Origin of the sequence: Actinokineospora globicatena (genome assembly GCF_024171945.1) — a bacterium.
GTDB lineage: Bacteria > Actinomycetota > Actinomycetes > Mycobacteriales > Pseudonocardiaceae > Actinokineospora > Actinokineospora globicatena.
On record NZ_JAMTCR010000002.1, the window covers coordinates 2,573,613 to 2,631,283 of the forward strand.

The 57,671-nt window shown below is 70.6% G+C and carries 50 protein-coding genes (2 of these 50 cut by a window edge); 25 read left to right on the forward strand and 25 right to left on the reverse strand.

The annotated features are described in order from the left end of the window. Both LV79_RS11635 and LV79_RS11640 read left to right on the forward strand, forming a co-directional pair. Window positions 1-118, forward strand: partial view of an NADP-dependent oxidoreductase gene (locus LV79_RS11635; RefSeq protein WP_253834927.1) — the end only. It extends 806 nt beyond the left edge of the window; 118 of the gene's 924 nt are visible here — the last part of the coding sequence; the start codon falls outside the window, past its left edge; it ends in the stop codon at window positions 116-118. Between the two features lie 10 nt (window positions 119-128). Continuing rightward, complete coding sequence (locus LV79_RS11640) at window positions 129-1,103, forward strand: neutral zinc metallopeptidase (protein ID WP_253834929.1); 975 nt, start codon at window positions 129-131, stop codon at window positions 1,101-1,103. A gap of 3 nt (window positions 1,104-1,106) precedes the next feature. Here LV79_RS11640 and LV79_RS11645 read toward each other — a convergent pair whose 3' ends face one another. From LV79_RS11645 to LV79_RS11660, 4 genes are read right to left on the reverse strand one after another with little or no spacing between them, the layout of a single operon-like run. Beyond that, on the reverse strand, window positions 1,107-2,153 hold the full coding sequence (locus LV79_RS11645; protein ID WP_253834931.1) for a DUF2293 domain-containing protein: 1,047 nt from the start codon (window positions 2,151-2,153) through the stop codon (window positions 1,107-1,109). 12 nt (window positions 2,154-2,165) lie between these two features. Further along, window positions 2,166-2,975, reverse strand: a complete 810-nt coding sequence (locus tag LV79_RS34405) for an SWIM zinc finger family protein (protein ID WP_253834933.1) — start codon at window positions 2,973-2,975, stop codon at window positions 2,166-2,168. Then, complete coding sequence (locus LV79_RS11655) at window positions 2,968-5,982, reverse strand: DEAD/DEAH box helicase (RefSeq protein ID WP_253834935.1); 3,015 nt, start codon at window positions 5,980-5,982, stop codon at window positions 2,968-2,970. The genes LV79_RS34405 and LV79_RS11655 overlap by 8 nt, the downstream gene beginning before the upstream one ends. Before the next feature lie 48 nt (window positions 5,983-6,030). Next, window positions 6,031-8,043: a prolyl oligopeptidase family serine peptidase gene (locus LV79_RS11660; protein ID WP_253834938.1), complete on the reverse strand. Its 2,013-nt coding sequence runs from the start codon at window positions 8,041-8,043 to the stop codon at window positions 6,031-6,033. 39 nt (window positions 8,044-8,082) lie between these two features. Here LV79_RS11660 and LV79_RS11665 point away from each other — a divergent pair, with 39 nt between their 5' ends. Further along, complete coding sequence (locus LV79_RS11665) at window positions 8,083-8,991, forward strand: TIGR03619 family F420-dependent LLM class oxidoreductase (RefSeq protein ID WP_253834940.1); 909 nt, start codon at window positions 8,083-8,085, stop codon at window positions 8,989-8,991. Here the strand turns inward: LV79_RS11665 and LV79_RS11670 are convergent. Together LV79_RS11670 and add are read right to left on the reverse strand one after the other, a co-directional pair. Next, a complete protein-coding gene (locus LV79_RS11670) occupies window positions 8,988-10,574 on the reverse strand; it encodes a mucoidy inhibitor MuiA family protein (RefSeq protein WP_253834942.1) in 1,587 nt (528 codons plus the stop codon). The genes LV79_RS11665 and LV79_RS11670 overlap by 4 nt on opposite strands. Window positions 10,575-10,583: 9 nt before the next feature. Continuing rightward, window positions 10,584-11,594, reverse strand: a complete 1,011-nt coding sequence (gene add / locus LV79_RS11675; protein WP_253834944.1) for an adenosine deaminase — start codon at window positions 11,592-11,594, stop codon at window positions 10,584-10,586. A 263-nt stretch (window positions 11,595-11,857) separates the two neighbouring features. Here add and LV79_RS11680 point away from each other — a divergent pair, with 263 nt between their 5' ends. From LV79_RS11680 to LV79_RS11690, 3 genes are all read left to right on the forward strand, one after another. Further along, a complete protein-coding gene (locus tag LV79_RS11680) occupies window positions 11,858-13,663 on the forward strand; it encodes a Xaa-Pro dipeptidyl-peptidase (protein ID WP_253834946.1) in 1,806 nt (601 codons plus the stop codon). Window positions 13,664-13,776: 113 nt separating this feature from the next. After that, window positions 13,777-14,280 carry a M23 family metallopeptidase gene (locus tag LV79_RS11685; protein WP_253834954.1) on the forward strand — a complete coding sequence of 168 codons (504 nt, stop codon included), beginning with the start codon at window positions 13,777-13,779 and terminating at the stop codon, window positions 14,278-14,280. A gap of 98 nt (window positions 14,281-14,378) precedes the next feature. After that, complete coding sequence (locus LV79_RS11690; protein WP_253834956.1) at window positions 14,379-15,404, forward strand: DUF4192 domain-containing protein; 1,026 nt, start codon at window positions 14,379-14,381, stop codon at window positions 15,402-15,404. Between the two features lie 303 nt (window positions 15,405-15,707). Here LV79_RS11690 and LV79_RS11695 read toward each other — a convergent pair whose 3' ends face one another. From LV79_RS11695 to LV79_RS11710, 4 genes are all read right to left on the reverse strand, one after another. After that, window positions 15,708-17,204 carry a pentapeptide repeat-containing protein gene (locus LV79_RS11695; protein WP_253834960.1) on the reverse strand — a complete coding sequence of 499 codons (1,497 nt, stop codon included), beginning with the start codon at window positions 17,202-17,204 and terminating at the stop codon, window positions 15,708-15,710. Window positions 17,205-17,400: 196 nt separating this feature from the next. Beyond that, on the reverse strand, window positions 17,401-18,357 hold the full coding sequence (galE, locus tag LV79_RS11700) for a UDP-glucose 4-epimerase GalE (protein ID WP_253834963.1): 957 nt from the start codon (window positions 18,355-18,357) through the stop codon (window positions 17,401-17,403). 34 nt (window positions 18,358-18,391) lie between these two features. Continuing rightward, window positions 18,392-19,618, reverse strand: coding sequence for a galactokinase (locus tag LV79_RS11705; protein ID WP_253834965.1), 1,227 nt, complete (start codon window positions 19,616-19,618; stop codon window positions 18,392-18,394). Next, window positions 19,615-20,310 (reverse strand): iron-dependent transcriptional repressor DtxR, encoded by a 696-nt coding sequence (locus LV79_RS11710; protein ID WP_253834967.1) that lies wholly within the window; start codon window positions 20,308-20,310, stop codon window positions 19,615-19,617. The genes LV79_RS11705 and LV79_RS11710 overlap by 4 nt, the downstream gene beginning before the upstream one ends. 101 nt (window positions 20,311-20,411) lie before the next feature. Here LV79_RS11710 and LV79_RS11715 point away from each other — a divergent pair, with 101 nt between their 5' ends. The 3 genes from LV79_RS11715 to LV79_RS11725 all read left to right on the forward strand — a co-directional run bounded on the left by LV79_RS11715 (window position 20,412) and on the right by LV79_RS11725 (window position 25,093). Beyond that, a complete protein-coding gene (locus tag LV79_RS11715) occupies window positions 20,412-21,266 on the forward strand; it encodes a sulfurtransferase (protein WP_253834969.1) in 855 nt (284 codons plus the stop codon). 151 nt (window positions 21,267-21,417) lie between these two features. After that, window positions 21,418-22,593 carry an acetoin utilization protein AcuC gene (locus tag LV79_RS11720; RefSeq protein WP_253834971.1) on the forward strand — a complete coding sequence of 392 codons (1,176 nt, stop codon included), beginning with the start codon at window positions 21,418-21,420 and terminating at the stop codon, window positions 22,591-22,593. Between the two features lies 1 nt (window position 22,594). Then, entirely contained in the window at window positions 22,595-25,093 is a 2,499-nt protein-coding gene (locus tag LV79_RS11725) for a bifunctional acetate--CoA ligase family protein/GNAT family N-acetyltransferase (protein ID WP_253834972.1), read from the forward strand. Window positions 25,094-25,130: 37 nt separating this feature from the next. On the opposite strand, the gene LV79_RS11730 is transcribed toward LV79_RS11725, so the two are convergent. The 4 genes from LV79_RS11730 to LV79_RS11745 all read right to left on the reverse strand — a co-directional run bounded on the left by LV79_RS11730 (window position 25,131) and on the right by LV79_RS11745 (window position 28,621). Continuing rightward, window positions 25,131-25,832 (reverse strand): anti-sigma factor family protein, encoded by a 702-nt coding sequence (locus tag LV79_RS11730; RefSeq protein WP_253834973.1) that lies wholly within the window; start codon window positions 25,830-25,832, stop codon window positions 25,131-25,133. Continuing rightward, on the reverse strand, window positions 25,829-26,377 hold the full coding sequence (locus tag LV79_RS11735) for a sigma-70 family RNA polymerase sigma factor (protein ID WP_253834974.1): 549 nt from the start codon (window positions 26,375-26,377) through the stop codon (window positions 25,829-25,831). The genes LV79_RS11730 and LV79_RS11735 overlap by 4 nt, the downstream gene beginning before the upstream one ends. Window positions 26,378-26,461: 84 nt before the next feature. After that, entirely contained in the window at window positions 26,462-27,325 is an 864-nt protein-coding gene (locus LV79_RS11740) for a DUF1996 domain-containing protein (RefSeq protein ID WP_253834975.1), read from the reverse strand. Window positions 27,326-27,436: 111 nt separating this feature from the next. Further along, on the reverse strand, window positions 27,437-28,621 hold the full coding sequence (locus LV79_RS11745) for an acetyl-CoA C-acyltransferase (RefSeq protein ID WP_253834976.1): 1,185 nt from the start codon (window positions 28,619-28,621) through the stop codon (window positions 27,437-27,439). 121 nt (window positions 28,622-28,742) lie between these two features. On the opposite strand from LV79_RS11745, the gene LV79_RS11750 reads away from it, so the two are divergent. The 4 genes from LV79_RS11750 to LV79_RS11765 all read left to right on the forward strand — a co-directional run bounded on the left by LV79_RS11750 (window position 28,743) and on the right by LV79_RS11765 (window position 32,652). Then, complete coding sequence (locus tag LV79_RS11750) at window positions 28,743-30,257, forward strand: carotenoid oxygenase family protein (protein WP_253834978.1); 1,515 nt, start codon at window positions 28,743-28,745, stop codon at window positions 30,255-30,257. 232 nt (window positions 30,258-30,489) lie between these two features. After that, entirely contained in the window at window positions 30,490-31,428 is a 939-nt protein-coding gene (locus LV79_RS11755; protein ID WP_253834980.1) for a winged helix-turn-helix transcriptional regulator, read from the forward strand. 47 nt (window positions 31,429-31,475) lie between these two features. Then, complete coding sequence (locus tag LV79_RS11760) at window positions 31,476-31,982, forward strand: hypothetical protein (RefSeq protein WP_253834982.1); 507 nt, start codon at window positions 31,476-31,478, stop codon at window positions 31,980-31,982. 115 nt (window positions 31,983-32,097) lie between these two features. Further along, complete coding sequence (locus tag LV79_RS11765; protein ID WP_253834983.1) at window positions 32,098-32,652, forward strand: hypothetical protein; 555 nt, start codon at window positions 32,098-32,100, stop codon at window positions 32,650-32,652. 59 nt (window positions 32,653-32,711) lie between these two features. On the opposite strand, the gene LV79_RS11770 is transcribed toward LV79_RS11765, so the two are convergent. Continuing rightward, window positions 32,712-33,110 (reverse strand): VOC family protein, encoded by a 399-nt coding sequence (locus tag LV79_RS11770; protein ID WP_253834985.1) that lies wholly within the window; start codon window positions 33,108-33,110, stop codon window positions 32,712-32,714. 7 nt (window positions 33,111-33,117) lie between these two features. Further along, a complete protein-coding gene (locus LV79_RS11775; RefSeq protein WP_253834987.1) occupies window positions 33,118-34,779 on the reverse strand; it encodes a fumarate hydratase in 1,662 nt (553 codons plus the stop codon). Between the two features lie 330 nt (window positions 34,780-35,109). Between LV79_RS11775 and LV79_RS11780 the strand changes: the two genes are divergently transcribed. Then, window positions 35,110-35,541, forward strand: a complete 432-nt coding sequence (locus LV79_RS11780) for a helix-turn-helix domain-containing protein (protein ID WP_253834989.1) — start codon at window positions 35,110-35,112, stop codon at window positions 35,539-35,541. 238 nt (window positions 35,542-35,779) lie between these two features. Here the strand turns inward: LV79_RS11780 and LV79_RS11785 are convergent, their stop codons facing one another. From LV79_RS11785 to LV79_RS11800, 4 genes are all read right to left on the reverse strand, one after another. Next, a complete protein-coding gene (locus tag LV79_RS11785) occupies window positions 35,780-36,754 on the reverse strand; it encodes a sigma-70 family RNA polymerase sigma factor (RefSeq protein ID WP_253834991.1) in 975 nt (324 codons plus the stop codon). A 271-nt stretch (window positions 36,755-37,025) separates the two neighbouring features. Continuing rightward, on the reverse strand, window positions 37,026-37,451 hold the full coding sequence (dtd, locus tag LV79_RS11790) for a D-aminoacyl-tRNA deacylase (RefSeq protein ID WP_253834993.1): 426 nt from the start codon (window positions 37,449-37,451) through the stop codon (window positions 37,026-37,028). A gap of 37 nt (window positions 37,452-37,488) precedes the next feature. Then, entirely contained in the window at window positions 37,489-38,985 is a 1,497-nt protein-coding gene (locus LV79_RS11795; protein WP_253834995.1) for a DUF7782 domain-containing protein, read from the reverse strand. A 117-nt stretch (window positions 38,986-39,102) separates the two neighbouring features. Continuing rightward, entirely contained in the window at window positions 39,103-39,606 is a 504-nt protein-coding gene (locus tag LV79_RS11800; protein ID WP_253834996.1) for a class I SAM-dependent methyltransferase, read from the reverse strand. A gap of 105 nt (window positions 39,607-39,711) precedes the next feature. Between LV79_RS11800 and LV79_RS11805 the strand changes: the two genes are divergently transcribed. Beyond that, window positions 39,712-40,023: a DUF3099 domain-containing protein gene (locus LV79_RS11805; RefSeq protein ID WP_253834997.1), complete on the forward strand. Its 312-nt coding sequence runs from the start codon at window positions 39,712-39,714 to the stop codon at window positions 40,021-40,023. On the opposite strand, the gene LV79_RS11810 is transcribed toward LV79_RS11805, so the two are convergent. Continuing rightward, window positions 40,010-40,867 (reverse strand): carbohydrate kinase family protein, encoded by an 858-nt coding sequence (locus LV79_RS11810; RefSeq protein ID WP_253834998.1) that lies wholly within the window; start codon window positions 40,865-40,867, stop codon window positions 40,010-40,012. The two genes, LV79_RS11805 and LV79_RS11810, sit on opposite strands and share 14 nt — an antisense overlap. 98 nt (window positions 40,868-40,965) lie before the next feature. Between LV79_RS11810 and LV79_RS11815 the strand changes: the two genes are divergently transcribed. From LV79_RS11815 to LV79_RS11825, 3 genes are read left to right on the forward strand one after another with little or no spacing between them, the layout of a single operon-like run. Next, window positions 40,966-41,766, forward strand: a complete 801-nt coding sequence (locus LV79_RS11815) for an ABC transporter permease (protein ID WP_253834999.1) — start codon at window positions 40,966-40,968, stop codon at window positions 41,764-41,766. Further along, complete coding sequence (locus tag LV79_RS11820; protein ID WP_253835000.1) at window positions 41,759-42,571, forward strand: ABC transporter permease; 813 nt, start codon at window positions 41,759-41,761, stop codon at window positions 42,569-42,571. Before LV79_RS11815 ends, LV79_RS11820 begins: the two co-directional genes overlap by 8 nt. Beyond that, window positions 42,568-43,524: an ABC transporter ATP-binding protein gene (locus tag LV79_RS11825; RefSeq protein WP_253835001.1), complete on the forward strand. Its 957-nt coding sequence runs from the start codon at window positions 42,568-42,570 to the stop codon at window positions 43,522-43,524. Before LV79_RS11820 ends, LV79_RS11825 begins: the two co-directional genes overlap by 4 nt. On the opposite strand, the gene LV79_RS11830 is transcribed toward LV79_RS11825, so the two are convergent. Both LV79_RS11830 and LV79_RS11835 read right to left on the reverse strand, forming a co-directional pair. Further along, the gene (locus LV79_RS11830; protein WP_253835002.1) at window positions 43,506-44,420 is read right to left on the reverse strand and encodes a pseudouridine-5'-phosphate glycosidase; all 915 of its coding nucleotides are present in this window, start codon (window positions 44,418-44,420) and stop codon (window positions 43,506-43,508) included. The two genes, LV79_RS11825 and LV79_RS11830, sit on opposite strands and share 19 nt — an antisense overlap. Window positions 44,421-44,503: 83 nt before the next feature. Then, window positions 44,504-46,240, reverse strand: coding sequence for a DEAD/DEAH box helicase (locus LV79_RS11835; RefSeq protein WP_253835004.1), 1,737 nt, complete (start codon window positions 46,238-46,240; stop codon window positions 44,504-44,506). A 205-nt stretch (window positions 46,241-46,445) separates the two neighbouring features. Between LV79_RS11835 and LV79_RS11840 the strand changes: the two genes are divergently transcribed. Beyond that, on the forward strand, window positions 46,446-47,633 hold the full coding sequence (locus LV79_RS11840; RefSeq protein WP_253835006.1) for a YihY/virulence factor BrkB family protein: 1,188 nt from the start codon (window positions 46,446-46,448) through the stop codon (window positions 47,631-47,633). A 161-nt stretch (window positions 47,634-47,794) separates the two neighbouring features. Beyond that, the gene (locus LV79_RS11845; protein ID WP_253835008.1) at window positions 47,795-50,902 is read left to right on the forward strand and encodes an efflux RND transporter permease subunit; all 3,108 of its coding nucleotides are present in this window, start codon (window positions 47,795-47,797) and stop codon (window positions 50,900-50,902) included. Window positions 50,903-50,967: 65 nt separating this feature from the next. Here LV79_RS11845 and LV79_RS11850 read toward each other — a convergent pair whose 3' ends face one another. Beyond that, window positions 50,968-51,210 carry a DUF3039 domain-containing protein gene (locus LV79_RS11850; RefSeq protein WP_253835010.1) on the reverse strand — a complete coding sequence of 81 codons (243 nt, stop codon included), beginning with the start codon at window positions 51,208-51,210 and terminating at the stop codon, window positions 50,968-50,970. Window positions 51,211-51,271: 61 nt separating this feature from the next. Between LV79_RS11850 and LV79_RS11855 the strand changes: the two genes are divergently transcribed. The 5 genes from LV79_RS11855 (at window position 51,272) to LV79_RS11875 (ending at window position 57,230) form a co-directional block, all read left to right on the forward strand. Further along, window positions 51,272-52,051 carry a sporulation protein gene (locus LV79_RS11855; RefSeq protein WP_253835012.1) on the forward strand — a complete coding sequence of 260 codons (780 nt, stop codon included), beginning with the start codon at window positions 51,272-51,274 and terminating at the stop codon, window positions 52,049-52,051. A 546-nt stretch (window positions 52,052-52,597) separates the two neighbouring features. After that, the gene (locus tag LV79_RS11860; protein WP_253835014.1) at window positions 52,598-53,719 is read left to right on the forward strand and encodes a sugar ABC transporter substrate-binding protein; all 1,122 of its coding nucleotides are present in this window, start codon (window positions 52,598-52,600) and stop codon (window positions 53,717-53,719) included. Between the two features lie 66 nt (window positions 53,720-53,785). Then, window positions 53,786-54,559, forward strand: coding sequence for an ATP-binding cassette domain-containing protein (locus tag LV79_RS11865; protein WP_253835016.1), 774 nt, complete (start codon window positions 53,786-53,788; stop codon window positions 54,557-54,559). 61 nt (window positions 54,560-54,620) lie between these two features. Next, entirely contained in the window at window positions 54,621-56,036 is a 1,416-nt protein-coding gene (locus tag LV79_RS11870; RefSeq protein ID WP_253835018.1) for a sugar ABC transporter permease, read from the forward strand. 24 nt (window positions 56,037-56,060) lie between these two features. Further along, complete coding sequence (locus LV79_RS11875; protein ID WP_253835020.1) at window positions 56,061-57,230, forward strand: ROK family protein; 1,170 nt, start codon at window positions 56,061-56,063, stop codon at window positions 57,228-57,230. 180 nt (window positions 57,231-57,410) lie between these two features. On the opposite strand, the gene LV79_RS11880 is transcribed toward LV79_RS11875, so the two are convergent. Then, a protein-coding gene (locus tag LV79_RS11880; RefSeq protein ID WP_253835022.1) for a hypothetical protein crosses the window boundary here: on the reverse strand, window positions 57,411-57,671 show its 3' portion. Its footprint extends 87 nt past the window's final position; 261 of the gene's 348 nt are visible here — the last part of the coding sequence; its start codon lies off the right edge, out of view — the gene reads right to left on this strand; its stop codon occupies window positions 57,411-57,413.

Consider the following 57,671-nt stretch of genomic DNA (forward strand, 5'->3'; position numbering starts at 1 on the left):
CCGTGGGCTGCTACGCGCTCACGTCCGGTCGCGCTACCCGCTCGCTGCCGCGTCCCACGCCCACCGCGAGGTAGAGACCGGTCACGGTAGAGGAAGGGTGGTGCTGGTTATCCCATAGCGCCTCTATGATGACGACACGCGCGCGGGGCTCGGGGGAGTCGTTCGTTCCGCTGCCGTGTCGTCTATCTGGGGGACAAGTGATCGGGAACGAACCGCGCTTCGGCCCTGCCCCGGTGGGGAACACCGGGGCGGAGCCGGGCAACAGGCCGCTGGTGTTGGTCAGCGTGCTGGGCATCATCGTCGTTGGCGTGCTGTGGATAGGAATCCTGGGGAAGGTGTTCACCGGTGGGTCACGGGTGGTTCAAGGTGTCCCTCTTGCGGTAGGCGAGCAGACAGAGCAAACCGAGCCCGCTACGCCAGCAGACATCTCTAGGAACCCACTGCTCTCCCCGGGCCGAGAGGTGACTGCCGCGCAGTGCTCCCTTCCGGCTCTAGGCACTACCGCGCCGGAGTTGGAGGCCTTCTACCGAGAAGGTTTGGTCTGTCTGGATAAGGCGTGGACGCCGGTACTGCGAGCGGTAGGTAAGCCGATGGTTTCGCCGAAGCTGTCGATCGCGGACATCCCGAAGGCCAAGTGCGGGGTCTCACCGACCGAGGAAGAGGCGCTGGCCTTCTACTGCAACCGCGACCGCACGATCTACATGCCCCGGGACCGGCTGATGCGGGCCGCGGGCGACTCCGCGCCGTACCACCTCGCGGTGCTCGGCCACGAGTACGGCCACCACGTGCAGGCGCTGACCGGCATCCTGTCGGCCGCGGCGACGCAGGAGGACACCGAGGACGAGGAAGCCGCGTTGACGGTGTCGCGGCGCACCGAGTTGCAGGCCAACTGCCTCAGCGGCCTGTTCCTGGACGCGGCCCGACGCGGCGGCGCGCTGGAGTCCGACTTCGTCGACGAGGCGGTCGACAGCTTCGGCGACACGCTCAGCTCCGACACCCACGGGTCACGCCGCAACCAACTGGAGTGGGCTGAGCGTGGGGCTAAGGGCGGCACCACGGCCTCCTGCGACACCTGGTCGGCCTCGACTACCGACGTCGAGTGACCGTTAGCTCTGCCGCCACAGGTTGAGCACACGGTCGATGTCGTCGCGGATGCGTTCACGCGCGGTAGCCCTAGGGACACCGGCCATCAACATCGCGTCGTAGTCGGTCTCCTCGTGGCGGATCGCGGCGACCACGGCCAGGGTCACCGCGTGCTCGTCGAGTGCCTGACCCGCTGCCGACCGGCCGACCCTGCCGCTGCTGCGGGTACCCGCGTGCTCGGCGATCGAGAGGGCCCGGTCGGTGGCCAGGCCGGGGAACAGGTCCCGGATGCGTTCGGCGAACGCGGCCTGGAACACCAGGTCCTGGGCGGCCCGGCGGCCCCGGTCGCGGGCCTTGCGCCGCTCGCGCAGGTCCTCGTCGGCCAGGCACTGCTCCTCGGCGGTGTCCAGCGCGGCCCGCTCGACCAGGATGCCGCGCCGGTCGAAGCGCTTGCGCGACTTGCTCCACCGCACCACCACCGCGGCCAGCCCGCTGGCCTTGCGGGCGCGCCTGGTCAGCGCCGCGTCGCCTGCGGGGAGGAACACCAGGTGGTCCATGTCGGCGCAGTCGAGGCACAGCGGCTTCTCGTCCTCCACGAAGTGGAAGTCGCCGGTCTCCCCGCACTGAGCGCAGTGCCAGCGCTTGTCCGGGTTGAGCACGACCAGGTCGGGTGCCTTGGCCTGCCGCTGCGCCACCCGGGCCAGCCGGGCGGGCGGGAGCGCGGGATCGGTCCACTGGGTGCGGAACGCCTGCTCGACGCCCGCGTCGCCGGACCGGCTGAACCGCAGCGCCCTGCGGTCCCTCGTCGCCGCCACGTAGTCCACTTCGGACTTCAGCAGGCCGAGGCCCGCGGCCCACTCGTGCAGGTAGGTCATCGCCTCGGCCAGCCGCTCCGGGCCAACAGCGGCGAGGGTGTCCAGGTGCGGTTCCTGGCCCAGCTCCCACGACTGCACCGACCGGCTACCCAGCCACCCCAGCTCGGACAGGACCGCCAGCGGCGCGACGACCTTCTTGCGCTTGAGCAGGTCTTCCGCCACGGCCGTCACCCTGCGGTCCAGCCGTCCGCTCACCAGTGCCTCCGCTCACCGCTCGTCCGCGTCGGCCAGCGCTCGGTACGCGGGCCGCAACCATTCCACCAGAGGCCGTCCGCCGACCGTCAGCGGTAAGGGGCCAAGCTGGTCCAGCACCGCGTCTGGTGCCGCACGCACCGTCGTCACCGCAGGCGCTGTCACCGGTGCTCCCCAGAAGTCGTCCAGTACGTCAACAAGTGCGTCGTCGTGGGCAGTCTCCGGCTGCTCGATGGACCCGCGCAGGCCGTCGAGCAGTTGCTGCCGCCCGCGCCCGCGCCAGGCGAGGATCTCGAACGGGTCGGCGTCGAACGACTCCGCCAGCAGGTAGCAGATCGCGGCGAGGTGCTTGCACGGCACTTCCCAGTCGGGGCACGAGCAGTCCATCGACAGTTCCCTGGCGCTGTCGGGGAACAAGCGCAGCCCCGCGCCCGCGAACACCTGCTCGATGTCTATGGGGAGTTCGCCCGCGAGGAGCTTAGCGCGGAACAACGCTTGTCCCGCAAGCGCTTTCTCCACCTCGAACCACTGGGGCTCGGTGAACGCCTTGATCCCGATCCGGACGCGGTAGGGCTCTTGGCGCGATCCCTGCACCTGCGCGACCACGATGCTCGTGGACAACGACATGCTCAACACCTGTCCCGCGCGCGCGTAACGCCTACCGCGCTCGAAACGCCCGCCTAGCCCTAGAGCCTCCAACGACTCGATGAACCGGCGGGACCACCACGTGCGGCCGATGTCACCGCGCTGAGTGCTCGCTCTTATGCCGTCCTCGACCGGGATCGCCTTGGTCGGTTTGTCCCGCCACCACTCGTCATCAGGCACCGACAGCCTCCGACGATAGCGTTACCAGTTCGCGCAGCTCCTTCGTCGACAGCTCGGTCAACCAGCTCTCGCCGGTTCCCACCACTAGCTTCGACAGCGCGCGCTTGCTCTCGATCATCGTGTCGATCCGCTCCTCGAGCGTGCCGATGCACACGAACTTGCGCACCTGGACGTCCTTGCGCTGCCCGATGCGGAACGCCCGGTCGGTCGCCTGGTCCTCCACCGCCGGGTTCCACCAGCGGTCCAGGTGGATCACGTGGTTGGCCTCGGTCAGGGTCAGCCCGGTGCCGCCCGCCTTGAGCGACAACAGGAAGATCGCCGGGCCCGAGCCGGACTGGAACCGGCGGACCATGGCGTCGCGCTGGGCCCGCGAGGTGCCGCCGTGCAGGTACAGCACCTCGGTGTCGAACCGGGCGGCCAGGTAGGGCACCAGCAGCGCGCCGAACTCGGTGAACTGGGTGAAGCACAGTGCCCGCTCGCCCTCGGCCAGCACCTGCTCCAGCGTCTCCTCCAGCCGGGCGAGCTTGCCGGAGCGCCCCGCCACCGGCGACCCGTCGCCGAGGAAGTGCGCCGGGTGGTTGCACACCTGCTTGAGCTTGGTCATCGTGGCCAGCACGAGTCCCTTGCGCTGCACGCCATCGGCCTCCTCGACCTTGGCGAGCATGTCGTCGACCACCGCGAGGTAGAGCGAGGCCTGCTCGGGGGTGAGGGTGCACAGCTGGCGCATCTCCAGCTTGTCCGGCAGGTCGTCGACGATGGCCGGGTCGGTCTTGACCCTGCGCAGCACGAACGGCGCGGTGATCCGGCGCAGGCGGGCCGCCGCTTCCTCGTCGCCGTGGCGCTCCACCGGGACCGCGAACCGGGCGCGGAAGCGGGAGAGCGGGCCGAGGAGCCCGGGGTTGGTGAAGTCCATGACCGACCACAGTTCCGCGAGCCGGTTCTCCACAGGAGTTCCCGTTAGCGCTACCCGGTGTCGTGCGGGTAGGGACCGCATGGCTTGTGACTGCCTAGAAGCGCTGTTCTTGATGTTCTGGGCCTCGTCGAGCACGATCCGATCCCACGGCAAGGTTGCCAGCAGTGGCGCGTCCCGCGTGGCGATGGCGTATGTGGTGAGTACCAGGTCTGCCTCACCAACCGCGTCGGCCAGGTCTATGCCCGCGAGCCGGTCGGCGCCGTGGTGGATGTGCACGCGTAGACCCGGTGCGAACCGTTCGGTCTCTCGCTGCCAGTTGCCCACCAACGACATGGGGCACACCAGCAGCGTTGGCGGCCTCTTACCCTTCTCGCGCACCATGGCCTCTAGTGCCAAGAGCTGAACCGTCTTGCCGAGGCCCATGTCGTCGGCAAGGCACGCGCCCAGACCGACCCGGTCAAGGAAGGCGAGCCAGGCGACGCCACGGCGTTGATACGGACGGAGTTCGGCAGTGAAACCCTCCGGGGTCTCAACCGGCTCCAGGTGGGCCTCTACGGCCCCGGACAACAGGTCTGCCAACCAGCCCGAGCCGCTCACGCCGACCACCGGAACCGGTAGACCTTCCTCCTCCGGAGGCATGCTCGCCAGGTCGAGTACTTCGCCCACGGACATCTGGCCGGTTCGACTGCGCTCTAGGAAAGCCAAGCCTTCGGCCAGACCGCGTTGGTCTACCTGCACCCAACGACCGCGAACCCGCACTAGAGGGACCTTCGCTGCCGCTAGGTCGTTGAGTTCTTGCTCGGTGAGCGTCTCCTCGCCCAGCGCTAGATCCCAGCGGTAGTCGACCAGTTCGTTCTTCCCTAGAACCGAATTGCGCGTCACGGTGCCCGCCGTGCCTCGGCTCGTAGTGGTCAACCGCAGCCCAACACCGGACGACGCGCGCCAGCCCGACGGCAGTAAGACGCCGAAACCGGCTTGGTCGAGCGCGGCGGCGCTAGTCAGGAACCGATAAGCGCCTTCGGTGTCCAGGCTCAATCCGGTGGGAGCGTGTTCGCGCAGGCAGCTGTCCAGGTCCGGGAACAGGCGCGCCGCGCGTCCCAGTTCGGCCAGCAGCAGTTCGTCCGGGCGGGTCACCCAGCGCCGAAGGATGGTCCCGCCGTCGCCCTTCCACACGTGCTCGGCCGGGACCATCACGCTGGGGTCGTCCACCGCCCGCAACAGCAGTTCCAGCGTCCAGGTCAGGGTAGGGCTGTCGTCCTCGGGCGCTCGTAGACGGAAACAGGCGCGGACAGGCCCATCGAACTCGACCGCAGACCGCCACACTTGAAGGCTGTCGGCCAGCCGGGCTGATTGCTCAGCGGCGACATCAAGCAGCGGATCGCCAGTCAGCGCTACCAGCAGCGCGCGGCCAGCGGAGGCGCTGGTGCCAGATGGGCCTAGGCGGACCCCGGCCAGCCGTGATCGGGCCACGGAGTCGACGAACGCGTCCAGCACCGGCCGCAGCACGTCCTCGGCCCGCCTGCCCACGAGCCCGTCGACCTGTGCGGCCCGCAGCACCGGCGGCACCGCGTCGCGCAGTCGGGCGTACCTGGCCGAGTCCGTACCCGACAGCGCCGGGCGCCACCGGGCGACGAGCCCGTCCTCCTCCTGCGCGATCGTCGGCAACACCCGGCCCCGACCGACCAGGTCCTCGGCGAAGGCCACCACGGTCGCCATGAACCGGACGCTGGACCCCGTGCGCACGTCACCGAGCCGGGGGACGCCGTGGCGGGCGAACACAGCCGGTGACACCTTCGCGACCGGCACGCGCCACGGGTGCAGCCGGACGTCCCCGCGCGGGGTGACCCGCTTGGCCAGCGGGTCGAGCACCAGTTCGGGGGACGCGCGGGGGCCGGACGGGTAGGACGGCAGCAGGACCGACACCTCGTCGGACAGGCCCGCGACCAGCGAGGACAGCGTGCGCCCGGAGACGGCGAAGGGGTGCTCGACGACCCCCTTGGCGGCCTTACCCGGTCGGCGTGCGGGCAGGGTGGAGTCCTCCGCCCAGAGCGCTACCTCTCCGGCGACCGTGACCAGGCAGTGCAGCGCCAACACCCGGTAGACACTACCCAGCGGGACCGACGGTCCCGCTGGGGCCGGTCGTCAGGCCAACGTGCGCAGCAGGAACTCGTAGACGATCGCCGACATGAACGCCCGCTGCGAGTTGTCCGCCGCCGCGCCGTGGCCGCCCTCGATGTTCTCGTAGTAGTGCGGCGAGTGTCCGAGTTCGATCATCCTGGCGGCCATCTTGCGGGCGTGACCTGGGTGCACGCGGTCGTCCCTGGTCGAGGTGACGAAGAAGACCGGCGGGTATTTGGTTCCACTGTGGACGTTGTGGTACGGGGAAAACCCGGACAGGTAGGCCCAGTCGGCCGGGTCGTCCGGGTCGCCCCACTCGGCCATCCACGACGCGCCCGCGAGCAGCAGGTGGTACCGGCGGAGGTCCAACAGCGGGACCTGGCTGACGACAGCGCCGAACAGCTCCGGGTAGCGCGTGAGCATCACGCCGGCCAAGAGGCCACCGTTACTGCCACCTTGCATGCCCAGCCGCTCAGGCTTCGTGATGCCCCTTGCCACTAGATCCCGCGCAACCGCCGCGAAGTCCTCGTACGCGCGGGGCCGGTTCTCCCGCAGCGCCGCACGGTGCCACGCGGGTCCGTACTCGCCGCCACCGCGGATGTTCGCCACCACATAGGTACCGCCGTGCTCCAGCCAGCCTCGGCCGAGTCCACCGCTGTAGCCGGGGGTAAGAGACACCTCGAACCCGCCGTAGCCATAGAGCAAGGTCGGGCCGCTGGTGTCCGCGCCACGCACGACGAAGTACGGCACCTTGGTGCCATCGTCGGAGGTCGCGAAGTGCTGCTCGACGGTCAGGCCCTCGGCGTCGAAGAACGCGGGCGCCTGCCGCAGCGTCTCCAGGTCGCCACCGACCTCGCCGCGCAACAGCGTCGCGGGCTGCAAGTAGCCACTCACGTTGAGCAGGTACTCGTCGCTCTCGTCGGGATCGGTGTCGATGACATCCGCCGACCCGACCTCGGGGGCGCCAGGTAGCTCTGCCCGACTCCACTCGCCCGGTCCCGGCGTCAGCACCTCTAGGCGCGTCTTGACGTCGGACAGCTCCGCGAGGATGAGGTGGTTGCGCGTCCACGCGGTGCCGCTGAGTGAGGTGTGCTCGTCGGGGACGAACAGCTCGGTCAGGTCGCGCCCACCGGCCATGAAGGCCGTGTAGTCGGCGGCAAGCAGCGAGCCGGACAGGTAGGTCTTACCGTCCACGGTCCAGTCCGACCGCAGGGTGATCAGGAGCCAGTCGCGGTGAACGTCAACGTTCGCGTCCAGCGGTACCTCGATCCGGGCGAGGTCACCGCTAGGAGTGACCGCGAACTCTTCCGAGGTGAAGAAGTCCGGGAAGCGGCCTACGAAGTCGCGCTCGAACCCGGGGGTGTGGTCGCGGTAGGCGTAGACGCTCACGTCCTCCGGCTTGCCCTCGAACACGGTCTCCGCTTCCGCCAGCGGAGTGCCCCTACGCCACCTCTTCACGATGCGGGGGTAGCCGGACGTGGTCAGCGAACCTTCGCCGAAGTCGGTACCGACGTAGACCGAGTCACCGTCAATCCAGCTCACGCGGGACTTCGCCTCGGGGAGGGTGAACCCGTCCGCGACGAACTCGCCGGTCCTAAGGTCGAACTCCCGCACGACGGTGGCGTCCGCGCCACCGCGCGACAGTTCTACCAGCGCGAGGTTGTAGTCGGGCTTGAGCACCGACGCGCTCTTCCACACCCAGTTCTCGCCCTCGGACTCCCCGAGCGCGTCGACGTCGAGCAGCACTGTCCACTCCGGCTTCGCGGTGCGGTACTGCTCCAGGGTGGTCCGCCGCCACAACCCGCGCGGGTGCGCCGCGTCCTGCCAGAAGTTGTACAGGTAGGCCCCACGCCGCCGCGGGTACGGGATGCGGTCGTCGGCGTCGAGCACCTCCAGCAGTCTCGCCTTGGTCGTCTCGAACCGCTCCCCGTCGGTGAGCACGGCCGTGGTCTCGGCGTTCCGGGCGCGGACCCAGTCGAGGGCCTCCTCGCCGGTGACGTCTTCGAGCCAGAGGTAGGGGTCGGCGTCGTCGGTCATGACCGCCAGTCTGCCGGCGGGTGGGCTAGCGTGGGGGGTGTGGAGCTGGGATTCGCCTTGCCCGTGTCGGGCTCGTGGGCCACCGTGGACAACCTCGTGCGAGTAGCGACCCGGGCGGAGGAGTTGGGTTACCGGTCCTTGTGGACGATGCAGCGGCTCTTGTCCCCACCAGACGGCAGTTGGGGAGACGCATACCGCAGCGTCTTGGACCCGATCACCGCGCTGTCGTACGTAGCGGCTAGGACCACCCAGGTGCGCCTAGGCGTCGCCGTGCTCAACATGCCGTTCTTCGCTCCGGCACTCCTCGCCAAGCAGTTGGCCACGCTCGACCTGCTCTCCGCGGGCCGCGTGGACGCTGGTTTGGGCATCGGGTGGTCAGCGGAAGAGTTCGCGGCCGTTGGCGCTGACTTGGCCGGCCGAGGTAAGAGAGCGGATGAGTACATCTCGCTCCTACGCAGGCTCTGGACCGACGAGGTCGTCGACCACGAAGGCCCCCACTACCGCGTGCCCGCGAGCCGGACCGACCCCAAGCCTGTGCAGGCCGGAGGCCCGCCGATCCTCCTCGGTGGCGCCGCCGAGCCCGCTCTGCGACGTGCGGGTCGCCTGGCCGACGGGTGGATCAGCAGCAGCCGGGCCGACCTGGCCACGATCGGCGAGTCGGTCCAGGTCGTGCGCGCTGCGGCCGAGTCGGCCGGACGCGACCCCGACGACCTGCGGATGATCTGCCGCGGTGTCGTGCTCGTGCGCCCCGACCAGGGAGAACGTCCGCTGACCGGCAGCGTCGAGAAGATCAAGGACGACCTCGGCGGGCTGGCGGCGCAGGGCATCACCGAGGTGTTCGTCGACCTCAACTTCGACCCGGCCATCGGCACCCCGGACGCCGACCCGGCGGCGTCGATGGCGCACGCCGAGTCGGTCCTGTCCGCCTTTGCCCCGGCTGGGGCCTAATCGCGCCAGCCGGTGAGGGTGACGTCCTTGGCGACGTCGACCCGGAAGCTGATGGTGATCTCGCCGGTCTCCGATGGCGGCACCGTGAGCTTCCAGGTGACCTCGCCGATGTCGGTCTGCTCGGCAGGCTGCGGCTTGAGCACCAGGTCGCGCACGACGACCGACTCGCTGCGCGACACCGGCACCTGGTCGACGACGGTGATCCGCGCGGGTCGCGGTCCGAAGTTGCCGACCTTGATCCGCCAGGTCGCCTCCTGGCGGCGGGTGCCGCCCAGCACCGCCTTGGACGTCGAGCGCCTGACCAGGTCGCGTTCGACGCGGACGCGGTCGTCGATGCCCAGGGTCAGCTCGACCTCCTCGCCCGGGGCCCACGCCGCCAGGTTGGTCACCCCGACGAACTCGGCGTCGTGGAAGATCGACGCCCGGCCGGGCCGGATTGTGTGTTCGGACGTGTTGGTCACGGTCGCGCGCAGGTAGGCCTCCGTGCCGACCAACGGCACCGTGACGTGGTCGAGCTCCGCGGCGAGGTCGACGGTCGCGACAGTCGTGCGGTGGGCGCTGCTGTCCGAAGGTACGGCTACCAGGCGAGATGGGCGGTAGACCGTCGCCGCCTCGCCGTGCTCCACGCTGGCGTAAGACTCAGCGATCGGCGGTGGCGGCGAGTAGCCCCCGGGAGCCGCGGCGGCGGGCATCGCGGCGCCACCGGCCATGCCGTACCCGCGCTGCATGTCCTGGGCCTCGCTCCGGCTCCGGCTCGCCTGCGGGACGGGCCGCAGGACATCGAGGTACCAGGGGGCCAGCTCGGGCACGTCCACGCTGGTCGCGGGCCGTGCCGTGGACAGCCGCAGGTCGCACTCCGGCCAGTCCTCGCCGGTGTGCTGGGTGACCAGGCCGTACCAGGTCAGCGTCAGCCTCGTGCCGACGAGGCGGACGTCGTAGCGCGACTCCCAGTTCGCCGAGTCGACCAGGTAGGAGACCTCCAGCTCCACGTCGCCGTCGGCGGACACCGCCAGCTCGACCTCGATGGCGGTCGTGTCCGGCAGGTGCCCGCCCTGGCGCCCGGCGATGCGCCGCTCGACCTCGTCGAGCTCGGCCTGGGTGGTGCGCACGGAGTCGATCAGCTCGCGGCGTCGCGCGTACACCTCCGCCAGCTGCTCGGCCAGCGCGTCGCCCACCTGGGCCACCCGAGCCGGGTCGGCCTCGTCCTTGGCCAGCGCCTGCGCGAAGGTACTGCCCGCGCGCCTGCCCAGGGTGGTGATCAGCTCGGCCCGCGCGTCCAGCACGCTGCCGCGGTCGCCCAACTCCTGCAGCGCCGCGTGGAGGGAGTCCCTGCGCTCCTCGAGCTCACCGAGCGCCGCGTCCTGGGTGCGGTGGTGGTGCTCGGTACGCACGTCGACGCCGAGCACCGTCGCCGGTCCGCTGCCCGCCACGCGAATGGAGTCCGCGTGCAGGTACTGCGGTAGTCCACCGATGGTGACGCGGTGCTCGCCCGCGCTTAGCGCTACCTCGCCGCTACGGGTGATCCGCGCCTGTCCCGGGTAGACGGTCACGGCGGTGATACCTGCGTCAACTCGAATGGTCACGCCGCGAGGCTACCCACCGGAGCGCTCGACGGCACTGATCCTGGCGAGGAGATCGGCCTTGAGCTCGGGGCCGCAGAACGCGGACCGCACCCCGGTTCGAGCGATGTCGGCCAGTTCTCCCCGGCTTAGGCCGAACTGCTCGTGGCAGAGCAGGTACTCGCGGTCGAGATCCGTGTGGAACATGCCCGGGTCGTCGGTCGCCAACGTGACCGGTACGCCTGCCTCCAGCAGTAGCGGCATCGGGTGCTGTGCGATGTCGAGCACCGCGCGCGTGCGGAGGTTCGACGTCGGGCACACCTCGAGTGGAATGCCCTCGTGGGCCAGATGGCGCAAGAGGTCCCGGTCTTGAACCGCGCTCACCCCATGGCCGATGCGCTCGGCACCGAGTTCGCGGACCGCGGCCCAGATCTCCTCCGGACCCACTGTTTCCCCCGCGTGCGGGACTGAGTGCAAACCGGCTTCCCGTGCGCGGTCGAACGACCGGCGGAACGACGCGCGCGGCATCCCCGCCTCTTGTCCACCAACGCCAAAGGCAACAGTGCCCTCCGGCATGTGGGCAAGGACCCAGTCGACTGTCCTCTCGTCCTTCGCGCGCTCTAGACCTGCCGGGATGTCGAAGATCCACGCAAGGACAACACTGTGCTCGGCAAGTGCCCTCTTACGGCCCTCGGTCAGTGCTTCCGACAACTCCGCTGGGTCCATGCCGTTGTTGAGGTGGTCGAACGCCGTGATGGTGACTTCGGCGTAGTGCGCGTTAGAGGCCGCTAGGTCACGGGCGATACCAACGAGCAAGGTAGTGATGTCCGCACCGGTACGGACTAGACGCGAGACCTTGCCGTAGACGGTGATGAAGTGGGTGAAGTCGGTGAACTCGTAGTACCGCACCAACTCGTCGTGGTCGGTGGGAACACCGCCATCCGGGTGGCGCAGGGCGAGTTCGCGGACAGCGTCCAGTGGCGCCGAACCGACCAGGTGCAGGTGCAGTTCGACCTTGGGCAGGGCGTGGACGTAGGCGTGCACGGACGACCTCTCGGGATGTGGGATGGGTACGCGGGGCACAACACGCGTGCATCACCAGGCGAGGTCGCCGCGCTCGTGATCCTCCCCGTAGAGGGGAAGCGGCACCAACCAGCCGAGGATCACGGGCACACGCCGAGTCTGGCCCAGCCGCCGGGGGGCGTCAAGACGACCATCCCTTGTAGACAGATCAGAACCCCCTTGACACCCGCCGCACGGCGGGCAAGGGTGCGGGCAGGTCCCCTGCCGAAGATCTGGAGAACCCCATGAGACGTGCGAGATCCGCCGTCGTCGGTGCCCTCACCGCCCTGTTGGCCGTGCCGCTCCTGGTGTCGCCCGCGTCCGCCGAACCGGAACCGCCCGCGCCCGTGTTCGTCGACGGGCAGGCGCAGCCCGTGTTCAGCCCCACCGACGTCGTGCGCGAGTCGCTGTGGGTCGCCGCGCCGGTCGACAGCGACAACGACGGCAAGGACGACCTGGTGCACGTCGAGGTCGTCCGGCCACGTGCGACCGAGCAGGGGCTGCGCGTCCCCGTTGTGTACCAGGCGAGTCCGTACTACGCGGGCGGCAACGACGTCGACAACCACAACGTCGACGTCGAGCTGCACGTCCCCGACAACCGTCCTGGGCCGAAGGTGGCAACCACGTCCCTCGGCGGCCCCAACCCCGCCATCACCTGGCGGTACGAGCAGTACTTCACCGCGCGTGGTTTCGCGGTCGTCTACGCGGAGTCCCTGGGGTCGGGCCTGTCCACCGGGTGCCCCACGAGCGGTGGCCGCAACGAGACCATCGGCGCGCGCTCCGTCATCGACTGGCTCAACGGTCGCGCGGCAGCACAAGACGCCGCGGGTACCCGTGTCACCGCCGGTTGGACCACCGGCAAGGTCGGCATGATGGGCGTGTCTTACAACGGCACCCTCCCCACCGCCGTTGCCACTACCGGCGTGCAGGGCCTGGAGACGATCGTGCCGATCGCCGCCATCTCCAGCTGGTACGACTACTACCGCGCCGATGGCGCTGTCGTCGCCCCTGGCACCTTCCAGGGCGAGGACGTCGACGTGCTCGCGAAGTACGTGCACACCCGTGCGGACCGCACCGCGTGCGCGTCGGTGATCAACGACCTGACCGCCGAGCAGGACCGCGTCACCGGCGACTACAGCAACTTCTGGGACGAGCGCAACTACCTCAACGACGTGCGCAAGGTCCGTGCGTCGGTGCTGGCCGTGCACGGCCTCAACGACTGGAACGTGAAGATGACGCACGTGGCCCAGTTCTACGAGGCCATCAAGAAGCAGGGCGTCGAGCACAAGATCTGGCTGCACCAGTCCGGCCACGCCGACCCCTACAGCCTGCGCCGCGACCCGTGGCTGATCACGCTGAACAAGTGGTTCTCGCACTACCTGTACGGGGTCGACAACGGTGCCCAGGACGGCCCCAAGCTGACCATCCAGCGCGAGGACAAGACCTGGGTGGAAGAGGCCGAGTGGCCTGCGCCGTCCGCGTCCCTCGCCACCCTCTACCCGGGTGCCGGTGGCGCTACCTCCGGCGCGCTGACCATCGGGCGTCCAGACCGCCGCGTGGTCGAGTCGCTGACCGACGACGCGAGCAAGACGGCCGAGAGCCTGGCCAACGCGGCCGGCTCGCCCAACCGGTTGGTCTACCTGAGCCGCCCGTCGACCACCCCGCTGCGCTTCAGCGGCAAGGGTGAGGTCTACCTGCGCCTGTCGTTCACCCGGCCCGCGGCCAACGTGACCGCGCTACTCGTCGACCGCGCGCCGGACGGCAAGTCGACCGTCGTGACCCGCGGCTGGACCGACCCGCAGAACCGCAAGAACATCAGCCGCACGGACCCGATCCAGCCCGGCAAGGCCTACGACCTGCGGGCCGACCTGGTGCCGGACGACTACGTGCTGGCCGCTGGGCACCAGTTCGGTCTGGTGGTCCTCTCCAGCGACTACGACTACACCCTCCGGCCCGCCGCGGGCGCGGGCTTCTCCGTCGACCTCAAGGGCAGCAACCTGACCCTGCCGATCGTCGGTGGTCTCGACGCGCTCAAGACCGCCGTCGGCTGACGTGTGGGGTAGTCACACGATCCTCTAGGGGTTCGTGGGTGTTCCTCTAGTCCCGACAGCCGTGGTCGGATCGTTCGCGATGTTCCCCAGTGGAGGTGCGAATGATCCGGTCCATGGTCGGTGTGGCAAGCACGGTCGCCGTCGCGGCGGCTCTCCTCGTGGTCGGAGGAGGAGTCGCCTCGGCGGCGCCCGCGTTCCAGGTCCCGTTCCCGTGCGGGCAGGTGTGGGACGGGCAGACCCGGACCAACCACAGCCCCGCCAACGCGGTTGACTTCAACCGCGCCAACGACAGCGGTGACGCCGTAGTCGCTGCCGCCGCGGGCCGGGTGTCGCGAGTAGACAACGAAGGTAGCGTCAGCTACGGCCGGTGGATCGAGATCGACCACGGTTCCGGGTGGCGCAGCCGGTACGCGCACCTGTCGGCGCAACGGGTCTCCGTCGGGCAGAACGTCTCGCGCGGTCAGCTCATCGGCAACGTCGGTAGCACCGGTGGGTCTACCGGACCGCACTTGCACTTCGAGCAGACGCTCAACGGGTCCGCGCAGAAGGCCGTGTTCAACGGGACCCAGGCGCTGTACTGGGGGACCCGGGCCTACACCAGCCGGAACAGCTGCTGAGCCACGGGCCTGTGGATGAGTTGTCCACAAGGCCCTGAGTTGTCCACCGGCGAAACCGAATCCTGTCGCCCGGCCCACCAGCCGCGCACAGTGGTCGTATGACGATCACCAACCTGCGCCACACCGACCAGGTCATCGCCGCGCTCCCGTACCTGATCGGGTTCGCGCCCACCGACTCCCTGGTCGCGCTGACCATCCGCGACGCGGGGGAGGTCGGCCCGGTCATCCGGGTCGACCTCCCGGCCCCGCCGGGGCGGGTGCCGATGGCCACCCACCTCGCCGACATCATCACCGGCTACCACGTGCGGGTCGCCCTGCTCATCGTGGTGGGCGGCGGTGAACCCCGGCACGACCCGGCCTTCGTTGAGGCGGTCACCAGGGCGCTGGTGGAGGTCGGGGTGTCGGTCGAGCACGCGTTCTGGACCCGCTCGGTGGAGGCGGGCGAGCCGTGGCTGTCCTATCGGGACCCCGGGTTGACCGGCGCGGTCGCCGACCCGGCCAGCTCCGCGATCGCCGCGCAGTTCACCGTGCAGGGAATCGTCGTCTACTCGTCACGCGCGGATATGGCCGCCAGCCTCGCCGCCGACCCCGAAGGCGATCTGGACCGTAGAGCCGCCCTCATCGACGCCGCCGTTGCCGCGGACAAGTCGACCACCGCTGAGAAACTCGACCTGGTCCACAAGGTCATCGACGAGTTCGACGCTTCGCCGGTGCGGGGTCGCGGAGCGCGCGTAGCCGATCCCTCGCCGACGGATCCGGATCTCGACGACACCAGACTGGCCCAGCTGGCCATCGCCCTGTCCGACCCGCGTGTCCGCGAGGCGTGCATGGCCATTCCACTGGGGACCCGAGACCGTTCGGCTGCTCGGCTCTGGACGCGGCTAACCCGCGCCCTGCCTGCTCCCGAGCGCGCCGAGGCCGCTTTCCAACTGGCCGTCAGCAGATACCTGCGCGGCGACGGCGTCTACGCCCGTGTCGCGCTGGGGATCGCACTCGCGGCCAACCCTCGCCACAGTCTCGCCGCCCTCGTGGACTCCGCCGCCCAGCACGGCATCCCACCCACCGAACTCCGCACCCTCATCGCCGAAGCCCAAGCCAAGTCCGCCCGCCCCCGCCCCGGCTGACCCACCCGCCGGGTCAGGGGCGACGGGTCCGCGGCTGGCGCTGGTCGGGTCGGTAGGTAGGAGTTGGGTGCTGCCACTTTTTCCCGCTGGCACAGTCCGCCGCCCGCGACATGCTGCCGGATGCGGGCGACCTGGCTGTGGTGCCCGGTGGGGTACGCGCCACGGTGGTGAACTTGACGGGTGCACGTGACGATTGGGGTGGGACACGGGCCGGATATCCGTGCTGTGGAGGATCCCGTGGTGGTGTGGCTGCTCCGTTAGCGCACCACCACGGCTCTCCGCGCCTCGCTGGGCACGCGGGCGTCACCGCGTCCGCAGCGGGTCTCCTTCTGGCTCACCATAACCGGGTGAGGGATCTGCCTCGTCCGGTTTGGGCAGGAAGGGACGCACCTCTGGGGGAGCCCCTCCAGCCTCGAACCGCGCACGCGAGAAGTCCACCCAGGGAGCAGGAGTCCCCGGGCCCGCGTGGCGTCTGGTCGGCAGGGTCGCCCCCTGGAAACTGGCGGCGCCGCCGAACACCGTTTCCCCGAAGTCCGCGGCGCCGTCAAAGCTCACGCCGTCGAACCAGGCGTCACCGGAGAAGGTCACTTTGGTGATCCTGGCGGTGTCGGTGAAGGTCGCCCAGGTGAAACTGGCGTCGCCCGCGAAGGTCGCTTCGTAGAACCAGGCGTCGCTGGTGAAGGTCGCCTTGTCGAACACGGCGGCGCTGGTGAAAGTCGCCTGGTTGAACCCGGCATCGCTGGTGAAGGTCGCCCGCGTGAACCGGGCCTCACCTGCGAAGGTCGCTTGGTGGAACCAGGCGTCGCTGATGAAGGTCGCCTCGGCGAACGAGGTGTCGCTGAAGGTCGTCCGGTTGAACCAGGTGCCGCCGGTGAAGGTTGCCTCGGTGAACCCGGCGGTGCCGGTGAAGGTCGCCTCGGTGAATCTGGCGGTGCCGGAGAAGGCCGTCCGGTGGAACCTGGCGTTGGTGGTGAAGGTCGCTTCGGTGAAGGAGGCGTCGCTGGTGAAGGTGGTTCGGTTGAACCTGGCGGTGCCGGTGAAGGTCGCGTTGTCGAATCTGGCTGTGCGGATGGTGCAGTCGGCGAGGTCGAGGTCGATGAGGAGGGCGCCGGTGAGGTCTAGGTCGATGTTGTGCCAGAAGGTAGCTGTGTCGTCGATGTGGAGGTGGTGGGTGAGGATGCGTTGAGCGGTGAGGCGGACCTCGCGTTCCTGGGTGCGGTGTTGGTGGGTGGTGAGTAGCGCCGTGTCGGCGTCGTCGGTGGGTGGGGTGCCGGGGAGGGTGTAGGGCATGCGGAGGTAGGCGCACAGGACGTTGACGATGGTTTGTCGTTGCTTGGCGTGGTCCTGGGCGAGCCGTTCGAGGGCGTAGAGGCCGCCTAGGCGTACGGGGGCTTTGTCGGAGCCGAGTTGTTCGACGGCCTTGGTGTAGAGCTCGGTGATCTGCCGTGCCGTCGAGTCGGTTTCCGTCGCCTTGGCCACCCGCTCCTGGTGTGCCTCGGTCGCGGCGGCCACTCGTTCCTGGTGCAAGCGGTTGATCTCGAAGGTCTCGCGTTGCAGCTCGTAGGCGCGCGCGACGTCGGCCTGGTCCTGTTGCTTCTGCTGCAGGGCGATCTCGGCCGACCGTTGCCGCCGCCAGGCGATGTAGAGGCCGAACAGGCCGCCCGCGCCCAGCAGAACGGTGGTGCCGATGCGCACCAGCTCCAACTGGGCAGGCGCCTGCGGGGCACTGCCGTCGACGAGCAGCCACAGCAGCGCCAACAGCCCGCCGACCACCACCACGACCCCGACAACCGCCGCCACGACCGCGCGTCTGGACGGCGACGGCAACGGCGTGGGCGGACGCTCAGGGAGGGGAACCGGCGAACTCGTCACGATTGATCATCGCCCCACCCGCCGACCGCGTTTCCTGGGTCGACATCGCGCGGGACGCAGGCGGGTCGACGGGTGGAGGCTCCACTGTGGAGTGTTGAGTCCACAGTGGAGCGCATCGCTGGGGTCAGGCGCGCGCCTGGGTGAAGTTCCAAGCGTCGGTGATGATGGTGTGGAGGTCGGGGCGTTCGGGCTTCCAGCCGAGGTGTTCGGCGGCGGCGGTGGCGCTCGCGACGAGGACGGCTGGGTCGCCCGCGCGGCGGGGGGCGAACTCGGCGGGGATGGGGTGGCCGGTGACGTCGCGGCAGGTTTGGACCACCTCGCGGTTGGAGAAGCCGGTGCCGGTGCCCAGGTTGTAGATCTGGTGCTCGCCCGCGCGGGTGTTCGCCAGGGCGAGGAGGTGGGCCTCGGCGAGGTCGAGCACGTGGATGTAGTCGCGGACGCAGGTGCCGTCGGCGGTCGGGTAGTCGTCGCCGTAGATGGAGATGGCCGGGCGGGTGCCGAGGGCGACCTGCAGCACGATCGGGATCAGGTGCGTCTCGGTGGTGTGCCGCTCACCGAAGGCGCCGTACGCACCGGCGACGTTGAAGTACCGCAGGCTCACCGCGGCCAGGCCGTGGGCCTTGGCGTACGAGGTGATGGCGTGGTCGATGGCGAGCTTCGTCGCGCCGTAGGTGTTGGTCGGGCGGGTCGGGGCGGTCTCCAGGATGGGGACCTGCTCCGGCTCGCCGTAGGTGGCCGCCGTGGAGGAGAAGACCAGGCGTGCGACGCCGTTGTCGCGCATCGCGTCGAGCAACCGCAAGGAGGTGAGGACGTTGCCTGCCCAGTACTTGGACGGGTCCACCATGGACTCGCCGACCAGCGACTTGGCCGCGAAGTGCAGCACGCCGTCGAAACCGCCGGTGAGCAGGTCGGCCGCCGCCTCGGCGATGTCCGCCTCGACGAACGTGGCGCCGTCGGGCACCGCGTCGGCGTGGCCGGTCGACAGGTCGTCGACCACCACGACCTCGTGGCCGGTCTCGACCAACCTGGCCGCGCACACGCTGCCGACATACCCAGCCCCGCCCGTCACGAGCAGCTTCACCGTGGTCCTCCTCCTGCTTGCTTCTCTGGTCGTCTCAGTGGTCGCGGCCCGCGCCAGCCGACGGCGCCGCGGCGAACAGCCTCGGCGCGGTCAGCGACCGCTCCGCGAACGCGGCCCGCACGGCGGCGCGCACCGCCTCGTCGACGGCCGGGGGCACCACAGCGATCGCGGACCCGCCGAAACCGCCGCCGGTCATCCTGGCACCGAGGGCACCGGCACCCAGCGCCGCCTCCACCGCCACGTCCAACTCCCGGCACGAGACCCGGTAGTCGTCGCGCAGGCTCGCGTGGGAGGCCGTCAGGGGCTCGCCGATGTCGGTGCCCGCGCGCAGCGCCGCCACGGTCGCCAGCACCCGCTCGTTCTCGGTGACCACGTGCCGCACCAGGGGGCGCAGGTCTTCGGGCAACCGGCCCAGGTCGACCCCGGTGTCCACTTCGCGCAACGACAGGACGCCCAGCAGCGCGGCCGCCCGCTCGCAGCCCCGGCGGCGGTCGCCGTAGGCCGAGTCGGCCAGCGCGTGCCGAACCCTGGTGTCGATCACCAACACCGGCGCGTCGAACGGGATGTGCTCGGCCGCGCCGGCGCGCACATCCAGGAACAGGGCGTGCCCGACAACGCACCGCAGCGACGCCGTCTGGTCCAGCAACCCGGTCGGCGCGCCGACGAACTCGTTCTCCGACCGCTGCACCCACCGCGCGACCTGGTCCAAGGAAGGACCACTGCTCGCGAGCGGTTCGTGAGCGGCATTCGAGACGGCTTGGGACATGTCACGGGAGCCGGCGGCAGCCAACGCGGCCGTGGGGTCTGGGGCTGGGGTCACGCCGCCGAGGCCGAGGAGGGCGAGGGCTACCGCGCACTGGAGGGCGTGGGAGGAGGACAGGCCCGCGCCGGTGGGGACGTCGCCGGTGATGACGAGGTCGGCGGCGGTGGGGTAGCCGGCGTCGCGCAGGGCCCAGGCGACGCCGTAGACGTAGGCGGCCCAGCCGGTCACCCGGCCGGGGGTCAACTCGGCCACCGGGACCGGTTGGGCACGCTGGGGAACCCCGTCGTCGCCGACCGTGATGGCCGTGATCCGGCCGTCGGTGCGCGGGGACGCGGCCACGGCGACGCGGTGGGGCAGGGCGAAGGGCAGCACGAAACCGTCGTTGTAGTCGGTGTGCTCGCCGATGAGGTTCACCCGACCGGGGGCCGACCACACCCCGAAGGGGGCACGTCCGTGCACCCCGCGGAACCGCTCGGCGGCCCGGTCGGCCGGGGTCACAGCAGTCGGGCCAGCACCGCGTGCAGCATCGTGGGGCTCAGCGCGGCGGTGTTGCCCGCGCCGGTGATCGGGATCGCGCTGCCGTCCTGCGCGGTCGGGCCGACCTCGATCACGTTGCCCGGCAGCACGCCGACCGCCTTCAGCTCGGTCATCAGGTCCGGGTCCATCTGGATGTGCTCGGCGATCCTGCGCACCTCGACCCGGCCGCCGCCGCGCCGGGAGACCTCGTCGACGCGGACGAGACCGGCCTCGACCGGCGGGGCCGGGTCGCCCTCGCCGAGCTTGTCCAGACCGGGGATCGGGTTGCCGTACGGGGAGGTGGTCGGGTGGCCGAGCAGCTTCACCAGCTTGCGCTCCACCGCCTCGCTCATCACGTGCTCCCAGCGGCAGGCCTCGCTGTGCACGTGCTCCCACTCCAGGCCGATCACGTCGACGAGCAGGCGTTCGGCGAGGCGGTGCTTGCGCATGACGGCGACGGCCAGGGAGCGGCCGTGGTCGGTGAGCTCGAGGTGCCGGTCGCCCGCGACGACGACCAGGCCGTCGCGCTCCATGCGGCCCACCGTCTGGCTCACGGTCGGGCCGCTCTGGCCCAGCCGTTCGGCGATGCGGGCACGCAGGGGGACGACACCCTCCTCCTCGAGTTCGTAGATGGTGCGGAGGTACATCTCGGTGGTGTCGATGAGATCGTTCACGCCGGTTCCCCTTCGTCACCTCCATGTTAGTCGCTCGCTCCGACAGAGCAGCGGGGTAGTAGCAGGCAGTGACCGATGTCGGGGGCCGGCAGGATGGGTCGGTGAGCGCGAACTCGTCGGCACTCGTGTCGACCGCCGAACTGGTGTCGCTTCTCGACAGTGGACACCCGCCTGTGTTGCTGGATGTCCGCTGGCGCCTGGGCGGTCCGCCCGGCCGCGAGGACTACGCCGCCGGGCACCTGCCCGGTGCCGTTTTCCTCGACCTGGACACCGATCTCGCCGCGCCGCCCGGCGACGGCGGGCGCCACCCGTTGCCGCGGCCGGACGACCTCCAAGCCGCGTTGCGGGCCGCGGGCGTGCGGACCGGGCACCCGGTTGTCGTCTACGACGCCGACAACGGGTCGGTCGCCGCACGCGCGTGGTGGCTGCTGCGCTGGGCCGGTCACAACGACGTCGCGGTGCTCGACGGCGGTTACGCGGCCTGGGTCGCTGACGATGGCGAGTCGAGCACGGTCGTGCCGTCACCCGAACCGGGTGATGTGGAGGTTCGGGCGGGCGCCATGCCGGTGCTCGACGCGGACGAGGCCGCCGCGCTGGCGGTCGACGGTGTCCTGCTCGACGCGCGCGCACCGGAGCGGTACCGCGGTGAGGTCGAGCCGATCGACCCGAGGGCCGGGCACGTGCCGGGCGCGGTCAACGCGCCGTTCAGCGGGCACACCGGTCCCGACGGCCGATGGTTGGCCCCGACCGAGTTGGCGAACCACTTCGCGGACTTGGGCGTGGACGGTCGTCCCGTCGGCGCGTACTGCGGGTCCGGGGTCACCGCGTCGTCGGTCGTGCTGGCGTTGGAGGTCGCCGGGGTCACCTCGCCGGACAACCCCGCCGCCCTCTACGCCGGTTCGTGGTCCCACTGGAGCCGCGACCCGAACCGCCCCGCCGCCACCGGCGACAACTGACCACAACGTCCACACCGCCACCCGGCGGACGTGTCTCCCACTGCCCAGGTCGCCACCGCGGCCTGGGCAGTGTCGTTCGGCGCGGAATCCGCGATGGCCTCGGGGTTGATTGGTTCGGCGGGTGGGTGGTGGGGACTACTAGGGTGCTGGCATGGGTGATCGGGTGGGTGTGGTGTGGGACCCCGCGTTGCTGGGGTACGACCTTGGCGGGGATCACCCGTTCAACCCGGTGCGGCTCGAGTTGACCATGCGGTTGGCCCGCGGCCTCGGGGTGCTCGACGGGGTCGAGTTCGTGGTGCCGGACACGGCGGGGGACGCGGATCTGGGCCGGGTGCACCGGCCGGACTACGTGGCCGCGGTGCGGGAGGCGCCGATGGCGTCCTGGGACGTCGGACATGGGCTTGGTACGGCGGACAACCCGGTGTTCGACCAGATGCACGCCGCGTCGGCGTTGGTCGTCGGGGGGTCGTTGGCGGCGGCCCGGTGCATCGCCGACGGCGGGGTCGATCGAGCCGTCAACCTGGCCGGTGGGTTGCACCACGCCATGCCGGACCGGGCCGCCGGGTTCTGCGTCTACAACGACTGCGCCGTGGCCATCTCGTGGCTGCTGGACAACGGGTTCGACCGGATCGCGTACTTGGATGTCGACGTGCACCACGGCGACGGGGTGCAGACGGTGTTCTACGACGACCCCAGGGTGCTGACCGTCTCGCTGCACCAGCACCCGGCGACGTTGTGGCCGGGGACCGGGTCGGTCACCGAGCTCGGGGGGCCGGGGGCGCAGGGCACCTCGGTCAACATCCCGTTGGCGCCGGGGACCCGAGACGCAGAGTGGCTGCGGGCGTTCCACGCGACGGTTCCCTCGCTGCTGGCCGCGTTCCGGCCGCAGGTACTCGTAACGCAGTGCGGAGTGGACACACACGTAGAGGATCCGTTGGCCGATCTAGCCCTGTCGGTCGATGGGCACCGTGAGATCTACCGGACGCTGCGTGACCTAGCTGGGCAGTACGCGGGTGGCAAGTGGCTTGTCATGGGCGGCGGCGGTTATGAACTGCTGCGGGTAGTCCCACGCTCGTGGACGCACCTGCTGGCCACCGTGCTCGATAGGGATATCCCGGTCGAGACAGCTCTACCGGTCGACTGGGCTACCAGCGTGCGGAAGCTGTCTCCTAACGTCGTGTTGCCGTCGGTGATGGGGGATGGCGTTGATGTTGCCTTCCAGCGGTGGGGTGGTGGGCGCGAACAGCCGGTCGACACCGTGATCCGGGATGTGCGCAACGCTGTCTTCCCGTTGCACGGCTTGGATCCTGACGACCCCAGGGACTGACATGGCCGTAGAGCCCGAGCGCGACCCCTTCGCCTACCCGCCGCGGTGGGAGGCTGATGTGGTGCTCGCCGATGGCGGTACCGTCCACTTGCGCCCGATAGTGCCGACGGACGCCGAGGCTCTACGTGCGTTCCACGGTCGGTTGTCGGAGCGCACCAGGTACTTCCGGTACTTCGGCCCCTACCCGATCATGTCGGACAAGGACCTCGCCCGGTTCAGCACCGTCGACCACCACGACCGCGTGGCGTTCGTCGCGCTCCTCGGCGACGACATCACCGCCGTCGGGCGGTACGAGCGGCTGCCGGGCGGCGACTCCGCCGAGATCGCCTTCGTCGTCGAGGACGGCCACCAGGGGCGCGGGCTGGGGTCGATCCTGCTCGAGCACCTCGCCGCGGCGGCCAGGGAGCGCGGGGTGCACCGGTTCGAGGCGGAGGTGCTCGCCGAGAACGCCCAGATGGTCCGGGTGTTCCGCGACGCGGGTTACCAGGTCAGCCGGGCGTTCGACGAGGGCGTGCTGCACCTGGAGTTCGCCGTCGACCCGACCGAGGCGTCGGTGGCGGTGGCCTGGGCGCGTGAGCAGGCCGCCGAGGCGCGCAGCGTGCACAACCTGCTGCACCCCCGGTCGGTGGCGGTGATCGGCGCGTCGACCGACCACGCGAAGATCGGCAACGCCGTGCTGGGAAACCTGCTCGCGGCCGAGTTCGCCGGGCCGGTGTTCCCGGTCAACCCGGAGCACAAGTCGGTGCGCGGGGTCCGCGCGTACCCGACCGTGCTGGACATCCCCGATCCCGTGGACCTCGCCGTCGTCGCCGTGCCCGCCGCGGGCGTCGACGACGTGATGGACGCGTGCCTGGCCAAGGGCGTCAAGACGCTGGTCGTCGTCAGTTCCGGGTTCGGTGAGACCGGTCCGGGCGGCCGTGGCGCGGAGCGCAAGCTCGTCGACGAGGCTCGAGCGCACGGTATGCGCGTCGTCGGCCCTAACGCGCTCGGCGTGGTGAATCTGGATCCGACCGTGCGCCTCAACGCGACTCTTGCGCCGACCTTGCCTGGACCGGGCCGTACGGGCTTCTTCTGCCAGTCGGGAGCTCTAGGCACGGCCATTCTCGCTGACGCTGCCGCGCGGGGCTTGGGTCTGTCGACGTTCGTCTCTGCCGGTAACCGCGCGGACGTCTCGGGTAACGATCTCTTGCAGTACTGGGAAACCGACCCGGCCACCGACGTCGTCTTGCTCTACCTGGAGTCGTTCGGCAACCCCCGCAAGTTCGCCCGGTTGGCGCGCAGGCTCGGTCGCAGCAAGCCGGTAGTCGTGGTCAAGTCGGGCCGCAACACAGTGCTACCGGCGTTGGCAGCGACTGGAGTCCACGTGGACGACTCCAGTGTGCAAGCCCTCTTCGAGCAGGCCGGTGTCATCCGCGTTGAGTCCATCGCGCAACTCTTCGACACCGCGCTCTTGCTCGCCCATCAGCCGTTGCCGCCAGGAGAGCGCGTTGCGGTGGTCGGCAACTCTTCGGCTATCGGTGTGCTCGCGGCAGATGCGGCTCTAGGGCAAAACTTGGTACTGGCAGGCGATCCCGTTGACGTAGGAGCACAAGCCGGGCCGGACACATTCGCTGCTGCTGTGGCGGACACGCTCCGACGGGAAGACGTGGACTCACTCATCGTCGTGTTCGTCCCGCCTCTAGCGATCCCCGGCACCACCTACGCGCGGGCACTGCGAGAGGCCGCGGAAGGTCTACCGGAAGCCGATACGAAGCCGATCGTCTCCACCTTCCTTGCCGCTGAGGGGATCCCGGCCGAGCTGGCCGTCCTAGGCCCAGACGGTGCCCCCACGCACGGTTCGATCCCGTCCTACCCGAGCCCCGAACGAGCCGCGCTCGCACTGGCCAGGGCAACCACCTACGCTCGCTGGAGATCGTCCCCCACAGGCAAGTTCGTCCGCCCTGACGACATCGACCCCGTGGCAGCCAAGGCAATCGTCGAGGCAGCGTTGACCAGACAGCCCGGCGAGGTAGAGCTAACTGACGACGAGGTGGTCGGCCTTCTCGGGAACTACGGGATCGACGTCCTGCCGCACGACTCCGAGGTTTACCTGACGGCTCCCAAGGACAACTCGTGCAGCATCGGCCTCCAAGACGACCCGTCCTTCGGCACCGTGGTGTCCTTCGGCCTTGCGGGCGTGGTCAGCGATCTGCTCGGTGACCGTGCCTACCGCGCCGTCCCGCTCACCGACACCGACGCCGCGGGGCTGATCCGTTCCCCTCGCGCCGCCCCACTGCTGGCGGGTTACGCGGGTGGCGAGCCCGCCGATCTCGCGGCACTGCAACGGCTTGTGCTGCGGGTCTCGGCGATGGCCGAGGACCTCCCGGAGATCCGGGCCCTGGTGGTCGAGCCGATCCTCGCCACCGCCACGGGCGCGTACGTGACCGGAGGCCGCGCCACCGTGGGTCCGCCGCCCTCCAAGCACGACAGCGGCCCGCGCAGGTTGCGGTCCAGCGGCTGACCGAGTGCCTCCCGGGGCACCGGGAGGCACTCGGGCCCTAGGCCGAGACGGACACGTACCGCTTGCCGTCGGTCGTGACGATCTCGACCGCCCCGACGTCCTCCGGTGCGATCAACGCCGCCCCGTCCAGGTTCGTGCCCTTCTGGGCGCCGTCCGGCGACACCAGCCAGCTGCTCGCCTCTTCGCGCGTGCCGTCCTTGCCGACCACGATCACCCGGCAGCGCTCACCGGCCGGGATGCCGGTGACCGAGACGTTCAGGCGCACCCACCCGGCTGCGGGTACGACCTTCGCGGTCAGGCGGGCGCCGGTGTTCGGGTCGCTCCCGGACAGGTACCGCGTGTTGACGTTCTGCGGCTCGGTAGGGATAACGGTGACAGTCGACTGTGCCTGCGTGGTGCCTGTGGAACGGCCGATGACGACTCCCGCGCCGAGCACTGCGGCGACCACCACGGCCGCGGCGACACCCGCGATAGCGATCGAACGCGTGCGGGAGGCGTTGGCCTCGGTGCGGACCTGGCGCAGTGTGCGGGCCAGCAGCAGGTCGCCATCGTCGGGTGGTCCTTGCAGCAACGCTTCCTCGGGCAGCTCACCCGCCATGTCTCGCACCTCCTCTAGCGCTTCGAGCTCGACGCGGCACTCGGCGCAGTCCGCGAGGTGCCGCTCCACCGCGCCGCGTTCGTCCTCGTCCAGCACACCCAGCGCGTAGGCGCCGAGCAGCGGGGTCTCGTGTGTGCTCATGCGGGCGTCCCCTCCAGCGCGGCTCGACCGGCCATGGTCGCGCGCAGCGCACGCAGGGCGTAGTGCGACCTCGACTTCACCGTACCCGGGGCGATACCGAGCTCTTGCGCCGTTTCGGCCACGCTGCGGTCCCGGAAGTAGATCTCCATGAGGACCGTGCGGTGCTCTTCCGACAGACCCTCGATGGCCGCGAGCACGCTCATCGAGTCGACCACCCGCTGCGAGTGGTCACCGGCCACCGCGACCGCCGCTGGGGTCTCGGCGACCTCGGCGGGTCGCGCCGCCTTCGCCCGGACCTTGTCCACGATGAGGTTCTTGGCGACGGTGAACAACCAGGCGCGCACCGACCCCTCCTTGCTCATCAGGTTGTCCGCGTGCCGCCACGCCCGCACCAGGGTCTCCTGGACGACGTCCTCGGCCGCCGCCCGGTCGCCGGTGAGCCGCACGGCGTAGGCCAGCAGGGCCTTGCCGTGTTCCTCGTAGAGCGAGCGGACCAGCGCCTCGTCCCTCGATGTCGCCCGTGTCCGGGCGAACAGCCTCGCCATGCCGACTCCCTGTCCAACGGCGTCCGGTTGCGCTTTCCCGACTGACACGGCCGCCGGGGCGTTCCGGTTCGAACTTTTTCCCGACTAGCAGCGCCTGCCGGTGTTCACGCAGGTCACGAGCTCGGCCATGGCCGCTTCGGAGCGCACGTTGACGAAGTGCGCGTGGTCGGAGGCGGGGGCGCGGTCGACCACCTCGGGGAAGCTGTCGATGCTGAAGCCACCGCTCTCGGGCAGGTCGTAGCCCACCTCGACGCGCAGCCTCGGCACCGGGAAGCTCGCCCGGGGACACCAGCCGTCCGCGCTGGGAAACCTCAGGTGCGCCTTGTGGTCGGGGCTGTCCAAACCCTTGCCGTCCCAGCAGCTGGGGAACTCGTAGACACGCAAGGTACGGCTACCCGCCGGGCAACTCGGGTAGGACAAGCTGACTCGGTCTGTGAACCCCGCGCAGCTCCACGTTCCTCGCGCGGCGGGCCCGGCCTTCGCGTCACCGGTGACTGTCTTGAGGAAGCGCGGCATGGCCACGACCTCGCTGACAGGGCTACCGAGGAAGGTGATGTTCACGGAGTCCGGTGTGCGGACCTCACTGTGGTGCCCACCGAGCCGTAGCACCGGCCAGTAGTACGACGACAGGTCGCCGTCGCGGCAGGTGGTCTTGGCGGCCGCGAGCACCTCGTCGGTGCTGAACGCGTCCGTGGCCAGGTTGCCGACGTAGTCGTGCAGGTGGTGGGCGCCGTCGCGGACACCGGGCGAGGCGACGAGGTTGTCGGAGTTGCGGTGCGCCTCCTCGTTGCGGCCGCAGTCGACGGTGTAGCTGCCGGTCGACGCGGCGGGAGTGGCCGCGGGCGCCGACGTAGGCGAAACCGACCGGATGTCGACCGGGTCGGTCGGGCCCGCGGCGCAGCCGACGGCGAGCGCACCGACCAGGGCCAGCGCGCTGAGGCGAATCACATGATCACTTTGGGGCGGGGCCACAACCGCTCAGTGAACACGACCGGGACACCGGGTGGCGGTGGCGTGAATGGGCTGCGCCGAACGTCCCAGTACGGTCAACGGGCGGGCTCAGCCGCGCTCCAGGACGAGGCCGACGCCGAGCCCGGCCGCCGCGCTCACCCCGGCCACCCCGAACCGGCCCGCCCGCCGCTCCAGCTCCTCCAGCAGGCCGCCGACCACGATGGCCCCGGTCGCGCCGATGGCGTGCCCCATGGCGATCGTGCCGCCCGCCGGGTTGAGCCGCTCCGGCCCCACGTCGAAGTCCCGCCGCAGCCGCAGGCACGGCGCCGCGAACGACTCGGCGAACTCGACCACGTCGACCTCGTCCACCGACACCGCCGCCCGGCGCAGCGCGACCTCCATGGCCGACTGGCCGCCGGTCAGCATCGTCACCGGGTCCTCGGCGACCACCGCGCTGGCCGCGACCCTGGCCCGGGGCACCAGCCCGAGCCTGCGCGCGGCCCGGACGTCGCCGACCACCACGAGGGCGGCGCCGTCGGCCAGCCGGGGCGAGGTGGCGGCTGTGTGCCGGTGCTCGATGCGCGCCGGACGGCTCCTGGTGGCCAACGCGAGCGCGTCGTGGCCGTCGGCGCCGAGACCGGCGAACGCGGGCGGCAGCGTGGCGAGCACGTCGCGGCTGCTGTCCGGGCGCACCAGTTCGTCGTGCGCGAGCCCGCCGACGGGCACCAGGCAGCGGGCGAACGCGTCCGCCCGCCACGCCGCCGCGGCCTTGTGCTGCGACTCCAGCGCGTAGCCGTCCAGGTCGTCGCGGGTGAACCCGTCGAGCGTGGCGACCAGGTCGGCGGCCACGCCCATGTGGACCGATCCGGTGTGCCGCACCACCTCCGCGTCGGTCCACAGTGGAGCGCGGTCGGTGAACGGCGGGACCCGCGACGTGCTCTCCACCCCGCCCGCGACCACCACGTCCACCTCGCCGGAGCGGACCCGCGCCGCCGCCAGCGCGATCGCGTCGATCCCGGACGCGCAGAACCGGTTGACCACGACCCCGGGCACCCGGTGGCCCCAGTCGGCGAGCAGCGTCGCGGTGCGGGCCAGGTTGCCGCCCTGCTCGCCGACCTGGGACGCGCAGCCGAGCACCACGTCGTCCACCGCCGCCGGGTCCAAGCCCCGGTCGACCAGGGCGCCGAGCAGCGGCACGAGCAGGTCCAGGGCCGTCAGGTGGTGCAGTCCACCGCGGGCCGAGCCACGGCCGCGGGCCGTGCGGACGTAGTCGAGCAGATAGGCCTCACCCACCGCACACCCCCTCTTCCGGAGCCTGGCCTGGTCACCGCCCCAGTTGTAGTCTCGGATTCCCGGCACTGGCAACCGCTGGACCGCGAACTGCCCGGTGTCACCGCGGGCTAGGGGGTCCGAAATGGATGTGGAGGTCCTCGGGCGGGTCCTGAGCACGTTGCCCGAGCACGACGACCACCCGTACCGCAGCGGCCCGTGGCGGCCCCAGACCGTCGAACGCGCGGCGACCGACCTGGACGTGGTCGGCGAGATCCCCGCGGACCTCGACGGCGTCTACCTGCGCAACACCGAGAACCCGGTGCACCCCGCGCTGAGCACCTACCACCCGTTCGACGGCGACGGCATGGTCCACGTGGTCGGCTTCCGCGATGGCAAGGCGTTCTACCGCAACCGGTTCATCCGCACCGACGGGTTCCTCGCGGAGCAGCGGGCCGGGCAGTCGCTGTGGGCTGGGATAGCTGAGAGGCCCGACAGCGCCGTAAGAGCGGACGGTTGGGGTGCGCGGGGTCGGATGAAGGACGCCGCGAGCACTGACGTCGTAGTGCACGCCGGAGTCGCTCTTGCCACTTTTTACCAGTGTGGTGAGCCCTACCGCATCGATCCGCTCACGCTTGACACCCTGGGTAAGTCGCCGTGGACCCCAGCGGGCGGGGTCTCGGCGCACCCGAAGGTAGACCCGATCACCGGTGAACTGCTGTTCTTCAACTACGGCAAGGAAGAGCCCTACCTGCACTACGGCGTGGTTGACGCTAACGACAAGTTGGTGCGCTACACCGACATCGCGCTCCCCGGTCCACGCCTGCCGCACGACATGGCGTTCACGGAGAACTACACGATCGTCAACGACTGTCCCCTCTTCTGGGAACCTGACCTCTTGGCCAAGGGCGCGCATGTGGCCCGGTTCCACCCGGAACTGCCTCTGCGGCTTGGCGTGCTCCCGCGTAGAGGCGGCGGCGACCAAGTCCGGTGGTTCGAGGCAGAGTCAACCTTCGTGCTGCACTTCGTGAACGCCTACGAAGAGGGCGACGAGATCGTCGTCGACGGCTTCTTCCAGTCCGACCCCGAAGGTAAGAACGCGCGGTGGCCGGGTGATCCCTCTTACGCCCGCCTGTTCCGCATGCTGTCGTTGGACGGCATGGGTACCCGGTTACACCGCTGGCGGCTCAACCTGACCACCGGACGCACACGCGAGGAACGGCTCAGCGACGACATCACCGAGTTCGGCACGATCGCCCAGAACCGCGCCGGCCGCTCTTACCGCTACGCCTACGCCTCCTCCGGTGCGCCAGGCTGGTTCCTCTTCGACGGCCTCGTCCGGCACGACCTGCGCACCGGGGACCAACAGCGGTACCGATACGGTGCTGGGGTGTTCGGCAGTGAGGCCGCGGTCGCCAGCACCACGGGTCGGCAGGGGGAGGACGAGGGCTACCTGGTCACCATCACCACCGACGTGGCGGCCGACCGCTCCGAGTGCCTGGTGTTCGACGCCGCGCGCGTTGCGGACGGCCCGGTCGCGCGGATCCGGCTGCCGGAACGGGTGAGCAGCGGCACGCACAGCACGTGGGCACCGGGGGAGTCGCTGCCCGGCTGGCGGGACGCGGACGACCCGGCGACCGCCGTCGGGCTCGGGCGGTGACCCGGCGGGCCGGATCGGTTCGGGTGTCATCGGGTGCCGCGGGTGGTAACCCGCCGGTGGAGGGGGCCGTCGCCGTGGGGGCGCGCGGTGGGGCGACGGGGGGTTGTGGCGTGGGCACCAGGTCAGCGGGCACCAATTCAGTGGCCACTAAGTCAGCGCGCACCGGTTCAGTGGGCGTGCGGGTAACAGGAACTGAGTCAGCGGGAGCGGTCGGGGTGGGGTCGCCCAGGTCATGATGCACCCGCCGGATCGGCCCAGTGCGCTCGGCGCCGGTGGCGACAACGCCATCGCCTACGCGATCGGGACCGTCGCCGATGAGTGGACGCTGCTGATCCTGCGGCACGCGTTGCGCGACGGCACCAGCAGGCCCGCGGACTGGCAGCGGCTGCTGCCGATCTCCAACGCCGTGCTGCTCTCCCGGCTGCGCCACCTCAGCGACGTCGGCGTCCTGGTGCCGGTCGGCGACCGGTCCGGGCGCCGCGAGTTCCAGCTCAGCCCGCGCGGCGCCGCGCTGTGGCCGTTCCTGCTGTGCGTGGGGGCCTGGGAGCTGACCTGGGCCGGTGGCGCGCGGCCGGACCTGACCGAGATGCGGCACACCGGCTGCGGCGCGGTGTTCACCCCGGTCTTGGTGTGCCGGACCTGCGGGGTGTCGGTCGCGCCGCGCGAGGTGGCCGCCGAGTTCGGGCCCAGCGGCTCGTGGCCGAGGTCGACGCCGACGGCCACCTCCCGGCGCCGCTCCAGCGGGTCGACCAGCCTGGGCGGCGGGTTCTTCCCGGAGAGCAGGGCGGTGGTCGGCAACCGCTGGTCGGCGATCATGCTCGCCGCCGCCTACCTGGGTGCCCGCCGGTTCCCCGACTTCCAGCGCAGGCTCGGCGTGCCCGCGACCGTGGTGGCCGACCGGCTGCGCACGTTCAGCGAGCTGGGCGTGCTGGTGCCCACTGGCGACCCCGACCGGGCCACCCGGTCGAGCTACCACCTCACCGACAAGGGCCGGGCGCTGTTCGCCGCGGTGGTCACCGGGCTGGAGTGGGGGCAGCGCTGGTTCCAGGCCCCGGAGGGACCCGCGGTGCTGCTCGACCACGGGGGTCACCGGTTCGAGGCGGTCCTGGTGTGCTCGACCTGCGACGAGGCGCTGGCGGGTCGCTCGATCGAGACCGTGCCCGCGCGGTGATCGTCGCGGCGTGCAACCCCGGCCAGGGCCGCGTCCGTCCTGGGAGCATGAAACGCCTAGGAACCATCATTGGCGCAGGCGTTCTGCTCACGGTGATGACCGCGTGCGCCGGGCAGGAGACCGCCAGCCAGCCGCCGGACCCCACGTCCGCGCCGACGACGTCGCAGCCCGCGGACCCACCGGGCGCCGTGCCGCCGACCGAGACCAGCGAGCCGGACCGACAGCCCGCGGTGACGCCGCCGACCGGTGGCACCGAGGTGCCCGCGGCGCAGATCGACGCCACCGGTGTCGCACAGGACTACCCGACGATGGTGTGGACCGAGGACGGTGGCACTGACGTCGGCGTTGTGGCGCAAGAGGGTGGGTGCGGCAAGGCGAGCGCGGAGGTCACCGAGCAGGCCGCCGCGCAGGTCGTCATCACCCTCGTCGAGACGCAGCCGCCGAAGCCCGCGCAGTGCACGATGGACATCCGCTTCCCGAAGCTGTCCGTCCACTTGGACTCCCCGCTCGGTGACCGCAAGGTCGTCCTCAAGAGTGAGCAGCGGGTCCAGTAAGACCGAAAAGTCGAGAACTTCCCTCCCTGGTGCCCCGGTCGGTATTGCCCCGCTGACCGGGGCACCGTCACGCGTTCGGTGCAACCGAGACGGTGTCGGCTACCGTCCTGGGTTCATGAAGACCATTCTGTCCACGGCTGTCGCGGTCCTGGCCGCCCTCGCGCTCGCGGGGTGCGGCGGGGCGGCCGACCAGGCCGACCAGTCGCCCAGCTCGGGCGCGACCCCGCCCAGCTCGGCGGCCCCCATCGAGGGCGCGCCGAACTCGCAGCCCCCGCAGACCGGCCCCGCGCCGACGAAGCCACCCGCACCGCAGGTGACGATCAACCCCGACGGCAAGGTCACCGTTCCCGCGGGCTACCGCGAGCTCCCGGCCAAGCAGGTCGACGCCAAGGCGCTGCCCGAGAGCTACAAGGAGCGCCGCGTGTGGTCGTCCGAGGACGGCAAGGCGCTGCAGCTCGTCGGCATCGCCAGTGACGCCTGCGCGGGCGTCGACGCCCAGGTCGTCGAGTTCACCGAGGCCGTGGTCAAGGTGTCGCTCACCCCGATGACGTCCCCGCAGGGCGGCACCGAGGGCAAGATGTGCGCCATGGTCGTCACCCCGCGCCCGGTCGAGGTCCCGCTCGAGCAGCCGGTCGGCGACCGCACCGTCGTGGTCGTCGCAGGCGGCTGATCCCACCCCGTGTCCCGAGGTCGGGGCGAGCGACCCTGCCTGCCCCGACCCTCACGGCACTACCGGCGCGGCCAGCCGCCGTAGGGCACGGTGATCGCTTCCAGGTGGTGGCCGTCGGGGTCGAGGAAGTAGAACCCCCGACCGCCGTCGTTGGTGTTGATCTGGTTGGGCAGCGACGACATCGGGTCGGCCCAGTACGGGATCCCGCGCTCGGTGACCCTGGCCAGGATCTCGTCGAACTCCGCCTCGCCCACGAGGAACGCCAGGTGCGTGGTCGTGAGCGGGGCGTCGTAGTCGGTGTGGTTGGCGTAGTCGAGCGTGACGCCGTTGTCGAGCGCGACCGTGACGAACGGGCCGTAGGGCACCGGTGCGGGTCGACCGAGGATGTCGGCCAGGAACTGGGCCCCGGTGTGCTTGTCGCTCGCCAGGACCACGGTGTGGTTGAACTGGACGCTCATCCGAGCCTCACTTCCGGAACGTGACCTGCAGGGTCGGTGCCGAGGTGCCCGCGAAGAAGTCGTTGCCCTTGTCGTCGACCACGACGAACGCGGGGAAGTCCTCCACCTCGATGCGCCAGACCGCCTCCATGCCCAGTTCGGCGTACTCCAGCACGTCGACCTTCTTGATGCAGTCCTGCGCCAGGCGCGCCGCCGGGCCGCCGATCGACCCCAGGTAGAAGCCGCCGTGCGCGGCGCACGCCTCGGTGACCTGCTTGGAGCGGTTGCCCTTGGCCAGCATGACCATCGACCCGCCCGCCGCCTGGAACTGCTCGACGTAGGAGTCCATCCGCCCGGCCGTGGTGGGGCCGAACGAGCCCGACGCGTAGCCCTCGGGGGTCTTGGCCGGTCCGGCGTAGTACACCGGGTGGTCCTTGAGGTAGCCGGGCATCGGCTCGCCCGCGTCCAGCCGCTCCTTGATCTTGGCGTGCGCGATGTCGCGGGCCACCACCAGCGGACCGGTCAGCGACAGCCGCGTCTTGACCGGCAGCGTCGAGAGCGTCGCCCGGATCTCGGCCATCGGCCTGGTCAGGTCGATGCGCACCACCTCGTCGGAGAGGTCCTCGCCGACCACCTCGGGCAGGAACCTGGCCGGGTCGCGCTCCATCTGCTCCAGGAACACCCCGTCCGGGGTGATCTTGGCCTTGGCCTGCCGGTCGGCCGAGCAGGACACCGCGATGCCCACCGGGCAGGACGCGCCGTGCCGGGGCAACCGGATCACCCGCACGTCGTGGCAGAAGTACTTGCCGCCGAACTGCGCGCCGATGCCGAACTCGCGGGTCATCGCCAGCACCTGCTGCTCGAGGTCGACGTCGCGGAACGCGTGCCCCAGCGGCGAACCCTCCGTCGGCAGCGTGTCCAGGTAGCGCGCCGAGGCCAGCTTCGCGACCTTGAGGTTCTGCTCGGCGGAGAGCCCACCGACCACGACCGCCAGGTGGTACGGGGGGCAGGCCGCGGTGCCCAGGCCGCGCAGCTTCTCGTCGAGGAACGAGGCCAGCCGCTTCGGGTTCAGCACCGCCTTGGTCTCCTGGAACAGGAACGTCTTGTTCGCCGACCCGCCGCCCTTGGCCATGAACAGGAACTCGTAGGCGGGGTCGGTGCCCGGCTTGGTGTGGATGTCGATCTGCGCGGGCAGGTTGGTTCCGGTGTTCTTCTCGTCCCAGAAGGTGACCGGGGCCATCTGCGAGTACCGCAGGTTCAGCTCCTGGTACGCCTCGTAGATGCCGCGCGCCAGCGCCTGCTCGTCGGTGCCACCGGTCAGCACCGTCTCGGTGCGCTTGCCCATCACGATGGCGGTCCCGGTGTCCTGGCACATCGGCAGCACGCCGCCCGCGGAGATGCACGCGTTGCGCAGCAGGTCCATCGCCACGAACCGGTCGTTGCCGCTGGCCTCGGGGTCGTCCACGATCGCCCGCAGCTGCGCGAGGTGCGATGGCCGCAGCAGGTGCTGGATGTCCTTGATGGCCTCCTTGGCCAGCAGGGTCAGCACCGCCGGGTCGACCTCGAGGAAGCGCCGTCCCGCCGCCTCGACCAGCCGCACCCCCTCCTGGCTGACCAGCCGGTACTCGGTCGCCCGGTCCGGGCCCAGCGGCAGGACATCGGTGTAGTCGAAGTTCGTGGTGGTGGTCACGATGAGCGGGCTCCCTTGCACGCGTCCGGATCCTGCAAAACGTACTCCTCGGCACCGGCCGCACCGGTGTGATCCGCGCGTGGCCCTGGCCACGCCGACCGGCACAGCCCTGGCCGCGCCGGGCGCGGGAGTTCGCGTCGGCAAGGCGCTCGTCGGCGCTGCTAACAGCATCGACCGCTATTGCGGACACCTTGCGCGCATTGCCACCACCCCAATAGCGGACTTATTTAAGGCTGGATTGCGGCATGCTTTCATCCGTCTATTCCGCGTGTTTCTCCGGAATGCGCAGCCGCTATTCTTGGCCCCCGGTTGCGAGGGCGGAGGAGTCGCGTGGCGGGCGTTGATGGTGACTGGGACGCCGTGTCGCAGGAGATCCGGCGCCTGATGCACGCGCAGGGAATGAACCAGGCCGGGCTCATCGCCAAATCCGGGATCTCGAAAGTCGTGGTCGCGGAACTGCAGCACAACAAGGTCCGGCGCACCCGCACCGACCACGTCCTGCGCGCGTTGTCCGACGCGTTGGGCGTGCACCAGGAACACCTGCGCGCGATCGCCCAGGGCCGGGTTCCGCAGGACGTCGGGGAACCGCCGATCCGCTCCGACGCCGACATCGCCGGGCGGCTCGACGCGCTGGACTACCGGATGGCGGAGTTGACCGAGGCGGTGCGCCAGGTGGCGGCGATGACCGAGGTGCTGCGCCGGGTGGAGCGGGCGCTGTTCGAGGGCCCGCCGCCGACGATCGACGTCCGCACCCCGGACTAGGCGCGCGTCCGGTCCACAAGTCCCGGGAAGACCTGGAGACGCCGGAAGGCCGGGGCGGCCCCCGGCCGTCCCGACCTCCCGTCGCGGGCAGCCCGGACTCCAGTATCGAGTTCCGTGCCGCGTGGTTCGTGTGGGGTTGTGGTGACAACGCTGCCGTGACCGAGGTCACATGTCAACGCGGCTATCCGTGTGATTCTCGCCGGTGCTGCCCGCCGGGGGCGGGCGGCACCCGCCGCGCTCAGCTGGCGTACGCGCGCAGCTTCTCCGCCCGCTCGCCCTGGCGCAGCTTCGACATGACCTCGCGCTCGATCTGGCGGACCCGCTCGCGGGAGAGGCCGAAGCGCTTGCCGATCTGGTCCAGGGTGCGCGGCTGGCCGTCGTCGAGGCCGTAGCGCAGCCGGATCACCGACTGCTCGCGGTCGTCGAGGGTGGCCAGCACCCGGCGCATGTCGTCCTGCAGCAGCCCGGAGATCACCGCGCTCTCGGCGTCGGTGGCCTCGCCGTCCTCGATGAAGTCACCGAGCGGGGCGTCCTCCTCGGCGCCGACCGGCATGTCCAGGCTCACCGGGTCGCGGGCGTGGTCGAGCAGGTCGGCGACCTTCTGCGTGGTCAGCCCGGCCTCCTTGGCCAGCTCGTCCTTGGTGGCCTCGCGGCCTAGTTGCTGGTGCAGGTCGCGCTTGATCCTGGCCAGCTTGTTCACCTGCTCCACCAGGTGGACCGGCAGCCGGATGGTGCGGCCCTGGTCGGCCATGCCCCTGGTGATGGCCTGGCGGATCCACCAGGTGGCGTAGGTGGAGAACTTGAAACCCTTGGTGTAGTCGAACTTCTCCACCGCGCGGATCAGACCCAGGTTCCCCTCCTGGATCAGGTCAAGCAGCGGCATGCCGCGGCCGGTGTAGCGCTTGGCCAGCGACACCACCAGCCGCAGGTTCGCCTCCAGCAGGTGGTTCTTGGCGGTGTGGCCGTCGGAGATGAGGGCGCGCAGCTCGGCCCGGCGGGCGGGCGAGAGCGCGGGGGAGGTGTCGAGCATGTGCTGCGCGAAGACCCCCGCCTCGATGCGCTTGGCCAGCTCCACCTCCTGGGCCGCGGTCAGCAGGGCGGTGCGCCCGATCCCGTTGAGGTAGACGCGCACCAGGTCGGCCGCTGGCCCCTGGGCGTCGAGGTCGGCCTCATAGTTGAGCTCTTCTGGCTCGCGCTGCTGCGGGACCGTCATGATGGCTCCCTCCCCCTGTCGGTGGTTCTGCCTGTCAAACGTGGCGGAGGGTGGATTCGTTCCCGTGCCCTCCCAGTGTGAGGACGTCACCGGGCGCTCGGGCGTTGTTCAGGTTTGGCTGAGGTTTGGCTGAGAACTCCGGGGGTAATCACCCGACCACCGTCGCAGTGCGGGAACCCGTGCGGCATCACCCTTCGGGTGGACGGTCGTGTCAACCAGGTGGGGGACGACGACTGTCTCAGGGCGACGGTCAGTGCGGTAGGTCTCCGGGTCAGAGGTCAATCAGAACGGTGAACGGACCATCGTTCACGCTCGCCACCGCCATGCTCGCGCCGAACCTGCCGGTCGCCACAACGGCGCCCCTGGCGCGGAGTTCGGCCACCGTGGCCGATACCAACGGTTCCGCCGCCTCCGGTCGGGCGGCCGCGATCCACGACGGCCGTCGCCCTTTTCGGGTGTCCCCATAGAGTGTGAACTGACTCACGACGAGTAGTGGCGCCCCGGTCGTCGCGCACGATTGCTCATCGCGCAACAAGCGCAGTTCGTGCAGTTTGCGCGCCATCACGACCGCGGTGTCCGAAGTGTCGTCGACGTGCACCCCGAGCAGCACCAGCAATCCGGGCTCGGTGATCTCCCCGACGGTCTCCCCGTCGACGGTCACCGAGGCGCTGGTCACCCGCGCCACGACCGCCCTCATCCCGTGCCCCCGCACGGACTTCGGTCCGGTTGACCGCTCACGCCAGGTCCCCCGGCAGCAGCATCCCGTGCGTCACCAGGTCGACCACGACCGGTAGTGCTGCCTGGACCACGGCGTCGGTAGGCAGGCCGTGCGCGGCGGCCAGCAGGGCCAGCAGGTCCCCGAGCGGCACCTGGCCGCGGCAGCCCGCCAGCAGTGCGGTCACCAGCTCGTCGGTCTCCTGCTGCCACCCGGGGCCGTCGGTGCGGTGCAGCCTGCGCACCAGCTCGCTCCAGCCCTCGGCGCCCGGTTCGGCCACCCGCTCCAGCACCACGGTCGACGGGGTGGTGAACGCGGTGGCCAGCAGCCGCGCCGGGTCGTCGTTGGCGCGCAGCCAGGCCACCCGGTCGAGCCAGGCGCCCGCCTCGGGGCCCAGCGGGTCGTCGAAGGCGTGCCGCAGGTCCTCGCAGGCCACCTCGGTGTCGGCGCCGGTCGCGCGCAGCGTCACGAAGCCGAACCCGACGCCGACCACGTCGTTGGCGTCGAACCAGTCCAGCCAGGCCGAGGCCTTGGCCGAGCCCTCCGCCGAGCGCGGGTCGATGCCCGCGTCGCGCAGCCAGGTGCCCACGTACATCGCGGGCTCGGCGACGTCGCGCTGGACGAACCAGGCGTCGACGCCCTCGTCGGGCAGCCAGCCGGTGACCCGCTCGGCCCAGTCCTCGCCGCGCCGGTGCAGCCACGACGCCAGCAGCTGCCCGACCCCGCCGGGGGCGAGCACGCCGGGGAGCCCGCGCACGACCAGGGCGCTCGCGTCGTCACCGGCCAGGCCGGAGTCGCGGTACACGTAGTCCACCCGCGGCGGGCCGACCACGAACGGCGGGTTGCACACGACCTGGTCGAACCGGCGCCCGGCGACCGGGTCGAACCACGACCCGCGCGCGGTCTCCACGTCGAGGCCGTTGAGCCGGAACGTCGCCGACGCCAGCGCCAGGCAGCGCTCGGACAGGTCGGTCGCGGTGATCCGGTCCGCGTGCCTGCTCGCGTGCAGCGCCTGCACCCCGCACCCGGTGCCCAGGTCGAGCAGGGAGCCGACCGGCCTGCGCACGGTGGCCCTGGCCAGGCTCAGTGAGGCGTGCCCGATGCCGAGCACGTGGTCGGCGCCCACCGGCGCGCCCGCCTGCTCGGCGTCCAGGTCGGCCACGACCCACCACGAGCCGTCCTCGTCGCCGTAAGGGCGCAGGTCGAGCCCGGCGCGCGCGGTGTCGCCCTCGAAGCGCAGCAGGCCGGTGGCGGCCGCCTCGGCCGGGTCGACGCCCTTGAGCGCGGCGTGCGCCTGCCGGGTCGGGACCCGGTCGCCGACCAGGAACAGCCGGATGAGGGTGGCCAGCGCGGAGCCGTCGGTGGTGGCGCGGCGGGCGGGTTCGGGCTCGCCGCGGCCGAGGGCGGCGTGCGCCTGGTCGCCCAGCGCCGCCACCACCCCGTCCGCGTCGTAGCCGACCACCCGCAGCGTGTCGGCCAGGCGCGCGCAGAACTCGTCCGAGAAGTGGGGGAGCACGTCCGAATGCTCGCACGCGCCCGGGCTCGCCGATCGGCCCGCCTGGGCGGGTGGGCTGGACGTGGGCGCTGCGGGTGGGCTGGACGTGGGCGCTGCGGGTGGGCCGGTGCGGGCGGGTCAGACCCGGGTGATGAGGTGGAAGTGGCCGGGGAGTCGGTAGCGGGCGATGATTTCCGCACCCAGTTCGGTGGCGGCGTCCCGCGCCTGCCCAGCCGTCGGCAGCGGGCCCAACAGCGACAAGAGGCCGCCGGTGCGCAGGGGTGAGGTCACGGCCCGCAGCAGTTCGAGCGCGTCCTCCGCGTAGTGCAGCAAGTCGTGGCACAGCACGACGTCGAAGTCCGCCGCGCGGAACAGGTCCGGCGCGTCCTCCGCGCCCGCTTGCGCTACCCGCACGGTGACACCGCGGGTGTACGCGTGCGCTAAGGCGTCCGCGAGCATCGCGCCCGCCGGGTCGAGGATGGTCACCTCGTGGCCCAGCGCGGCCAGCGGCACCCCGTCCTCGCCCCGGCCGCCCGCCACGTCCAGCACCCGGCAGGGTTCGGTGAGGTGGCGGGCCAGGTTGGCCTCGGCCATGCGGTGTCGGGTCGACGCGCCGAATCCCTCGACCGCGAATCCAGTCATAAGCATTCTTTTTACCGGCAACCGGGGGAATTCCGAGTCAGTTCTACCCGGATGGCGCAGCAAGCCCGCGCGGGTGAGAGGATGGTCGGTGGAGGTGGTGTCGGGATGGGCTCCGAGCGGGACGACACCCCGGTTCTGATCACCGAGGCAGCGCCGTCGTACGAGGACCAGTTCGCCGCGCGCAAGCGCAAGTACATGATCATGATGGGCGCGCGGATCCCGTGCCTGCTGCTGGCGGGCCTGACCTACCAGACCTGGTGGCTGGCGCTCGGTTTCGTCGCGCTGTCCATCCCGCTGCCGTGGATGGCCGTGCTCATCGCCAACGACCGGCCGCCGCGCAAGACGGAGAAGGTCAACCGCTACCAGCGCGACGCCAAGGCCATCGAGGCCACCGACCGCCAGGTCATCGACGGCTGAGCGGCTGGGCCCCGACCTGGGCCACCGCCGCCGCGCCCGCCGCGATCCCGGCCCGCAGCACCGCCTGCGGTCCTGACCCGGCCAACCACGCGCGCAGGGCGCCCGCGTTGAACGCGTCACCGGCGCCGGTGGTGTCGACGCACTCCGTTGGCAGCGCGGGCTCTTCGACCACTCCACCGCGATCGACCCAGTACGCACCGTGCTCGCCACGGGTCACGGCGGCGGTGGTCACCACGTCGAGCACGCGGTCTCCGCCCAGGGCGAGGTATTCGTCATGATTGGGCAGGAGCAGGTCAGTGCCCCGGATCGCGTCCAGGAATGTGTCGTCGAGCAAGGCGGCTGATTGCGGGTCCACGGAGGTTGTCACGCCGGACGCGCGGGCGGTGGCCAAGATCTCCATTCCCGCTTCCCTGGTGGCTTTGTCCAAGAGCACATACCCACTCAAGTGCAGATGCCGTGCCCCATCGAGCGGCGGTAGATCTGTCGGCCGGAGAAGCGCGTTTGTGCCTCTATCCGGAAACATCGTGCGTTGGCCGGTGGCGTCGACGAGCACGACCACACACCCAGTGCTGGCAGTTGGGTCCACGGTGAACACACACTGGACGCCTCTTGCGGTGAGCTCGGCCCTCGCCTGCGCTGCCGCCGCGTCGTCGCCCACGCGTGACACCAGGGTGACCTGCTCGCCGAGGTGCGCGAGCCACGCGGCCGCGTTCGCGGCGGCGCCACCGGAGCGGAGGGTGGTGTTGCCGACCGTGTCGTCACCCCACGCGATGGGACTCGCGTGCCGGACCACCACGTCCAGCGCCGTGTCGCCGACAACCAAGACTCCCGCGGCAACTCCCACAGGTGCACCTCCGGAAACGGACTCGCGCGCCCGGTGGACCTTACGGTAAAAAGGCGCTCCCGCTCAGTCTGCGACAACCCTCCCGAAGGAGCCCGGTGATGGCGCGTGTCCAGGCCGCGCTGGTCGCCGCCGGGTTCCGCCGGTACGCGACCTACCGCCAGGCCACCTTCGCCGGGGCGTTCACCAACACCGTGTTCGGGTTCCTGCGCTGCTACATCCTGCTCAGCGTCGCCGCGACGGCGGGCGGGGTCATGGCGGGCTACACCGGGCCGCAACTGGCCAGCTACGTGTGGCTCGGGCAGGGGCTGCTGGCCGTGGTGAACTCCTGGACGATGCTCGACCTCGCCGAGCGGGTGCGCACCGGCGACGTGGTGGCCGACCTGCTGCGACCGGTCGATCCACTGTGGACGTACCTGTGGACCGACCTGGGCCGCGCCGTGTACGCCGTGCTGACCAGGTTCCTGGCGCCGCTGGTAGTGGGGGCTGTCGCGTTTGGGCTCTATGTCCCGCAGAGCCTCTTGACCTACCCGCTGTTCGCCCTGTCGACCTTGCTCGCGATCGTCGTGTGCTTCGCGTGCCGCTACCTGATAGGTCTCACCGCGTTCTGGCTGCTGGACATCCGGGGCGTCATGATGTTCTGGGTGTTCGTGTCCGGCGCCGCGAGCGGGCTGTACTTCCCGTTGGCCATCCTGCCCGACTGGCTGGCAACAGTGCTGTGGGTGGCGACCCCATTCCCGTCCTTGCTGCAAGCGCCGCTCGATGTCATCGTCGAGAGAGGTGGCACCGGGCACGCGCTCTTGGTCTGTCTAGGGCAGGTCGTTTGGACGGTGCTCTTGCTGCTGGCCTGCCGCGTGGCTCAGGCGAGCGCGGTGCGGAAGCTGGTGGTTCAAGGTGGCTGAACTCCTCGACACCGCGCGGGTCTACGGGCGGGTGCTGCGCGCGCAGGTCCGCAGCCAGTGGCAGTACCGCACGTCGATGCTGCTGGAGATCCTCGGCAGCACGGTCGTCAACGGCCTCGACATCGCCACCGTGTTCGTCCTGTTCTCCGTTACCGGTGTCCTCGGCGGGTTCACCGGCACCGAGGTTCTCCTGATGACAGCACTGTCCGCGGTCTCGTTCACCTGGGGCGACCTGGTGGCGGGTAGCGCCGACAAGCTCCGCGAGTATGTCCGCTCGGGCTTGTTCGACTCGCTGCTGCTGCGACCGCTGTCCGCGCTCTTGCAGCTAGCGGTCATCACATTCGCCTTGCGCCGTATCGGCCGAGCGGTGCAAGGGCTTGTGCTCTACATCGTGGCGCTATGCGTGGCAGACATCCCGTGGACGGTTGAACGCGCGCTGTTCGCGGTGATCGTCCCGATCTCGGGCGCGGTGTTCTTCTCCAGCCTGTTCGTCGCCGGTGCCACGGTCGCGTTCTGGTGGATCGAGTCCGGCGAGCTGGCCAACGCGTTCACGTACGGCGGCCGCGACTTCACCTCTTACCCGAGCACCATGTACGGCGGTTGGTTCCGCGACCTGTTCACGCTCGGTCTCGGCTTCGGCTTCGTCGCCTACTTCCCGAGTCTTGTCCTACTCGGCAAACCGGACCCGTTAGGGCTACCGACCGCAGTGGCGTGGGGGTCACCGTTGGTCTCCATCATCGCCGCTTGCCTCGCTACCGTCGTCTGGCGGTTCGGCGTCCGCCACTACCGGAGCACGGGGTCATGATCATTTCGGCGCGCGGTCTGCGCAAGGACTTCACCGTGTCGCGCAAGGTCGGCCGGTTCCGCAGGGAACGGCACGTGGTGTCCGCTGTGGACGGTGTCGACCTCACCGTGGAACGCGGTGAGCTGCTCGGCTACATCGGCCCCAACGGCGCCGGTAAGTCCACCACGCTCAAGATGCTCACCGGCGTGCTCACCCCGAGCGCGGGGGAGGTCACGGTCTGCGGGCTAGAGCCGGTGGCCAAGCGCACGACCCTCGCGAGGCGTATCGGCGTCGTGTTCGGTCAGCGTTCACAGCTGTGGTGGGACCTACCGCTCGAAGACTCCTTTGCCTTGCTGCGGCACATCTACCGCGTACCCGAGGCTGACCACGCTGCCCGTCTGAAGCAGTGCAGCGACCTGCTTGGTCTGGATGAGTTCCGGCGCACCCCGGTGCGGCAGTTGTCGCTAGGGCAACGCATGCGCGGTGAGCTCACCGCCGCCCTCTTGCACGGTCCGGAGGTGCTGTTCCTCGACGAGCCCACGATCGGCCTGGACGTGCTCAGCAAGCAGGCCGTCCGGTCATTCCTGGGCGAGGTCGACCGGCGCGGCGACACCACCGTCGTGCTCACGACCCACGACCTGGCCGACATCGAGAAGCTGTGCCGCAGGCTCGTGGTCATCGACCACGGCCGCGTGGTGCACGACGGGACCCTGGACGAACTGCACGCCCGCTACCGCTCCCGCCGCACGATCGTCGCCGACCTGGACTCCCCATGGCCGGAGGGTCTTACGCTGCCGGGCGCGGTTGTCACCGCCGTCGAGGCAGACGCGCGACGGATCACGCTCGCTCTAGACGGCATGACGGCAGGAGAGGTTGTGGCGGCTCTAGCTCAAGCCGTGTCGCTCCGGGACCTGTCAGTGCAAGAACCGAACATCGAGGACGTGGTCGCGAAGCTCTACCGAGACGAGAGCTGAACCGCGACCTCGGCCGCGACACGCGCGTTGTCGGCGACCAGTTCCGTGTTGGCACTCAGGCTCGCCCCACCGCTGCCGTTGTGGAAGAACTCCAACAGCGCAGGTGTGACGTCCTTGCCCCGAATCCCGCGCTCTTGCAGCAAAGCCATACCGTCGCTGAGCAGCCTGTCGTGCAGCTCGCGGTCAAGCTCGTGCTCCGGCGGCACCGGGTTGACCAGCAAGACGCCCGACGACGTCACCGTGTGGTGCGCGGCGATGACCCCGGCAGCCTCCGCGGGAGTGTCGACCCGCCACGGCACCGTGTGCGCTGACTCGCGAAGGTAGAACCCGGGGAAGTAGTCAGTGCGGTAGCCGACGACCGGGACCGACTTCGTCTCCAGCACCTCCACGGTCGCCGCGATGTCCAGGATCGACTTCACCCCGGAGCAGACGACGGTCACCGGCGTCGCCGCGAGCACGTCCAGGTCGGCCGAGACGTCCCAGGAAGCGCTACCGGCAGGAATGGCGAGGTGAACGCCACCGAGCCCACCGGTCGCGAACACCTTGATGCCTGCTTGGTGCGCTAGCGCTGCCGTGCTCGCCACCGTGGTAGCGCCATCACGCTTGAGCGCGAACGCCGCACCGAGGTCACGCAGCGACAGCTTCGCCAGGCCGGGGGAGCACACCCGCTCCAACTGCTCGGTCGTCAGCCCCACGTGCGCCATGCCGTCCAGCACGGCGATGGTGGCGGGCACAGCGCCCGCGTCCCGCACGATCCGTTCCAGGCGGGCCCCGACCTCCAGGTTGCGCCCCTGGGGCAGCCCGTGGGCCAGCAGGGTGCTCTCCAGGGCCACTACGGCGCGCCCCTCGGATCGGGCAGCGGTGACCTCATCGGCGATGACCAGGTGTCGGCTCACCCCGACATCATGGCAAACCTGGCCAGACCCAGCCTGGGCACGACACTCTCGGTAGCGCTGTCACCGCGAGTGCAGCAGCGCTGTCACCACGAGCGCAGCGTGGCGATGCGTTCTTCCAGCTGTTCGATCGTGGCCATCGCGGTCGGCGGACCCCCGCAGGTGCGGCGCAGGTCCCCGTGGATCACGCCGTGCGGCTTGCCGGTGCGGTGGTGGGCCATGCCGACCAGGGCGTTGAGCTCCTTGCGCAGGGTAGCCAGCCGCTCTTGCACTGACTGCGGCTGTGCGCGTGCCGCCGGTTCCTCCGGCTTGGCCTCCGCTGCCCTCTTGGTCCGCGCGGCGACCTGCTGCTCTTGCCGCTGTCTCAGCAGTTCACGAACCTGGTGCGGTTCGAGCAGCCCGGGTAGTCCCAGGTACTCCTCTTCCTCCACCGTGCCCGCGCCTGCGGCGGTGCCGAACGATGAGCCGTCGAAGATGACCTGGTCCAGCTCGGCTGAGGCACCCAGCGAGGTGAACGCCTTCTCCTCCTCGCCCAGCTCGTCCTTGGTCCGGTTGGCGTCGGCGACCAGCTCGTCGTCCCAGCCCTCCTTCTCCCGGTGCGGCTTGCCCAGGACGTGGTCGCGCTCGGCCTCGAGCTGGCTGGCCAGGTCGAGCAGCACCGGGACCGACGGCAGGAACACGCTGGCCGTCTCACCCTGCCGCCGCACCCGCACGTACCTGCCGATGGCCTGCGCGAAGAACAGCGGCGTCGAGGCGCTGGTCGCGTACACGCCCACCGCCAGCCGGGGCACGTCGACGCCCTCGCTGACCATCCGGACCGCCACCAGCCAGCGCGAGTCCGAGTCGGCGAACTCCTGGATCCGCCCGGACGCCTTCGGGTCGTCGGAGAGCACCAGCGTCGGCGGCTGCCCGGTCGCGGTCTCCAGGATCTGCGCGTACGCCTTCGCGGTGACGTGGTCGGAGGCGATGACCAGGCCACCGGCGTCCGGCACGTGCTGGCGGACCTGCGACAACCGGGTGTCGGCCGCCGCGAGCACCGACGGGATCCACTCCCCGGACGGGTCGAGCGCGGTGCGCCAGGCCCGCGCGTTCTGCTCGGCGGTCAGCGGCTCGCCCAGCCGCGCGGTGAACTCCTCGCCCGCGCTGGTCCGCCAGCTCGCCTCACCGGAGTAGGCCAGGAAGATCACCGGCCGGACCACGCCGTCGCGCAGCGCGTCGGAGTAGCCGTAGGTGTGGTCGGCGCGGCTGCGCTGGAAGCCCTGCCCGTCCGGCTCGTAGTCGACGAACGGGATGGGGGAGTCGTCGCTGCGGAACGGGGTGCCGGTCAGCGCCAGCCGCCGGGTCGCCGGGGTGAACGACTCGCGGACCGCGTCGCCCCAGCTCTTGGCGTCGCCGCCGTGGTGGATCTCGTCGAGGATCACCAGCGTCTTGCGCTGCTCGGTGCGCACCCGGTGCAGGCTCGGGTGCGCGGCGACCTGCGCGTAGGTGACCGCGACACCGCGGAAGTCGCGCGAGGTGGCGCCCATCGAGTTGGTGAAGTTCGGGTCGATCGGGATGCCCGCCGCGCTGGCCGCCGCCGCCCACTGGTGCTTGAGGTGCTCGGTCGGCGCGACGATGGTCAGCGACTCGACCGTCCGGTCGGCGAGCAGCTCGGCGGCCACCCGCAGGCCGAACACGGTCTTGCCCGCGCCGGGGGTGGCCACCGCGAGGAAGTCCTTGGGGCGCGTGGTCAGGTACTTGGTCAGCGCGCGGCGCTGCCAGTCGCGCAGCGGTCGCGCCGGGGCGCTCGCGCGGGAGTCCGGTTGCACCTCGGCCCGGGTCACGGGATGCCCCAGCTCCTCTCCACCTGCTCCGGACACGGCGATGCCCTCAGCGGGTCGGCACGGCGTCGAGCGCGGGACCGGGGTGAGGGCGCCGTCGAGGATACCGCCCGCCCAGGCAAGATCGCCGCAGGCCGCGACACGCCGGGGGCGGCTCGGTGCCGGTGATCAAGCCGATCGGGGGACCATGGACCATGCTTGACCCGGTATGACCGCGCAGCCCGAACCCCAGGACGGCCGCGACGGGACCCCCGGCGGCCCGCCCGCGCGGCGCGGTCCGTCCCGGCTGCTCAAGCGCACCCTGTCCAAGGCGTGGGCGGGCAACCTGTTCTCCGAGGCGGCGGAGGCCGCGTTCTGGCAGGTCCTGTCCCTGCCGCCGCTGCTGCTCGGCCTGCTCGGCAGCCTCGGGTTCGTCGCCGAGTGGTTCGGCCCCGACGTGGTGCTCGCGGTGCAGGCCGACCTGCTCGACATCTCGCGCAAGGCGTTCAGCGAGAACGTGGTGACGCAGATCATCCAGCCCACGGTCGCCGACATCCTCACCGTCGGGCGCGGCGAGATCGTCTCGGTCGGCTTCCTCATCTCGCTGTGGGCCGGGTCGTCGGCGATGTCGTCGTTCGTCGACGCGATCACCGTCGCGCACGGGCAGTACGGGGTCCGGCACGAGGTGTGGCAACGGATCTTCGCGTTGTTGCTCTACGTGGCCAGCCTGGTACTGCTGATCATCGGCCTGCCGGTGCTCGCGCTCGGGCCGGACCTGCTGCCCAACCTGTTCCCGGAGTCCTGGCAGCCCACCATCGACGCCTGGATCGGCACCGCGTACTACCCGGTGATCGCGATCCTGATCGTGCTGGCGCTCGCCACGCTCTACAAGCTCGCCCTCCCGCGCAAGCTGCCGTGGCACCGGGGCGTGCCCGGCGCGATCATGGCGATGGCGGTGTTCGTCCTCTCCAGCATCGGGTTGCGGCTCTACATCGGCTGGATCACCACCACCGGCTACACCTACGGCGCGCTCGCCACCCCCATCGCGTTCCTGCTGTTCGCCTTCTTCATCGGCCTCGCCGTGGTGATCGGCGCGTACTTCAACGCGGCCATCGAAGAGGTGTGGCCCGCGAAGCTGACCAAGCGGCAGCGGCGGCGCTGGCGGCGGTTGGAGATGGAGAAGGCGGCGGGCAAGAACCGGCAGCGCGGTGCCGCCGAGCAACCGCCCACAGTGCAGCCGCCCACAGTGCAGCCGCCCACAGTGCAGCCGCCCACAGTGCAGCCGCCCACAGTGCAGCCGCCCACAGTGCAGCCGCCCGCTGTGCAGCAGCCCACAGTGCGGCCGCCGGACGAGCCGGTCGTGGACCAAGCGCAGGAGACCACCCGGTCGTGGGACCAGGGCCGCGGCCAGGGCTGAGTCATACTTTTGTATGACCACGGGTTAGCCCCGTGGACTGAGTCCGTCCTCAGCCTCCCTGTGCCAGGCTTCCCCCAATCCACCGGCGATGTGGCGTGCCGACGGCGTGCCAGGGGGTCACCGGTGTCCACGACGCTCGTTTTCCGAGGGGAACTAAGCAGATGTCCGTGCTGGCACGACTCAGCTTGGGCAACCGGGGTCTGGTGGGCCTGCTCAGCCTGCTCATCATCGGCTTCGGCGCCATCGCGCTACCGTCACTGAAGCAACAACTCCTGCCGTCCATCCAGCTGCCGGGCGCGGTCGTTATCGCCGCCTACCCCGGCGCGTCCCCGGATGTGGCCGACAGCCAGGTCGCCGAGCCGATCTCGTCGGCGGTGCGCGGTGTCGCGGGTGTGGAGAAGATCACCACCCGGTCCGCGGAGAGTTCGTCGACCGTGCAGGTGCAGTTCGTCTACGGCACCGACATGGACACCGCCGTGAGCCAGTTGCAGCAGGCGGTCAACCGGATCCGCCCGCAGCTGCCGCAGGGCGTCGAGCCGACGATCATGCAGGGCAGCACCGACGACATCCCGGTCGTCATGCTCGCCGCGACCTCCGGCACCGACGAGGTGGCCACCGCTGCCCGGTTGCGCACCGAGGTCGTGCCCGCGATCGAGGGGATCAGCGGGGTCCGCGAGGCCTCGGTCACCGGTGCGCGCACGCAGCAGGTGACCGTCACCGTCGACTACGCCAAGCTCGGCGCGGCGGGCGTCGACCCGTCCGCGTTGGCAGGCGCGCTCTCGGCCGCTGGCGCGACGCTGCCGGTCGGCTCGGTCACCGAGGCGGACAAGGCGCTGACCGTGCAGACCGGCGGCCCACTGGCCACTGTGGACGACCTGCGCGCGCTCCAGCTGCCCGCGCAGGGCAAGCCGGTCACCCTCGGCGAGGTCGCGACCGTCGAGTCAGGACTCGCGCCAGCCACGGTGATCACCAGGACCAACGGCAAGGCCACCCTCGCGGTGTCGGTCACCATGACCCGCGACGGCAACGCGGTGGAGATCTCCAAGGCGGTCAACGACAAGCTGGCCGACATGGAGCGCGCCAGCGGTTCCGACCTCACCGTCGTGTTCGCCCAGGGACCCGAGGTGGAGAAGGCGATCAGCGGCCTGACCACCGAGGGCCTGCTCGGCCTCGCCTTCGCGGTGCTGGTGATCCTGCTGTTCCTGCTCTCGATCCGCTCCACCATCGTCACCGCGGTGTCCATCCCGCTGTCGGTGCTGGTGGCGCTGCTGGTGATGTGGACCGGCGACCTGTCGCTGAACATGCTCACCCTCGGCGCGCTGACCATCGCGATCGGCCGGGTGGTCGACGACTCGATCGTCGTGCTGGAGAACATCAAACGGCACCTGGAGTACGGCGAGGAGAAGCTGCACGCCATCCTCGACGGCACCAAGGAGGTCGCCGGTGCGGTCACCGCGTCCACTTTGACCACCGTCGCGGTGTTCGCGCCGATCGCGTTCGTCGGCGGCATCGCGGGCGAGCTGTTCGGGCCGTTCTCGCTGACGGTCACCGTCGCGCTCGTCGCGTCGCTGCTGGTGTCGCTGACCATCGTCCCGGTGCTCGCGTTCTGGTTCCTCAAGCGCCCCGCCGTGCCGACCGACCCGGCCGCCGCCGAGCGCGCGCTGCAGGAGGCGCTGGACAAGGAGCGGCGCAGCCCGCTGCAGCGCGCGTACGTCCCGGTGCTGCGCTTCGCCACCCGCCGCAGGCTGGCCACCATCCTCGCCGCCGTCGTGATCTTCGTCGCCACCATGGGCCTCGCCGCCCGGCTGGAGACCAGCTTCATCGACGACGAGGGCGGCACCTCGGTGCGGCTGACCCAGGAACTGCCGCCGGGCACCAGCCTCGCCGCGCGCGACGCGGCCGCCAAGAAGCTGGAGGACGTGCTCGCCGCGACCCCGGAGCTCGAGGTCTACCAGGTCACCGTCGGCGTCGACGACTCGCTCGCGGGCTTCGGCTTCGGCGGCGACGGCAACACCACCGTCGACGCGACGCTCAAGACCGACGTCGACCGCTCGGCGGTGCTCAAGGGCATCAAGGACCGGCTCGGCACCGGCGCGGGCACGCTGGAGACCGGCGCGTCGGCCGCCTCCGGCGCGTCGAACTCGATCGAGGTCGTGGTGACCGCGCCGGACGCCGCCGGATTGGCCGCGGCCGCCAAGTCCGTCCAGGACACCATGGCGGGCACCCCCGGGCTGACCGGCGTGACCAGCGACCTGGCCCGCAGCTCACCGCGGGTGGAGATCACCGTCGACCAGCGCGCCGCCGCGGCCAAGGGGCTGAGCAACCAGGTCATCGGCCAGTTCGCCGCCCAGGCGCTGCGCGGCACCCCGGTCGCCGAACTGCCCATCGGCGGCGCCCGCCAGCAGATCGTGCTGCGCACCGGCGCCGCGCCGACCGACGTGGCCGCGCTCAAGGCGCTGCCGCTGCCCAGCGCGGCGGGCCCGGTCACCCTCGGCCAGGTCGCCCAGGTGTCCACCGTGGACGGTCCGGTCCGGGTCACCCGCACCGACGGCGACCGCAGCACCACGGTCACCGCCACGTCGACCTCGTCGGACCTCGGCGCCGTCACCAAGGACCTGACCGCCCGGCTGGACAAGCTGACCCTGACCGGCGGCGCCGAGTACGTCATCGGCGGCGTCAGCGCCGACCAGGCCGACACCTTCGCCGACCTGGGGCTGGCCATGCTGGCCGCGATCGCCATCGTCTTCCTGATCATGGTGGCGACGTTCCGCAGCCTGGTGCAGCCGCTGATCCTGCTGGTGTCCATCCCGTTCGCGGCCACCGGCGCCATCGGGCTGCTGCTGATCACCGGCACCCCGCTCGGGCTGCCCTCGCTCATCGGCATGCTGATGCTGGTCGGCATCGTGGTCACCAACGCCATCGTGCTCATCGACCTGATCAACCAGTACCGGGCCGACGGGATGAGCGTGCGGGACGCGGTGATCGAGGGCGGGCGACGGCGGTTGCGGCCGATCCTGATGACCGCCGCCGCGACCATCTTCGCGCTGCTGCCGATGGCGGCGGGCATCACCGGCGAGGGCGGGTTCATCGGCAAGCCGCTGGCCCTGGTGGTGATCGGCGGCCTGATCAGCTCCACGCTGCTGACCCTGGTGCTGGTCCCGACCCTGTACACGATGGTCGAGAACTTCAAGGAGCGCCGCAAGGCCAAGCGGGTGGCCAAGCACGCGGCCCGCGCGCAGGCGGCGGAGCCCGAGCTGCAACGGGTGTGACGACGCGCGCAGGGGCCACTCCCGGGTCAGGCGGGAGTGGCCCCTGCGGCGTGGTCAGCGAGGAGTCAGGGCTTCATCGACTCGTAGATCTTCTGGCAGTCCGGGCACACCGGTGACCCCGGCTTCGGCGACTTCGTGACCGGGAAGACCTCACCGCAGAGCGCGACGACCATGTTGCCCATGACGGCGCTCTCGGCGATCTTGTTCTTCCGCACGTAGTGGAACATCTTCGGGGTGTCGTCGCCCGTGGTGTCGGTGCCCTCGGGGCGGCTGTCGACATCCGGCCGGGTCTGCGTCGGTGCGCTCACCGCTCCATTCTGACATCCGAACCGCCCACCGCCACGGGGTCGGCCCTGGCATCATGCGCGCATGTTCCAGAAGGTCCTCGCTGGTTTCGGCGCCGGTGGCGCCAAGGTCGACGCCCAGATCCTCGACCGGGCAACCCGCCCGGGCGGCCTGCTGCGCGGAGAGGTGCACCTGCTCGGCGGCAGCGTCGACCAGCAGGTGGACGCGCTCGGGGTGGCCCTGCTGGCCAGGGTCGACGCCCCGGACGGCCCGGTAGACCTGCAGGTGCAGCAGGTGCACCTGGTAGGCAAGGAGCTGGTCAGGGCGGGCACCCGGATCACCGTGCCGTTCGAGGTCCGGCTGCCCTGGGAGACCCCCATCACCTCGGTGCTCGGCAAGCACCTCACCGGCATGGCCGTCGGCCTGCAGACCACACTGGACCTGTCCGGCTCCGTCGTCGACGCCCAGGACGTGGACGCCGTGGCCGTCGAGCCGCTGCCCGCCCAACACCGCGTCCTGGACGCCGTCAGCCGACTCGGCTACACCTTCCGCGGCGCCAACCTGGAGCGCGACCGCCTCGACGGGGTCGACCAGCAGCTCCCGTTCTTCCAGGAGATCACCTTCGACGCCCCCAGCGGCTCCGGGCTGGTCTCCCTCACCGTCACCTTCCTGGCCGGTCCGCAGGAGACCCAGGTCGTGCTGGACGTGGTCAAGCAGGTCCGAGTCGCCAAGGGCGGCGGCCTCGGCGGCCGCTCCCGCTCCTTCCTGGGCGCCTTCACCGTCCGCGACGTCGGCGCACCGTGGGAACGCCAACTGGAGGGCTGGCTCCGCCAGGTCGCCACACCGCGCGGCATCTTCGACTAGCCCCACCACCCGTTCCCGCAGACGGAGAGGCCCACCCGTCGGCTACACGGGCCCGTTGGCGTCCTGGGTGTTGTCTGCTCGCTGACCACCCATCGGAGCGCCACCGGCGCAGGCGTTCCAGCACACCACGAACTCGCAGAGCGCTCGTGGCGGTTTCCGCTGCCCTTCGGGCGGCCGAGCGGCGGGCCGGTCGAACTCGGCTGAACGCCTGAGGTCGTGCCGTAAGACGAGCCCGACCAGGCGGAGCTACTCCGACGGCAGGCACGCAAAGTGATGATCGTGTTCCCGCTGCGGCGGTGTCGACGCGGGTGAAACAGCGCTACTCGCCGGTTCGAACCTGGCCGCAGGGGCCGCTCGGAGATGACCTGAGAGTTTCCTGAGGGTTACCGGCGTTATCGGATCGTGTCCGCGCAGGTGGGTCTGAATCGAGGCAGTGTGCTTTCGCTCACTGCTTTTGAGGCATATGTTGTGCCGCACAACATTCCCCATTGGACGAAAACCGCCAGGGCCCAGGTGGTGCTTCGTAGTACGCGGAAGGACTCCTCGATGCGGTCGACAACTCTGGCGGTGGTTACCGTCTGTGCTCTTTCCCTGGTGGCCTGCGGGGCCAACCAGGCCACCCCCTCGGCGCCCGCCGGGTCCGGTGGCGCCACGACCGAGGCGCCCGCGGGTGGCGTCAAGGTCGGCGTGATCCTGCCCGAGACGGCCACCTCGGCCCGCTGGGAGGGCTTCGACAAGCCGATGATCGAGGCGGCGATGAAGGCCCAGGGCCTCGACGCCGACGTGCAGAACGCCCAGGGCGACGTGCAGAAGTTCTCCACCCTGGCCGACGGCATGATCAGCCAGGGGGTCAAGGTCCTGGTGATCGCCGCGATCAACAGCGAGGTCGGCTCCTCGGTGGCGGCCAAGGCCAAGGCGCGCGGCATCCCGACCATCGACTACGACCGGCTCAACCTCGGCGGCAGCTCGGACTACTACGTCTCCTTCGACAACGTGAAGGTCGGCGAGCTGCAGGGCCAGGGCCTCGCCGACGCGCTCAAGGCCAAGCCGGGCGCGCAGGTCATCGAGATCGAGGGCGCGCCGACCGACAACAACGCCACCCTGTTCCACGACGGGCAGCAGAACGTCCTCAAGCCGCTCTACGAGGCGGGCACGCTCAAGCTGGTGCAGTCGCAGGCCATCGACGGCTGGGACAACCAGAAGGGCGGCGTCACCTTCGAGCAGATCCTCACCGGCAACGGCGGCAAGGTCGACGGCGTCGTGGCCGCCAACGACGGGCTCGCGGGCGCGGTGATCACCGTGCTGCGCAAGAACGGGCTCAACGGCAAGGTCCCGGTCACCGGCCAGGACGCCACCCCGGACGGGCTGATGGCGGTGCTGCGCGGCGACCAGTACATGACCGTGTTCAAGCCGATCAAGGAAGAGGCCGAGGCGACCGCCAAGCTCGCCGCCGCGCTCGCCAAGGGCGACACCGGCGCCGCGGACGCCATCGCCAACGGCACCAGCGACGACACCAAGGCCAACCGCAAGGTCAAGTCCGTGCTGCTGGAGCCGAAGCTGACCACCAAGGACACCGTCAAGGACGTGGTGACCCAGGGCTACGTCAAGGCGAGCGACATCTGCGGCGGCGACCTCGCCGCGGTCTGCACCCAGCTCGGCATCAGCTGATCACCAGCGCGACCCGCCCGCGGTAGAGGGTGCCGCGGGCGGGTCCCGCCCCCGAACAGGAGCGCCATGAGCGAACCGATCCTGGAACTGACCGGCCTCAACAAGAGCTTCGGCCCGGTGCACGTGCTGCACGACGTGGACTTCACCGTCCGCGCGGGCGAGGTCACCGCGCTGGTGGGCGACAACGGTGCCGGTAAGTCCACTTTGGTCAAGTGCGTCGCGGGCATCCACCCGATGGACTCCGGCGCGGTCCACTTCAACGGCGAGCGGGTCAGCATCTCCGGCCCGCGCGACGCCGCCGACCTGGGCATCGAGGTCGTCTACCAGGACCTCGCGCTCGCCGACAACCTCGACATCGTGCAGAACATGTTCCTCGGCCGCGAGCGCGGCAGCGGCTGGCTGCTCGACGAGGCCGCGATGGAGCAGGCCGCCCGCGAGACGCTGGCGTCGCTGTCGGTGCGGACGGTGAAGTCCGTGCGCACCCCGGTCTCGGCGCTCTCCGGCGGGCAGCGGCAGACGGTGGCCATCGCCAAGTCGGTGCTGTGGGAGAGCAAGGTCGTGCTGCTCGACGAGCCGACCGCCGCGCTCGGCGTCGCGCAGACCAGGCAGGTGCTCGACCTGGTCCGCCGCCTGGCCGAGCAGGGCCTTGGCGTGGTGCTGATCAGCCACAACATGGCCGACGTGTTCTCCGTCGCCGACCGCATCGCCACCCTCTACCTGGGCCGGATGGTCGCCGACGTGTCCACCCGCGACGTCACCCACGCCCAGGTCGTGGAGCTCATCACCGCGGGCCGCTCCGGCGACCTGGGGCTCGCGCGCCCCGAGAACGCCACGGTCTGACCCCGCGGCGAGCCCGGGACCGACCTCCCGCCGCCTCCCCCCACAGCACGAGCGAGGAACCATGACCGGTACCGCCACCCCCCGCAGTGAGGGGGCCATCGCCGACTTCGGCATCGACACCACGGCCCAGTCCACCCGCGAGGCCGTGCGGGACTACGCCGCCCGGCTGCGCGGCGGCGACCTCGGCTCGCTGCCCGCGGTGCTCGGGCTGGCCGCGCTGGTCGTCGTGTTCTGGGTGCTCTCCGACGGGTTCCTGACCCTGGACAACACCGCCAACCTGCTGGCCCAGGGCGCGGGCAAGATGATCATCGCGATGGGGCTGGTGTTCGTCCTGCTCCTCGGCGAGATCGACCTCTCGGCGGGCACCGCGTCCGGGGTGTGCGCGGCGGTGATGGCCATGCACTACGTCCGCTCCGGCAACCTGCTGGGCGGCATGGGCAATACCGTGTTCTACGTCTTCGTCGGTGGCCTTCTCATCGCGGCGCTGCTGGCCGTGCTGATGCGGATCTGGGCGGGCTCGGTGCTCGCGCTGGTCGCGGTCGGGATCGCGCTGTCGGGCGCGGCACCCAACCCGTGGCTGGAGATGCTGCTCGCGGTGTGCGTCGGCGCGGCCATCGGCGTGATCACCGGGTTCCTGGTGTCCAAGATCGGCATGCCCTCGTTCGTGGTGACGCTCGCGCTGTTCATCACCTGGCAGGGCGTCATCCTGCAGTTCATCGGCGACGGCGGCGTGTTCGGCATCGGCACCCAGCCGGTGCTCTTCGCCGTGGCCAACGGCAACATGTCGGTCGCGGGCAGTTGGGTGCTGTGCGGGGTCGCGGTCGGCGGGTACGCGCTGGTCGTGCTCGGCGAACACCTCAGCAGGCTCAACCGGGGCCTGGTCACCGCGCCGACCCCGATCGTGGTCGCCAAGATCATCGCCGTCGCGGTGGTGGCCGTCCCCGCCACCTACGCGCTCAACCTCAACCGCTCGTCCAACGACTTCGTGGTCATCCAGGGCGTGCCCTACGTGGTCCCGGTCGTGCTGGTGCTGCTGGTCGCGGGCACCTACGCGCTCAACCGGACCCGCTACGGCAGGCACATCTACGCCGTCGGCGGCAACGCGGAGGCGGCCAGGCGCGCCGGCATCAACGTCAGCCGGATCCGGGCCAGCGTGTTCGTCGTCGCCTCGTCCACCGCCGCGCTCGGCGCCATCGTCTACTCGTCCAAGGTGGGGTCGGTCGACCCGCAGGCCGGTGGCCTCAATACCCTGCTGTTCGCCGTGGGGGCGGCGGTCATCGGCGGCACCTCGCTGTTCGGCGGCCGCGGCGAGGTGTTCCACGCCGTGGTCGGCGGACTGGTGCTCGCCGTGGTCGAGAACGGGTTGGGCCTGCTCAAGCAGCCCGCCGCCGTCGTGAACATCATCACCGGCCTCGTACTGTTGCTCGCGGCCACCGTCGACGCGCTCTCCCGGCGCCGGGCGGCGGTGAGCAGGTAGGGCCGACGGCGGAGGGGTGAGCAGGTGACCAGCACACCGACCGCGGGCGCGCGTCCCGACGAGGTGCGCAGGCACAACCGCACCGCGCTGCTGCGCAGGCTGCACGTGGGCGGGCCGTGCACCCGGGCCGCGCTGGCCATCGAGCTCGGCCTCAACCGCAGCACCATCAAGGCCCTGGTCGACGGGCTCGCCGAGTCCGGGGTGGTGTCCGAACGCGTCCCCCGGGCCCGCTCCGGCGCCGGTCGACCGTCGCTGCTGGTGCTGCCCGAGCCGCTGGCCGCCGTCGTGCTCGCGGTCGACATCCGGGTCGAGCAGGTCGCCATCGCGCTGGTCGGTCTCGGCGGGCAGCTGCTGGGCCGCGACAGCTGGAACCTGCGCGGCCGAGCTGGTGAACCCGCGGAGATCATCACCCGGATCATCGAGTCGACCAGGCTGCTCGCCGAGGAACTCGACGTCCGGATGGTGGCCGCCGGGGTCTCGGTCCCCGGCGTCGTCCGCCGCGGCGACGGGTACGTGCACGAGGCACCCAACCTGAAGTGGACCGACGTCCCCCTCGGCGACCGGCTCACCGGCGCGTTCGGCGTCCCGGTCCGGGTCGGCAACGACGCCGAGATCGCCGCCCTCGCCGAACACCTGCGCGGCGCGGCCAAGGGCTCACTCGACGCCGTCTACGTCGCCGCCGACATCGGGGTCGGCGGCGGCGTCATCTCCGACGGCACCACCCTGCGCGGCACCGCGGGCTACGTCGGCGAACTCGGGCACATGGTGGTCAACCCCGACGGCAGGCCCTGCTACTGCGGCAGCCACGGCTGCTGGGAAACCGAGGTCGGCGAACTGGCCCTCTGCCGCGCCCTCGACCTCCCGGAACACTCCCCCCGCGGCGTCGTCGTCGCCGAACTGCGCGGCCTCACCGCCACCCAGATCACCACCACCCTCGGCGACTTCACCCGCTGGCTCACCATGGGCCTGATCACCATCGTCAACGTCTTCGGCCCGGAACTGGTCGTCCTCGGCGACCTGTTCACCGCCCTCCCCCCACCCCTGGTCGCCCAGGTCGCCACCACCATCGCCGAACGCAGCCTGGTCAGCCGAGCCATTGGCGGCACCCGCCTGGTCACCTCCACCATGGGCACCGACGCCAAACTCATCGGCGCCGCCGAACTCGCCTTCGAATCGGTGCTGGACACGGTCTGACCCCGCGACCCGGCCTTCGAGCCGCCGGCGGACTTGGTCTGACCCGCGGACGCGGAACGGGCGGGACCCGTTGGTCCCGCCCGTTCTCGGCCCGACCCCTCTGCGGCATCTAGCGGCTCCCCATACCGGGCTGTGGTCTAGGGATCGCACATGTCCATGCCGTGACGGCTGGCTGAGCGGTCAGCGGCGCCGTCGGGCCGGTTCGTCTGCCATGGGGGGTACCACCTGTGTGGGGGGAGTGGGCTGGGGTCGAGTGCTCGCGGACAGCGACCACAACCCGCGCAGGCGTTCACGGGTTGCCGGGTTGGGGGCGCAGGTCTCCAGGTACGCGGTGAGGGTGGGGCGGTCGGGGGCGACCAGACCGCTCTCCACGAGTCGCACCCGCACCGGTGATAGCCCGGACAGGGCGGTGAAGGTGTCGACGTTGGGGTGGCTGACCTG

Bases quoted from the DNA above. Each gene is read 5' to 3' on its own strand.
- LV79_RS11640 (WP_253834929.1), top strand. From the start codon at position 129: ATGACGACACGCGCGCGGGGCTCGGGGGAGTCGTTCGTTCCGCTGCCG.
- LV79_RS11660 (WP_253834938.1), bottom strand. From the start codon at position 8,043: ATGACCGACGACGCCGACCCCTACCTCTGGCTCGAAGACGTCACCGGC.
- LV79_RS11680 (WP_253834946.1), top strand. From the start codon at position 11,858: ATGAGACGTGCGAGATCCGCCGTCGTCGGTGCCCTCACCGCCCTGTTG.
- LV79_RS11685 (WP_253834954.1), top strand. From the start codon at position 13,777: ATGGTCGGTGTGGCAAGCACGGTCGCCGTCGCGGCGGCTCTCCTCGTG.
- LV79_RS11690 (WP_253834956.1), top strand. From the start codon at position 14,379: ATGACGATCACCAACCTGCGCCACACCGACCAGGTCATCGCCGCGCTC.
- LV79_RS11720 (WP_253834971.1), top strand. From the start codon at position 21,418: ATGGGTGATCGGGTGGGTGTGGTGTGGGACCCCGCGTTGCTGGGGTAC.
- LV79_RS11725 (WP_253834972.1), top strand. From the start codon at position 22,595: ATGGCCGTAGAGCCCGAGCGCGACCCCTTCGCCTACCCGCCGCGGTGG.
- LV79_RS11730 (WP_253834973.1), bottom strand. From the start codon at position 25,832: ATGAGCACACACGAGACCCCGCTGCTCGGCGCCTACGCGCTGGGTGTG.
- LV79_RS11735 (WP_253834974.1), bottom strand. From the start codon at position 26,377: ATGGCGAGGCTGTTCGCCCGGACACGGGCGACATCGAGGGACGAGGCG.
- LV79_RS11750 (WP_253834978.1), top strand. From the start codon at position 28,743: ATGGATGTGGAGGTCCTCGGGCGGGTCCTGAGCACGTTGCCCGAGCAC.
- LV79_RS11755 (WP_253834980.1), top strand. From the start codon at position 30,490: ATGATGCACCCGCCGGATCGGCCCAGTGCGCTCGGCGCCGGTGGCGAC.
- LV79_RS11760 (WP_253834982.1), top strand. From the start codon at position 31,476: ATGAAACGCCTAGGAACCATCATTGGCGCAGGCGTTCTGCTCACGGTG.
- LV79_RS11765 (WP_253834983.1), top strand. From the start codon at position 32,098: ATGAAGACCATTCTGTCCACGGCTGTCGCGGTCCTGGCCGCCCTCGCG.
- LV79_RS11770 (WP_253834985.1), bottom strand. From the start codon at position 33,110: ATGAGCGTCCAGTTCAACCACACCGTGGTCCTGGCGAGCGACAAGCAC.
- LV79_RS11785 (WP_253834991.1), bottom strand. From the start codon at position 36,754: ATGACGGTCCCGCAGCAGCGCGAGCCAGAAGAGCTCAACTATGAGGCC.
- dtd (WP_253834993.1), bottom strand. From the start codon at position 37,451: ATGAGGGCGGTCGTGGCGCGGGTGACCAGCGCCTCGGTGACCGTCGAC.
- LV79_RS11800 (WP_253834996.1), bottom strand. From the start codon at position 39,606: ATGACTGGATTCGCGGTCGAGGGATTCGGCGCGTCGACCCGACACCGC.
- LV79_RS11805 (WP_253834997.1), top strand. From the start codon at position 39,712: ATGGGCTCCGAGCGGGACGACACCCCGGTTCTGATCACCGAGGCAGCG.
- LV79_RS11815 (WP_253834999.1), top strand. From the start codon at position 40,966: ATGGCGCGTGTCCAGGCCGCGCTGGTCGCCGCCGGGTTCCGCCGGTAC.
- LV79_RS11825 (WP_253835001.1), top strand. From the start codon at position 42,568: ATGATCATTTCGGCGCGCGGTCTGCGCAAGGACTTCACCGTGTCGCGC.
- LV79_RS11840 (WP_253835006.1), top strand. From the start codon at position 46,446: ATGACCGCGCAGCCCGAACCCCAGGACGGCCGCGACGGGACCCCCGGC.
- LV79_RS11845 (WP_253835008.1), top strand. From the start codon at position 47,795: ATGTCCGTGCTGGCACGACTCAGCTTGGGCAACCGGGGTCTGGTGGGC.
- LV79_RS11855 (WP_253835012.1), top strand. From the start codon at position 51,272: ATGTTCCAGAAGGTCCTCGCTGGTTTCGGCGCCGGTGGCGCCAAGGTC.
- LV79_RS11860 (WP_253835014.1), top strand. From the start codon at position 52,598: ATGCGGTCGACAACTCTGGCGGTGGTTACCGTCTGTGCTCTTTCCCTG.
- LV79_RS11865 (WP_253835016.1), top strand. From the start codon at position 53,786: ATGAGCGAACCGATCCTGGAACTGACCGGCCTCAACAAGAGCTTCGGC.
- LV79_RS11870 (WP_253835018.1), top strand. From the start codon at position 54,621: ATGACCGGTACCGCCACCCCCCGCAGTGAGGGGGCCATCGCCGACTTC.